The following is a 54284-nucleotide window of genomic DNA, read 5'->3' as shown; positions in this document are numbered from 1 at the left end:
CGACCTACAGTCCGAACCACTACCGGCGCGACGGTGACGCTCACGATCGAGCTAACCAACCTGGGCAGCTGGGGACCAGAATGCCAGATCGATCAGGTTTATCGGCAAGCCCGTGAGGCGGCAGTCGGTCGCATCAACCGAGCATTTAAGGAAGACCAGCGAGGCGTTCGAATCCTTGGGCCGGTGGTCGTGAAGGCGATAACAACGGATGTCGAGCTGCGCGGGTAAGCCCGCCGCAATAGGAGTACATCTGTACTCCAACCCTCTGTAACTCCCTCCCCCCTTCAAAGTCAGCCGCTATAGCGGCAAAGGAACAGTCATGCCTGAAGAAAAGTTGATTGGCTCAGTCGAAGTCGTGCGTGACGAGAACGGGTACTGGTATCACCCAGACATTCCGGAATTCGATGAAGACGCCGAAGCGTGGAAAGCGTGGCTCGAAGCCCAGGGTCTGAAGGTGATCGGCTGGCACATGGAATCCGATTTGGAAGCCCACCCCTACTGGGATGATGAGGCCTGCCACTGCCTTGGCTGGGAGCCTGAGGCGCCGCCCGAAGAAGGCTGGTTCCTGCTTGGAATTTTCGACACGGATAACGGCCCATACGTGCAGTGGGCACGGCGCGATGTGGCGCCATGAAGGCCTACCCACTCGATATCGAATCAGTTGGCGAGGACACTTACATCGTCATGAGTCGCGGCCATCACGAACTGGAACGGTTCATGGTTGAGGCGGTTAAGGAAAGGCCCCGCTGGAAACTCGGCGGTCCGATCCACCTCTGGTGCAAGACCACGCCCGGCCATGGCACCTATGACAGCCTGTTTCACTTCGTCCCGGAAGGGACTCGCGGGAGCTGGCCGGCGACGTACTGCTTCGAATATGGCGAAGGCTGGGAGCGCTTCAACGGGGTGACCCAATGATCGCCCTCGCCTGGTTCGCCTACGTGTACTGCTACAAGGGGCCGCGGTGATGACCGAACAAAAAACCAAAGAATTTTACTCTGCCGAGCAAGCTTCTCAGCATGCCGTCGACTGGTGCAAGCGCCATCCCGCATGGCGCCGGATCTGTGATATCCCGGATCTCTCCGTGTTCGAAAAAACCTACGATGAGATTCCAAAGCGCGAGCGCGCGTACTGGGACAAGAACGGCGGCGAAGAATGCTGGCGAGAATTCGGCACCGGAGGAACCAAGGTGCCTACTGGGTTCATATCTGGAAAGGGCGAGTTTTTCGATAGCGTCCTCAAAGTGCCACTCCATCACAACTTGATGATGGTGTTCCGCGTGGGCAAGAGTTGGAAGCCATGAGCTCGCCCCCGCTGATCAGCAGCCAGCGATATCTGAACCGCGATGTCATCGCCAGAAAGGCTGCAACGTTCAAGGTCTTCGTGGTGAGGACCGTGACCATGGACATTCGCGGCAAGCAGTACCGCGTCCTACTTGATGGTCACCATAACCTGGCAGCCGCCCGCCTCGTCGGCGCAGAGCCAACCTGGAAAGGACCGCCACCAAAGTTTGAACGGATCATGAGACGCATGTCGGCTGACAGTTTTGCCGCCTTCATGATCAACAACCTGACCGACAGCGACTGGTACTTCCACGATACCGGCGAAGTGGTTGCTGACCTGCTCGCACCACAACTCTAACCCCTACCCCACACAAGAGCCTGCCGGTGTACGGCGGGCAAGGAATTCGCATGTCTGAGAAAACTGTTAAAGCCATCATGGATCAAGCCCAGGTATTCGCCAGCAGTTGGTCAATGGTTGGCGGGCCGTTCGCCGCCGACGACCAGCTCGACCGCGCAGAAGAAGAAAAGGAGGAACTCAAGAAGCTGGTCACGGGCGCGCTGGAGGGGGCGGTCAGCGCCCCCCAAGACGTCGGCGAAATGATCGAGTCGTTACTGGCATGGCACAAGCGACAGGCCGACCAGCTGGAGATGATCAGCGAAAACTCAAAGGAAGGCGTGACCCTTCAGCTCGGCGTCGATAACCCTGTCGAAATTGTTCTCACGAAAGACCTGGCGAAGGGGTTACGCATTGGCCTCGTACTTGCCCTCAAACGCCTGGGCAAACTCCCGATCAGCGTCAGCCATGACGGCGATGACGACCTTGATCCGGATGACGAAGAATAAATCCCATCACCACCTTCTGCCGCCACGCGCGGCATGGAGCATCACATGACCATCACGAAGATCATCAAGGGCCCGCACCGCTTCGGCGGCTTCTGGTGGGTCATCGCCGACTGCGGCGGAAAGATCCAACACATCTGCCGACGTACCGAACAACAGGCTCGCGCGATCGCCCCAGGGCAGGACAGCGTGACCATTCACTGAACACTCTGCCGCCGCCGGCGGCATGGAGACAGCTATGTCCAATCGAAGCGCGGCCCAGGCTGCGCCCATCCTCCCGCGCTTTATCCGCGCCGGCGAGGCCTACGGATACCTCGGCATGTGCCGGGATGAATTCAACAAAACTGTCAGGCCGAACGTGCGTGAATTCCCGATCGGGAAACAGGGCATCGGCTTCGACAGGCTCGAGCTCGACCAGTGGGCAGACGCTTACGTCGAGTCCATGGCAATTGAAAAAGCGGCCAATCAGGACAACAATCAGCCCCGCAGTGGGCGCCAAGGAGTCAATAAATGGCGCGAAAAACGATCTCCGGTCTCTACGAGAGAAACGGAATCTGGCACATCGACAAGGTCGTCAGAGGTCAGCGACTTCAGGAAAGCACTGGAGCAAGCGAAAGGCAGGAAGCTGAGCAGTACCTGATTCACCGGCTGGAAAAGCTCAGACAGGAAAAGGTCTACGGTGTGCGCCAGGTGCGAACCTGGCGTGAGGCAGCCACCAGGTTTCTGGTGGAGTTCAAAGACCAAGCCTCAATTGGTCTTTCTGCCTCGCATATCGAGCAGTTGGACCCGTACATCGGGGATCTGCCGATCACCCATATAGATGACGGAACGCTGGCCACGTTTAAGCGGGATCGACAGAAGCCGACCAAAACCGAAAAAGGAAAGGTGAAGCCAGGCGTCTCGAACCGGACGGTGAACATCGCGTTGCAGCGAATCGTTCGGATCTTGAACCTGTGCCACAGGAAGTGGCGAGACGCAGAGAAACGGCCGTGGCTGGATAGCGTGCCGATGATCTCGATGCTGGAGGAAAGGAAGTCGAGCAGGAAGCCCTACCCGATGTCTTGGGCAGAGCAGTCGATGCTGTTCGCCGAGATTCCGGATCACCTACTGAGGATGGCGCTCTACAAGGTGAACACCGGTTGCCGAGAGCAGGAAGTCTGCAAGCTTCAGTGGGATTGGGAAATTCGAGTACCGGAGCTCGGAACAAGCGTGTTCCTGATTCCTGCTGACTTTGGTGGGAGACATGAAAAGTCTGGTGTGAAGAACGGCGACGAGAGGCTGGTGGTGCTGAACAAGGTGGCGATGTCAGTCATCGACGGCCAGCGCGGCCTGCATTCGAAGTATGTCTTCCCGTATGGGCAACCGGACGAAAAAGGTCCGACCCCGATGCACCGGATGAATGACACAGCGTGGAAGAAGGCCAGGGTGAGAGCGGCGGCGAAGTGGGAAATGGAACACAAGTCACCGGCACACCCTGGGTTCAGATCGATCAGGATTCACGACCTCAAGCACACCTTTGGCAGAAGGCTACGTGCAGCGGGCGTGACACTGGAAGATCGAAAAGCGCTCTTGGGGCACAAGAATGGCAGCGTTACGAGCCACTATTCTACCGCAGAGCTTGAGCAGTTGATCGTGGAGGCAAACAAAGTGTCAGCGACGGATTCGCGCGGGCCGGCTCTGACCATCCTGAGGAGGAAAACAGGATGAACCCCCGCAAAAGTCCCTGCGCATGAAAAAGCCCAACCTGTGAAGATTGGGCTAAGTCATTGAATAATATGGTCGGGACGGAGTGATTCGAACACTCGACCCCTAGCACCCCATGCTAGTGCGCTACCGGACTGCGCTACGCCCCGACTAGGCGTGAATCTTGTTCCTCTTCTCGAGGAACGCTCAAGAATATATCGCAAGCTTTTGAAAACTGGAAGTATTTAAAAGCAGGAATTTATTTCTTGAGGACCACCAGTACATCTTCGAGCTCGGCGATCATCTGGCGAATCATTTGTTTGTATTGCGTGGTGTCGTCTTTGGCTTCGTCACCGGACAAGCGCAAACGCGCGCCGCCGATGGTGAACCCTTGATCGTAAAGTAGCGCGCGGATCTGCCGGATCATCAGCACGTCCTGGCGCTGATAATACCGGCGGTTTCCGCGGCGTTTGACGGGGTTGAGTTGAGGAAACTCCTGCTCCCAATAGCGCAGCACGTGCGGTTTTACCGCACACAGCTCGCTGACTTCACCAATGGTGAAGTAGCGTTTGCCTGGGATGACGGGTAGCTCGTCGTTATGACTTGGTTCCAGCATAAGCCTCAACTCGGGCCTTCAACTTCTGCCCTGGACGAAAGGTGACCACACGGCGAGCCGTGATCGGGATTTCTTCTCCCGTTTTCGGATTGCGGCCAGGCCGCTGGCGTTTGTCCCGCAGGTCAAAATTGCCGAAACCGGACAATTTGACCTGCTCGTTGTCTTCAAGAGCGTGCCTGATTTCCTCGAAAAACAGTTCGACCAATTCCTTGGCTTCCCGCTTGTTCAGGCCCAGCTCTTCATACAGACGTTCCGCCATCTCAGCTTTCGTCAAAGCCCCCATACGTCACTTCCTTAACGTGGCGTTCAACCTTTGTTCGAGCGAGGTGAGGATGTTTTGCGTCGTGGAATTCACCTCATCGTCATTAAGAGTGCGCGATGGATGCTGCCAGGTCAAGCCGACTGCGAGGCTTTTTCTATCAGGATCAATGCCTTTACCCTGATACACGTCAAATAGCCTGAGGTCTGTCAGCCATTCGCCTGCATTTTCACGGATTACGTCCAGTACCGCCGCGGCTGCGACGTCTTTGTGCGCAATCAGTGCCAGGTCACGACGCACTTCAGGAAAGCGCGACAACTCGTGGAATTTCGGCATTTTTCCGCTAGCCACTTCCGCCAGAACCAGCTCGAAAACAAACACCGGACGATCCAGACCCAGGGTTTTCGACAATTCAGGGTGGATGGCACCGACGAAACCGACCAGACGGCCTTCGCGTTCGATGCGCGCGGTTTGACCCGGGTGCAACGCAGGGTGCTTGCCTGGCACGAACGTGAAGGCATCCAGTGCACCGGCGAAGCCCAACACCGCTTCCACATCAGCCTTGACGTCGAAGAAGTCGACGACATCGCGACCTTGCGCCCAGCCTTCCGGCAGACGGCTACCGCAAACCACGCCCGCCAGCATCGGCTCTTGCTTCAAGCCTTCGAGCTGACCGACGAAACGCAAACCGCTCTCGAACAAACGAACGCGATCCTGCTGACGGTTCAGGTTGTGCTGAAGCGCCTTGACCAGGCCTGGCCAAAGCGACGAACGCATGGCAGCCATGTCGTTGGAAATCGGGTTGGCCAACAGCAGCGGCTCGACACCCGGATTGAACAGTTCGAACTGTTTCGGATCGATGAAGCTGTAGGTGATCGCTTCCTGATAACCACGGGCAACCAGCAGGCGGCGCAGCTCTGGCAGATCGCTGCGGGCTTCGGCCTTGGCTTGCGGCGCCAGACGCGCTTGCGGGTAACGAACCGGCAGGCGGTTGTAACCGTACAGGCGGGCCAGTTCTTCGATCAGGTCGACTTCCAGGCTGATGTCGAAGCGATGGCTTGGCACTTCAACGCGCCACTGCCCTGCTCCCTCGACAGAAATCTTCAGACCCAAAGCACTGAGCAGACGCTCGACTTCGGCCGAATCCATTTCCATGCCCAGCATCTGGGTGATGCGCTGGGCACGCAGGGTTACCGGCGCGATCGACGGCAGATGCTGCTCGCTGACGGTTTCGATGATCGGGCCGGCTTCACCACCGGTGATCTCCAGCAGCAGGCCTGTGGCGCGCTCCATGGCTTCGCGGGCCAGTTGCCAGTCCACACCACGCTCGTAGCGGTGCGAAGCGTCGGTGTGCAGGCCATAGGAGCGGGCCTTGCCAGCGACGGCGATCTGATCGAAAAACGCGCTTTCCAGGAAGATGTCACGCGTGGTCGCGGTGTTGACGCCGCTGTGCTCGCCACCCATGACGCCGGCAATGGCCAGGGCGCGAGTGTGGTCGGCAATCACCAGCGTATCGCTACGCAGGCTGACTTCCTGACCGTCGAGCAGTACCAGCTTCTCGCCTTCTTCGGCCATGCGCACACGGATGCCGCCATTGATTTCGGCGAGATCGAAAGCGTGCAGCGGTTGACCCAGTTCCAGCATCACATAGTTGGTGATGTCGACGGCAGCATCGATGCTGCGTACATCGGCACGACGCAGACGCTCGACCATCCACAGCGGTGTAGGCCTGGACAGGTCGACGTTACGGATCACACGCCCCAGGTAACGCGGGCAAGCGGCAGGCGCCAGCACTTCAACCGGACGCACTTCATCGTGCACGGCTGGAACGGCAGAAACCACTGGACGAGTGACCGGGGTGGCGTACAGTGCGCCGACTTCACGGGCCAGGCCCGCCAGGGACAGGCAGTCGCCGCGGTTCGGGGTCAGGTCGACCTCGATGCTGGCATCATCAAGGTCCAGGTATTCACGAATGTCCTGACCCACCGGCGCATCGGCCGGCAACTCCATCAGGCCGTCGTTACCTTCACCGACCTGCAGCTCGGCTTGCGAGCACAGCATGCCGTTGGACTCGACGCCACGCAGCTTGGCTTTCTTGATCTTGAAGTCGCCCGGTAGCTCGGCACCGATGGTGGCGAACGGGATCTTCAGGCCCGGGCGCACGTTTGGCGCACCGCAAACGACCTGGAAGGTTTCCGAGCCATTGCTGACCTGGCAAACACGCAGCTTGTCGGCGTCAGGGTGCTGTTCGGTGCTCAGCACCTCGCCCACGATCACGCCACTGAATACACCGGCGGCCGGCGTAACGCTATCGACCTCAAGACCGGCCATCGACAGACGAGCAACCAGCTCGTCGCGACTTACCTGCGGGCTGACCCAACCACGCAGCCATTGTTCACTGAATTTCATCCTGCTCTCCTAAGAATTCGTTACGACTAGCGAAATTGCGCGAGGAACCGCAAGTCGTTGTCGAAGAACAGACGCAAGTCGTTCACGCCGTAACGCAGCATGGCCAGACGCTCAACGCCCATGCCGAAGGCAAAGCCCGAAAATTCTTCCGGGTCGATCCCGGACATGCGCAGCACGTTCGGGTGAACCATGCCGCAGCCCATGACTTCCAGCCAGCCAGTCTGTTTGCAGACACGGCAACCTTTACCGCTGCACATCACGCATTCCATGTCGACTTCAGCGGATGGCTCGGTGAACGGGAAGTACGAAGGACGGAAGCGTACTGCCAGTTCTTTTTCGAAGAACACGCGCAAGAACTCTTCGATGGTCCCTTTCAGGTCGGCGAAGTTGATATCGCGATCGACCAGCAGGCCTTCGACCTGGTGGAACATCGGCGAGTGGGTGATATCGGAGTCGCTGCGATACACACGGCCTGGGCAGACAATGCGGATCGGCGGCTGTTTCGATTCCATGGTGCGGACCTGTACCGGCGAGGTATGGGTGCGCAGCAACATGTTGGCATTGAAATAGAAGGTGTCATGCATCGAACGGGCCGGGTGATGGCCTGGGATGTTGAGCGCCTCGAAGTTGTGGTAGTCGTCTTCGACCTCAGGGCCTTCGGCAATGCCGTAGCCAATGTGGGTGAAGAACTGCTCGATACGTTCCAGAGTCCGGGTAACCGGATGCAGACCGCCTGAGGTCTGGCCGCGGCCAGGCAGGGTCACGTCAATGGATTCGGCGGCGAGCTTGGCCGCAAGATCGGCCTCCTCGAACAACGCCTTGCGCGCATTGAGAACCTCTGTGACACGCTCCTTGGCAACGTTGATCAGCGCGCCGACTTGCGGACGCTCTTCTGCCGGCAAATTCCCCAGGGTCTTCATCACCTGAGTCAATTCGCCCTTTTTGCCAAGGTAGTGAACCCGGATTTGCTCCAGGGCATTGATATCTTCAGCGCTTTGCACAGCCTCTAGTGCTTGCGAGACGAGCGCGTCCAGGTTTTCCATGTACAGACTCCAGATACAAAATAGGGGAAGAGCTTGAAGGCTCTTCCCCTATTTATGACGTTTAACACCTGACCCCACAGAGGTGAGGCCGGGTGACTGTCGGGGGTACTTAAGCCAAGGTGGCTTTAGCTTTCTCGACAATCGCAGCAAACGCCGCTTTTTCGTTCACTGCCAGATCAGCCAGAACCTTACGGTCGATCTCGATGGACGCTTTTTTCAGGCCGGCGATGAAACGGCTGTAAGACAGACCGTTGATACGAGCACCAGCGTTGATACGAGCGATCCACAGAGCGCGGAACTGACGTTTTTTCTGACGACGGTCACGGTAGGCGTATTGGCCTGCCTTGATTACCGCTTGCTTGGCAACACGGAATACGCGCGAGCGAGCGCCGTAGTAGCCTTTAGCAAGTTTCAGAATTTTTTTGTGACGTTTACGGGCAATGACGCCACGCTTTACACGAGCCATGAGTTACTTCCTCTATTCTTGACTAAAATTAACGAAGGCGCAGCATGCGCTCGACTTTTGCCACGTCAGACGGATGCAGCAAGCTGCTACCGCGCAGTTGACGCTTACGCTTGGTCGACATTTTGGTCAGGATGTGGCTCTTGAAAGCGTGCTTGTGCTTGATACCGTTAGCAGTTTTCAGAAACCGCTTAGCAGCACCACTTTTGGTCTTCATTTTTGGCATGTTCGGATACTCCGCATTCAGTTGATAAACATAATCAGAAGGCCTGCCGTGCCCTGTTGATTACTTCTTCTTTTTCGGGGCGATGACCATGATCAGCTGGCGTCCTTCCATCTTAGGATGCTGTTCGACCGAACCGTACTCGAGCAAGTCACCTTCAACTCGCTTGAGGAGTTCCATCCCCAGCTCCTGGTGGGCCATCTCACGGCCGCGGAATCGCAAGGATACCTTGGCCCTGTCCCCGTCACTCAGGAAACGTACCAGGTTGCGCAGTTTTACCTGGTAATCCCCTTCCTCCGTCCCTGGACGAAACTTGATTTCTTTTACCTGAATCTGCTTCTGGTTCTTCTTCGCCGCAGCAATCTGCTTCTTCTTTTCGAAGATCGATTTGCCGTAGTCCATCACCCGGCAAACAGGCGGGACGGCGTCGGCGGAGATTTCTACCAGATCAAGCTTGGCTTCTTCAGCAATACGAAGCGCTTCATCAATCGAGACGATGCCAATCTGCTCGCCGTCAGCGCCAATTAACCGAACCTCGCGTGCCGAGATATTCTCGTTGATCGGGGCTTTCGGTGCAGCTCGTTTATCTTGTCTCATTTCACGCTTAATAATAATTACTCCGAATCTTGGCGACCACGCCGGGAAACCGCTTGCGCGAGGAACTCGGCGAACTGGGCGACGGGCATCGAGCCCAGGTCAGCACCTTCACGAGTACGCACAGCGACAGTCTGCATCTCGACTTCCTTATCTCCAATAACCAAGAGATAGGGAACCTTGAGCAAGGTATGCTCGCGGATTTTAAAGCCGATCTTTTCATTTCTCAAGTCAGACTTGGCACGAAACCCGCTTTCGTTGAGAGTTTTTTCTACTTCGGCAACAAAATCTGCCTGTTTATCAGTGATATTCATGATCACTGCCTGGGTCGGCGCCAGCCACGCAGGGAATGCACCCTCGTAGTGCTCGATCAGAATTCCGACGAAACGCTCGAAGGAACCCAGGATCGCCCGGTGCAACATCACCGGATGCTTGCGGCTGTTGTCTTCGGAGACGAATTCGGCGCCCAGACGGACAGGCAGGTTAAAATCGAGCTGCAAGGTACCACATTGCCAGACGCGGCCGAGGCAATCTTTCAGCGAGAATTCGATTTTCGGACCATAGAACGCACCCTCGCCCGGCTGCAGATCGTACGGCAGGCCCGCACTATCAAGGGCTGCGGCCAATGCTGCTTCGGCGCGGTCCCACAACTCATCGGAACCGACGCGCTTTTCCGGACGAGTGGACAGCTTCATTTCGATGTCTTTGAAGCCGAAGTCGGCGTAGACATCCATGGTCAGCTTGATGAACGCAGCGGACTCGGCCTGCATCTGCTCTTCGGTGCAGAAGATGTGGGCGTCGTCCTGGGTGAACGCACGCACGCGCATGATGCCGTGCAGCGCACCCGATGGCTCGTTACGGTGGCAGGCACCGAATTCGGCCAGGCGCATCGGCAACTCGCGGTAGCTCTTCAGACCCTGATTGAACACCTGGACGTGGCAAGGGCAGTTCATCGGCTTGATGGCGTAGTCGCGGTTTTCCGACTGAGTGGTGAACATGTTGTCGGCGTAGTTGGCCCAGTGCCCGGACTTCTCCCACAGGCTGCGGTCAACAACTTGAGGTGTCTTGATCTCCAGGTAGCCGTTGTCGCGCTGCACCTTGCGCATGTACTGCTCGAGCACCTGGTACAGGGTCCAGCCGTTCGGGTGCCAGAACACCATGCCCGGCGACTCTTCCTGGGTGTGGAACAGGCCCAGGCGCTTGCCGATCTTGCGGTGATCGCGCTTCTCGGCTTCTTCAATGCGCTGGATATAGGCAGCCAGCTGCTTCTTGTCAGCCCACGCGGTGCCGTAGACGCGCTGCAATTGCTCGTTCTTGGCATCACCGCGCCAGTAGGCGCCGGACAGCTTGGTCAGCTTGAAGGATTTCAGGAAGCGGGTGTTCGGCACGTGCGGACCGCGGCACATGTCGACGTATTCTTCGTGATAGTACAGACCCATGGCCTGTTCGTTCGGCATGTCCTCGACCAGGCGCAATTTGTAGTCTTCGCCGCGGGACTGGAACACTTCGATCACTTCGGCGCGCGGAGTGACTTTCTTGATGACGTCGTAATCTTTCTCGATCAGCTGCTGCATGCGCTGTTCGATGGCCGCCAGGTCGTCCGGGGTGAAAGGACGCTCGTAGGCGATGTCGTAATAGAAGCCGTCGTCGATGACCGGACCGATGACCATTCTGGCGGTCGGGTACAACTGCTTGACCGCGTGGCCAACCAGGTGGGCGCAAGAGTGGCGAATGATCTCCAGCCCCTCTTCATCCTTTGGCGTGATGATTTGCAGCGTAGCGTCGCTGTCGATGATGTCGCTGGCGTCGGCCAGCTTGCCATTGACCTTGCCGGCTACAGTAGCCTTGGCCAGACCGGCACCAATGGATGCGGCGACTTCGGCGATGGAAACCGGGTGATCGAATGAACGTTGACTGCCGTCGGGAAGAGTAATAGTTGGCATGGCGCCTCCTCTCCTAGTGGTGACCCCTACCAAAGGTCACGTGGGTTGGGATGAGCCAGTACAAGATCCGATCCAGGCCATTCAATGACGAACGCCTGCCTTACAGCGGCAGGAGCCTTGCGGCCAACCGGAAAACCGAACCAGAGTGACTGGGATTCAAATCAGGATTATTCGGGCATCTGCCGCGGCCGGGACTGAAGGTCGACCGGAGCCTGCAAGCGCCCGAGCCCGGCATGCTAGCACAGATGAACGGTCAGGGCGGCGTAGAGGTTTCCCGCCAGGGTAAATCCGCTGTTTTTATGCCAGAGTGCTGAACTTGATCGCCGTTTTCCCCCTCAGATAACAAGACATTGACCCACAAGGAGCATCCCGGCATGCGTCTGAATCATTTGTTCGCTGTAGTCGCCCCCATCGTCCTGCTGCTGCCGCTGGCCGCCCACGCCGATTGGCCGAAGGGTGAGCGCGAGAAGTACATGGCGCAGTGCACCCAGGCTGCCACGCCTCAGATCGGCGCCGCGGCTGCAAAAGCTCACTGCGCCTGCGGCGCCGATGCCATCAAATCGTACCCCGCCAAGGACCTTCAGTCCCTGATGGATAACCAGGCCAGTGACGCCTTGAAACAACAGGCCCTGACCCAGATTTCCAAATGCAAGGCCACTAACCCGGCGAAAAAATAAGCCTCTCAAGACGCTGAAAAAGTGACTTGAGCCGATGAACGGCCTCTGAAAAGCGCTTTTTCCTACGATTTATGCAGGTTTTACAGGTTTTTTTATCGTCTTTACTTTCGGCTGAAAGCCTTTTAAAACGGGGCTTCCAGCCGTATCGGGCAACAAAGAATGTGCGACTGTAGGGCAAACGGCACCCGCGGGGGGCTCCCAAAGCGAACATTTCGACTATGATACCCCGGTGTGCCCAGTTGGCCTGAGCAGCACAGTACTACTGAAAATATATGTTTCTTGGAGATACACCATGTCTAATCGCCAAACCGGCACCGTTAAATGGTTCAACGATGAAAAAGGCTTCGGCTTCATCACTCCTCAAGGTGGCGGTGACGACCTGTTCGTACACTTCAAAGCTATCGAAAGCGACGGTTTCAAAAGCCTGAAAGAAGGCCAAACCGTTTCCTTCGTGGCTGAGAAAGGCCAAAAGGGTATGCAAGCTGCTCAAGTTCGCCCAGAGTAATTTCCAGGCGCGCTAAAAAAACCCCGTCCATGTGACGGGGTTTTTTGTGGGCAACGCAAAAGCCTGGGTGATCAGCCGCAGTTGACGCGGATGACGACCCGATTGGCATCGGTGTTGAGGTTCAGACGGTCGGAGCGATACTCCAGCGTCACCATGTCGGTAGGCAGGAGGAACCGTGCATTCTGTGCACCTGCACGGGTACGCGCTTGTTCCAGCAGTTGTGGCGAAGCCTGTTTTCCAATGGCGAATTCGGCCGCTTTGGCCTCGCAACGGCTGTGACCTGTGTCAGTCGTCGTTACAGGGTCTGTTGCCGACTCGGTGCTGGCAGTGCTGCAACCGGCCAGCATGGCAACGGCCAACAAGGTACCCAATGACGCGAGCTTCCAAGGCATGAAGCCTCCTTTTTTCGAGAGTTAAGCTGAGATCGTGCGACCGCCAATCCGGCGTTTGGTTTCACAAGGAGAGCCAGCGACCTGTCCTTGCGCCGCAGACAAACGGCAAGTTTGCCTGAGCATCGCCCTGCCCTTCATCCTTCAATCGTGACTGAATATGAACGATGCTCAATAGACATCAATGTAGTCGAAGGCCGGCTTCGGCCAGTTCTGCTTCAGCGCATTGAAGATCTGCATGACCCAGACCTCGTCGCTGGCCGCGACGCGCCCGACATAACCAGAGCCCTTGGCCCAGGTTTCCAGACGGAACAGCAGCCCGTCGATATCGGTGCCGCCCACGACTCCCGATGAAATATAGGCGATGCCGCCCTTGGTCACACGCAATTGCGTGTGCTCATCGTCGCTGGCTGACGCCAACAACTGACGCACGGCCTCCAGGGTCAAGCCGTCTGGGGTGTTCAAATCAATCTGCACAACGCAGTCCTTGAAAAGTCATCAAAAACCAAGTGTCGCATAGCCTTCGAGTCATGCCTAAGTCGGAGTGCCAAACGCGCCGCAAAATGGTTAACTCGTCGTTCAGACTTTTCCGACCGCACGAGCGCCATCATGACCACCGTAAGCATCGACGCCAACATCACAGTCAAGTGGCCACAAGGCCACAGCTCCTATAGCCCGGGCAGTCCGGAAGAGCTGGCAATCATTGGTATCGATCTATTGGTCAAAGGATTGGGTACCGAAGCAGCCCGGCAATTTATCACGCAAGTATTCGAAAAGTACCCGACCGATCACGCGGGTGCAGCCCACACAGACAAAGAATAAAAACCCGCAGGCCGCTACCTGCGGGCATGAGGGCTACTTCAGGCGAGCCAGACGCTCAGTCAGCAGATCGAAGAAGCCCTGGGCATCGCCGCTTTCAACCCAGAAGGCATTCTTCGGCGCCTTGAGGCCGTCGTGCCAGTCGACGATGGTCTGGCCGAAAGACGGACCTTCATCACTGTCCACCACGACGTTCACTTCGCGACCGCTGAACAGCTGTGGCTTGAGCAGATAGGCGATCACCGTTGCGTCGTGCACCGGGCCGCCCGGGATGCCGTAGTGCTCCATATCGGCTTTGATGTATTCGTTCAGAATACTGACCACCAGCTTGCTGGCATTGTTATTCAATGCCGCGATCTGTTGCAGGCGCGCGTCACTGGTGAGGATCTTGTGGGTCAAGTCCAGCGGCAGGTAGGTCAGTTTCACCCCACTCTTGAGTACCACCTCGGCGGCTTGCGGATCGGCAAACAGGTTGAACTCTGCCACGGGCGTAATGTTGCCACCGTTGAAGTGCGCACCGCCCATGATCACCACTTCTTTGATGCCTCGGACGATTTCCGGCTCCTGGATCAGCGCCAGGGCCAGGTTGGTCTGTGGTCCCAACATGGCAAGGGTGATGCTGTGGGGCTCGGCCGCCATCAGGGTGTCGATCAGGTACTCGATCGCATTGCCCTCGGCGAGGCCTTTTTTAGGCTCATGGACAGTGATGCCTGACAGCCCTTCCTTGCCATGGATATTCTCGGCATAGATGGGTTTGCGCATCATCGGCTTCTTCGCTCCGGCGTAGACCGGCACCTCCTCGCGCCCTGCCCATTCGCGGGCCAGCCGCGCGTTACGCGACGTCTTGTCCAGGCGCACGTTGCCGGCGACGGTGGTCAATGCGCGGATGTTCAACTCCTGCGGCGATGCCAGCGCAAACAGCAAGGCAACCACATCGTCGGCACCAGGGTCGGTGTCGATGATCAGGTCGATCTTCTGCGCCGCGTGGGCCCCAGTGGCGGTCATCAAGGACAAAAGCAGCAGACTCCGAAGCAGATGAGGCAGTTTGCGGGCAAAACGGTACATGGCGCACTCCTTGTGCAGGGTAGAAAACAAAAACGAGTCAGAACGTCACTCCGGCGATCAGCACGATGTTGCAGTACGGCTGGCATTCGCCAGTGCGCACGATCGCCCGCGCCTGTCGACTGAGGACCTTGAACTGCTCATGACTGAGCAGTTCACGCGGCCCCAGGGCACCCTCGTCATTCAGCGCTTGCAGTGCTGCCAGTGCCGACGGCTTTTTCTCCAGGATTTCCCGGGCCAGCACATGGCTTTCAACCTGCATTTCGCTGAGCACGACCTTCAAGGTGCTGATGAAATCCGGAATGCCGTGGGTCAAGGCCAGGTCGATCAACTCAACACCGGGTGGCACCGGCAACCCGGCATCGCCAATCACCACGGTGTCGCCATGGCCCAGGGAAGCGATCAGCCGTGACAGGGCAACGTTGAGCAAAGGTGTCTTTTTCATGGAGTCTTGAATGCCTGCACTTCGAATAAGGAGGGGATCGAGGGTTGCGCGCCGGCACGGGTGACCGATAACGCCGCGGCGACCTGGCCGAAACGGATCGCTTCAGCTTCGTTTTTCCCGCCGGCCAGCGCAGCGGCAAAACCGCCGACAAATGTATCGCCCGCCGCCGTGGTGTCGACCGCCTTCACGGTCGGTGCAGGGAAATGCTCGAAGCGTTGGCCATCGGCAAACAGCGAACCCTGGGCACCCAGGGTGATGATCACTTTGCCGGCCCCCAGCTCGATCAGTCGGGTTGCAGCAGCTTGCGCAGACTGCCGAGAGTCCACCGGCAAGCCGCTCAGGGCCGATGCCTCGCTCTCGTTGGGAATCAGATAATCGATGTTCGCGTACCAGTGCGCCGGTAATGGACGGCTGGCAGGCGCCGGATTGAGGATCACGGTCTTGCCCAGTTCCCGACCGCGTTTGAGTGCGTGCCCCACCGTGGCATCCGGCACTTCCAGCTGACAAATGATCACATCGGCGGCCTGCAGAACCGAATCGAAACAGCCGACCACCGCCGGCGTCAGCGCGCCGTTGGCACCGGCAACGATGACGATCGCGTTCTGGCTGTTGTCGTCCACCACAATCAACGCCACGCCACTGGAACCGTCCACGGTGCTGACGGCCTGACAATCGATTTGTTCTGCCAACAGGGCGGTGCGCAGTTCTTCGCCATAGGCATCACTGCCCACGCAGCCGACCATCGACACCTGGGCCCCCAATCGCGCGGCGGCCACGGCCTGGTTCGCGCCCTTGCCCCCGGACACCGTGGCAAACGAATGACCGATCAACGTTTCACCACCCTGCGGCAGCCGCGGCGCCCGGGTCACCAGGTCCATGTTAAGGCTGCCAATCACCACTACTTTTGCTGGCATACATTGCTACTCATTCGTTCGGTTTCATCAGGTGCTTTATATTTATCGGAACTGGGCAAAAACACCGGCCAGAGGCGCTGTCGATTCCCGCATGACGATGCTTGGCATCACAATCCGTTGTTCGGTGACCAGATCCGGCTTGGCGATCCGGCGCAGCAGCACTTCGGCTGCCATCTCGCCAAGCTGCAGGATCGACTGCCCCACGGTGGTCAGCGCCGGGTAGACATATCGGCTCATCTGGATATCGTCGAATCCGATCACCGACAACTCCGTCGGTACACGCACATTGCGCTCGGCGGCGGCTCGCAGCACACCGATGCCGATCATGTCGTTGGCAGCGAAGATGGCGCTGGGCGGGTTGCGCTCCAGCAGGATCGCGGCGGCGTTGTAACCGCCGGTGCTGGTGAAGTCACTTTCAAGCATGCGCTCGGCAGGCACTTCGATGCCCGCGTCTTTCAAGGCCCGGCAGAAACCGGCCAGACGCATCTGCGCCACGCTGGTGGTCGCCGGACCGCTGATGGTGGCGATGTCCCGGTGCCCCAGCTCCAGCAAATGGCGGGTCGCCAGGTAGGCCCCGTATTCGTGATCGATGCGCACCAGGTCCGCATCGACACCTTCCAGCCCGCGGTCGACAATCACCATCGGCGTGCGCACACCCGACAAGCCCTGCGCCAACCCGCTGTCACCGCCCGCTGATGCGACGATCAGACCGTCGATGCGTTTTTCCAGCAACACGCGCAAGTAGCTGCGCTGCTTGTCCGGGTTGTCGTCGGAGTTGCAGAGGATCACGCAATAGCCGTTGCGCTCACAGTAATCCTCGATCCCCCGGGCCAGTTCGGCGAAGTACGGGTTGAGGCTGTTGGGCACCAGCAGCCCGATGGTGGCCGTGGTTTTGGCCTTGAGGGATCGAGCCACGGCGCTGGGAACGTAATCGAGGGTTTTGATTGCCGCCTCGACCTTGATCCTCACTTCTTCGCTGACCGGCCGGGTTTTGTTCACCACGTGGGAAACCGTGGTGTAGGAAATGCCCGCGAGTGCTGCCACATCTTTGATCGTTGCCATGACTCAGGTCCGCCGGCTTGCGCGTTGACTACGGTAAGTATCGAGTACCACCGCGACCACGATTACCGCGCCGGTGATGATGCGCTTGGTGGGTTCGGTGGCGCCGATCTGCGCCAGGCCGGCTGCCAATACGGAAATGATCAGTACGCCGAAGAACGTGCTGATGACCGAACCACGCCCGCCCATGAGGCTGGTGCCACCGATCACCACGGCGGCGATCACCTGCAGCTCCAAACCAGAGCCGGCGTTCGGGTCCGCCGCTTCCAGGCGCGAAATCTGAAACAACGCGGCGATCCCCGCCAGCAAGCCCATCAGGCTGAACACCATGATCTTGTAGGGCTTCGGATTGATCCCCGCCAACCGCACCGCCTCTTCGTTGGTGCCGATACCAATCAGGTAGCGACCGAATACGGTGCGGGTCAACACCGCCTGGGCGATAAAAATGATCAGCAAGGCAATGATAAACGACGGCGAAATGCCAAAGGCGATCGGGTTGGACAACCAGGCGAAGGCATCGCCGATGTACGCCGTGCGCGAGCCGGTCATCTGGTACGCCACGCCGCGGGCCATTTCCAGCACGCCGAGGGAGACGATGAACGATGGGATGCGCCAGGCCACGGTGATCGAACCGGTGATGGTCCCGGCCAGTGCAGCCGCCGCCATGCCGAGCAATGCCGCCGGCAGGACGCTCCAGCCCCAGCCGAGAATCGCCACACTGACGGTTGACGCAGCGAGCGCCAGCACCGAGCCCACCGACAGGTCGATGCCGCCGATGATCAACACGAACGTCATGCCGACCGCCAGGACCATCAGGTCCGGAATCTGGTTGGCCAAAGTACTGAAGGTGTCGTAAGACAGGAAATGACTGCTCAGGATCGAGAACAGTACAACCATCGCCAGCAAGGCACCGGCCAGGCCCAGGTAAGTGCCGAGGCCGTAAAAGTTGCCGCTGCGTTTGCCGGCTAAAGATGCGGTTTTCATGGAAGATCCCTAGGCGCTGCTTCGTTGAGCAGCGCATCACGTTTTTGGTAGCCGGCAAATGCGGCGGCAAGCAAATCATCCTGGGTCCAGCTGTCGCGCTCGAAGGTATCGATCAGGCGGCCCGCCGACAGCACGCCGATGCGATCGCAGATCAGCATCAATTCGCGCAGGTCGCTGGACACCACCACCAGCGCTTTGCCCTGGCGGGTCAACTCACCGAGCAGCGCATAAATGTCGAACTTGGCCCCGACGTCGATACCCCGGGTCGGCTCGTCGAACAGCAGCACCGAACAATCGCGCTCCAGCCAACGACCGATTACCACTTTCTGCTGATTACCGCCGGACAGTTCGGACACCAATTGTGTCGGGCCGGAACTGCGGATGCGCATGGCATCGATCTGACGCTGGGCCAGGGAGGTCTCGTCGCCGTTGTTGACGAAACCGCCACTGGAAATGCCGGGCATGTTGCCCAGCGCGATGTTGGCGCTGATCGATTGCGTCAACAGCAGGCCTTCACCCTTGCGGTCCTCGGTGATCAGGGCGATGCCGTGAGCGACCGCGTCCACCGGAGATCGAATGCTGACGAGCTGCGCGGGGGAGCCCAGCGCCACCGTGCCGCTGTCAGCGCTGTCGGCACCGAAGATCAGGCGCAGCAATTCGGTGCGCCCTGCCCCGATCAATCCTGAAATGCCGAAAATCTCGCCAGCGCGCACTTCAAAAGACACATCCAGTACCTTGTCGGCGCGGGTCAGGCCCTTGACCGTCAGCGCCGGTGCGCCGATGTTGCGCGGCCCCATGTCGATGTGTTCGCCCAGCTCCCGGCCGACCATCAAGGTCACCAGTTGCTCGCTGTTGTAGTTGGCCATCGGCTCGACGCACACCAGATTGCCGTCGCGCAGTACCGCAATTCGCTGGGCGACCCGGGCCAGTTCTTCGAGGCGATGGGAGATATAGATGATCGACACGCCGCGCGCCTGCAGACGGGTGATCTGCTCGAACAGCATTTCGACCTCACGGGCCGTGAGCATTGCAGTGGGTTCGTCGAGGATCAGCACGTGGCAATCGCCGATCAGGTTGCGGGCGATCTCGACCATTTGCTGGTGACCGATGCCGAGTTCGCCGACCAGGGTGTCCGGATCAATCGCATCGAGCCCGACCTGGGCCATGGCTTCGATCGCCGCCTTGCGCAGTTGCTTGCGACTGATCCAGCCGCCGTTGCTGGGCAAGTTATCGAGAAACAGGTTTTCCGCCACCGACAGCGTCGGCAGCAGATTGAGCTCCTGCATGACCATGCGGATGCCCAGGTCTTCAGCCTGGGTGCGGCTGCCAGGGCGATAATCCTGCCCCTGAAACTGCATCTGGCCAGTGGTCGGCGCGACCAGTCCGCCGATGATCTTCGACAGTGTGCTTTTGCCCGCGCCGTTCTCGCCGGTCAACGCCAGCACTTCACCGCGCATCAGCGTCAGGTCGATGCCGGTCAGGACCGGTTGGGCGTAGGTCTTGCCGATACCGCTGACCGACAGGACAGCGTTCGGGGCGTGAACGGACATAAAAACTCTCCATGCGCTCGCCCGGACGGGCGAGCACCGTTGTGTCGCCAGAGGACTACTTGGTAACCAGCTCTACCGGGGTCTCGATCACGCCGTTGGCGCTGTCGACTTTCTCGCCCTTGATGATCTTCAACGCAGTTTCGATGCCGAATACCGCTTGCTTGGCGGCAAACTGGTCGGCAGTGGCCAGCACGCGGCCGTCCTTGAGCATCGGTTTGATGGCGTTGATGTTGTCGTAGCCGACTACTTGCACCTTGCCGGCCTTGCCGGCGGCGCGCACGGCAGACACGACACCGACCGCCATGCTGTCGTTACCGGCTAGCAGGGCCTTGATTTGCGGGTATTCGCTGAGCATGGCGGAGGCAACCTGGTTGCCCTTGTTGATCTCCCAGTCACCGGACTGTACCGACACCACCTTGATCTGCGCGGCCTCCATCGCATCCTTGAAACCCGCGGTACGGGCCTGGGCGTTGGTGGTGGTGGACACACCTTCGATGATGCCGACTTCGTCACCGGCCTTGAGCTGCTTGGCCAGGTACTCGCCTACCAGGCGCGCGCCCTTGCGGTTATCGGGGCCTACGAAGGGAACGCTGATGTTTTTGCTCTTGACCACCGCCGGGTCAAGCTGATTGTCGATGTTGATCACAGTGATACCGGCATCGACCGCCTTCTTGATCACCGGCACCATGGCCTTGGAGTCGGCCGGTGCGATGACCAGCGCATCGACTTTGGACACGATCATCTGCTCGACGATGCGGATCTGGTTGGCTGTGTCCGTTTCGTCCTTGATGCCGTTGGAAATCAGCTCGAATTCGCCGGAGTGGTCTTTCTGGTAGGCCTTGGCGCCATCTTCCATGGTCAGGAAGAATTCGTTGGCCAGGGATTTCATGACCAGCGCGACTTTAGGTTTTTCCGGGGATTCGGCGAATGCCGAAGAGACAGGCAGCGCGGCGGATGCGGCAGCCAGCATAGCGACAGCAAGAAGGCGTCCGGCGAATGGCAGCTTCATGGGTTCACTCCGATCTTATGATTATTGTGAGCAACGCTTGCGCTGGTGTAAGCGCGTGACGCTCATCGATGGTTTTATCCACCGTTAGCGCCGCGCAAACGTTTGCGTAGATCGAACTATGCGAACCTTGTCAAAATTTGTCAACGACCGGTAGCGCCCTTTGCTGGGTCGCCCGACAGAAAAAACTGACTGTTTTTATCATGCCGTCGTACTGATCACGCTTCCCGTGCTGGCAGCCTTGGTCAACTCCTTCGCCAGGGCCGCGGCCACTTGCGACAGCGCCGCCGAGGTGTTAGCAATCTGGCTCTGGATCGCCATCACCGCTGTTGCCTTGGCTTCCGGCGTGGGGAATTCCGCGGCTTGCGTGGCCGCCAATTGCTGTTGCTGTTCGCGCAGTTGTTGTTGCAGTTCCTGCATGCGCTTGAGCAGCATCTTCACCGCGATGCTTTGGCTGCCACCGCTTTCGGTTTCGGAACCGCGAACGTCACCGAGGCTGACTGCTTTTTTCTCGCCCTCCTCCAGTCCCAGCCGCTGCTCGGTGGTTTCGGTCGCTGCGTCATTCAACGCCTCGACGGTTGCCGGCGACTTACCGCCGATGTTGATCACGGATGCACTTGGAAAACCGACAGTCAACGACATGTGAACTCCCTGAATAAAAGATTCCTCAGGAGGGAGATCGACCTGCGCACGGGTTTCTTTAGACCTGAATCAGGATCCGGCTTTCGGTGAGCCGAACGCAAAAGTGGCCGATAGTCGGTAACCCGGACACCTCAAAGCCAGGCCACAGCGCGCAACTTGTTTAAATATCCAAACAAATCATCAAGTTAAACGTTTTTATCAACGCAAAACATGACTGGTACAGATCCTGCTCCTGTCCAGCACCCCAAGCGTTCAGATTCGCCTGGGGCGCATCTAGATGAACCTGCATCAGCACCGTCACTACTAGAGAGAAAAATAATGACATCTGCTTTGAAAACTTTTGTGCCGGGCGCCTTGGCCCTCCTGCTGCTCCTGCCCACCGCCCTTCAGGCAAAAGAAGTCGAAACCCAACAGAAACTGGCGAACGTGGTGATTCTGGCCACCGGCGGCACCATCGCCGGCGCCGGTGCCAGCGCGGCCAACAGTGCCACCTACCAGGCAGCGAAAGTCGGCGTCGACAAGTTGATCGCCGGCGTTCCCGAACTGAGCCAACTGGCCAACGTTCGCGGCGAACAGGTCATGCAGATCGCGTCCGAGAGCATCACCAACGACAACCTGCTGCAACTGGGTCGCCGCGTGGCCGAACTGGCCGATAGCGAAGACGTCGACGGCATCGTGATTACCCACGGCACCGACACCCTGGAAGAAACCGCCTACTTCTTGAACCTGGTGGAAAAAACCGACAAGCCGATCATCGTCGTCGGCTCCATGCGTCCGGGCACCGCGATGTCGGCCGATGGCATGCTGAACCTGTATAACGCCGTGGCCGTGGCCAGCAGCAAAGAGGCGCGAGGCAAAGGCGTACTGGTGACCATGAACGATGAAATCCAGTCGGGTCGCGATGTCAGCAAAATGATCAACATCAAGACCGAGGCGTTTAAAAGTGCCTGGGGCCCGCTCGGGATGGTGGTTGAAGGCAAGTCTTACTGGTTCCGCCTGCCGGCCAAGCGCCACACCATGGATTCTGAATTCGACATCAAGACCATCAAGAGCCTGCCGGACGTAGAAATCGCCTACTCCTACGGCAACGTCAGCGACACCGCCTACAAGGCGCTGGCTCAGTCGGGTGCCAAAGCCATCATCCACGCCGGCACCGGTAATGGCTCGGTGTCTTCGCGGGTCGTTCCAAGCCTGCAAGCCCTGCGCAAGGACGGCGTGCAGATCATTCGCTCTTCCCACGTCAACGCCGGTGGCTTCGTACTGCGCAACGCCGAACAGCCTGACGACAAATACGACTGGGTCGTGGCGCACGACCTGAATCCGCAAAAAGCACGCATCCTGGCCATGGTCGCCCTGACCAAGACCAACGACAGCAAAGAACTGCAACGGATGTTCTGGGAATACTGATTCACCTTCGCCCGAGCGATTCCGGTCGGGCACTGTTTTCACCACTCGCCAGCCTTGGCGAGTGGCTCCCAACCCCCGCCTGACAAAAATACTCCTTTCGTCCTACACCAAATTGAAAAAGCCGCTGTCAGAGGATTCTCTTGATTTTTAAGCAGTTGCGAAATTGCCTACAGTTAAATACTGTATGCACGTACAGCCTAATAAGGATAATCCCGTGGACACCACCTCCGCCTCACCTGACGCCTATGTCCGCATGGGCCTGCGCGTTCAGAAAATCATCAACTCCCCCACCGCTCAAAAAGCCAAGGCAGCCCTGATTTTTCGTCTTCCGGACGAGCCCGTGGATGAGTGGGAGCGCCTGCTGGAAGAGATCGACGAGAACGACAACGTCACCCTCGCCTATCGCGACGATGGTGGTGTGCAGATTTTCTGGGTTGTGCCGAAGGAAGACTGAGTTAATGAGTGTCCGTTGTTTTGCTTTGCTGTTTCTGTTGTTCGCCACGGGTGCCCAGGCCGACGCGCCACGCACCTTCAACGAAGCCAAGAAAGTGGCCTGGAAGCTGTACGCACCACAATCCACCGAGTTTTATTGCGGCTGCAAATACACCGGCAACCGGGTGAACCTCGCGGCTTGCGGCTATGTGCCGCGCAAGAATGCCAAGCGCGCGGCCCGCATCGAATGGGAGCACATTGTTCCGGCCTGGCAGATTGGCCATCAGCGCCAGTGTTGGCAGGAAGGCGGACGCAAGAACTGCACGCGCTACGATCCCGCCTACCAGAAAGCCGAGGCCGACCTGCATAACCTTGTACCCAGCATCGGTGAGGTGAATGGGGATCGCAGCAATTTCAGTTTTGGCTGGCTGCCGGAGCAATCGGGTCAATACGGTTCGTGCCTGACACAGGTCGACTTCAAGGCGAAGAAAGTCATGCCGCGCCCGTCCATTCGCGGCATGATCGCCAGGACTTACTTCTACATGAGCAAGCAGTACGGTTTGCGCCTGTCGAAACAGGATCGGCAACTGTATGAAGCCTGGGACAAAACCTATCCGGTCCAGGCCTGGGAGCGTCAACGCAACCAGAGCGTGGCTTGCGTCATGGGACGCGGCAACGAATTTGTCGGTCCGGTCGACATGAAAACCTGCGGTTGAATGCACGCTGAAAACACAAAGGCCTCGGATTCATTCCCCCGAGGCCTTTGTGTTTTCAGCCGCCGACCTTGTTGTAATGCCGGCCGGGCATGTCGCAGTGCCTGATCCGATATTGGCCTGGACTCACTGAGCGACTGGACGCTCCAGCACCAGCACCTCGATGTTCTGCTTCTTCGCCTTGGTGATGGCGGCACTCACCTGGGCCTGTTTGGCCTCGGCTTCGGCCTTCGAATTAAACGGCCCCATCAACACTCGCACCTTGCCGTTTTCCCGGACGACATTGGACATGAAATTGTGCTCGATCAACCAGCCGCTGAGGTCACTGACGGCCTGGGGTGTTGCACCCCGCACTTCCAGATCCCATTGCGGCACCGATGCCTGCGCCGGCGCGACGGCCGTTGCCGGGGCAGGCTTGGGCGTATCAACACGTTTGCCTTCACCGCATCCCGCCAGCGCCAGTACCGCCATTACCAAGACCATTTTGCGCACAGCGTTTCCCTCTGAAGGCTTAAAGCGAGGATTTTAACACTCATGAATACTTCTCGAGTGCCGCAAAATGGGCACAAAACAACGAGAATGATGGTTGCGGCCTCTGTATAGTTACGCCTTGGGAATTAATGCTGTATCTGCGCGTCAGAAAGAGGCACCCAAACCGTGAGACTTCGCACTAATCTATACATACCACCGACCTCTGCACTGTCCGAATCAGGTGCCCCATAAAGCAATCAAGGAGAAGACCATGCTGATACTCACCCGCAAAGTCGGTGAAAGCATAAACATTGGTGATGACATTACGATCACCATCCTGGGCGTAAGCGGCCAGCAAGTCAGAATCGGCATCAATGCCCCGAAAGATGTTGCGGTGCATCGCGAAGAGATTTATCAGCGCATTCAGGCCGGCCTGACCGCCCCGGACAAGCCACAGACCCCCTGAATCCTGATGCAGTCAGTAGCCAGCCCGTTCGCCCCGGAACGACGGCTGGCTAAAGATTCAAGTGCCGCCCCGCCGCCCCCTGCTCTCAACCAAACGTCACGCCGCGCGTCATGCCAGTGGCCGCTATCACCATCAGCAGCACCAGCAACGCCTCAACATGACTGATCCGCGCAAACAGTGTCGCGCGCCCGGTATCGATTGCCGCGCCACGCGCCAGCGCCACCCGCCATTTGATCAACGTCACCATCGGCGCCACTTCCAGCAGCAGGATAAGCACGAACAGTGTCATCTTGAGGTGGAATAACGGTTGGTGCAGGTAGTAATCCGTGCCCTTTTCGTACCCACCGAAGGCTCGCATCCCACCGGTAATCAACAGAATGAGCGCAGAAAACCCCCAAAGGTTGTCCGCGATCAACACACTGCGAGCCTCCCCCGCGCCGATTGCCAAACGCCGAAAATTCGTACCGCGCACCAGTACCGCCCAAAACCCCAGCGCAAGCGCCAAAAGATGTGCCGCCGCCAGAAACCAGTGAATCAGCATCGAGGAACTCCTGTCAGAACGAAGTTGAATCAACCTGTCAGTAGTAGTCCATGGATCGACGGCTTGCACTCGTACTACTCGCTAAAAACATAGCGTTACAGCGGGCGACTAGACTCCAACTCTCCAGTGCCACATGTTCGTGCAAGCACTGCAGCACAGTATCTATTCCCAACGAATCGACCTGAGTACACAACATCATGTGTGAATCATGTGATACAAAATCCGCCTCAACAATCAATGAACGTCGTCGCTTTCTGCGGCTGGTGGGGCTAGGAACGGGCGCCTTGCTACTCGCCGGTGCACTGCCCGGCAGAATCATTCAAGCAGCCGAAAAAACCGCCGCACCGCCCAAACCAAAAAACGTGATCAATCCGGATGAGGCCCTGGAAAGGCTGATGAAGGGAAATGAACGGTATGTCAGCGGTAACTCAGAGACGCACGATTTCAAGGACGAACGCGAAGCCCTGGTCTCCGGCCAAAACCCGTTCGTGGCCGTACTGAGTTGCTCCGACTCGCGCATCGCACCCGAATACGCGTTCGATACCGCACGGGGCGATCTATTCGCCATCCGCGTGGCGGGCAACTTCGTCACGGATGAAGGCCTGGCAAGTCTTGAATATGGTGTTGCCGTGCTGGGCGCGCCATTGATTCTGGTCTTGGGGCATGAAAGCTGTGGCGCCATCGAGGCGGGCATAAAGGCCGTCAAGGATCACACGGTGTTCCCCGGGCAGATCCCGAAACTGACGGACGCACTCAAACCGTCCATCGAAACCGTGATCAACCAGCCCGGGGACCTGGTGGAAAACGCGACCGTGCAAAATGTCAAAAACTCGGTCGAGCGCCTCAAGAAAGCCACACCTCTACTGACCGACGCGCTCGGCAAGGGCACGTTGAAAATAGTCGGGGGCATTTATCGCCTGGCAACCGGAAAAGTCGAGCTGATTGCCTGATTCATCAAGACGCGGCGAGAAGTGGCAGATGCGAAGAGCCCAGCGCGATGGCTGGGCTCTGGTTATTTTCGGTTTTCCATCATCTTGTCGGCGAGGGTTTTGGCCCTCTCGATCAACAGATTCTGCCTGTCTTCATGAGTAGCGCCGCCTACAACGGGTGCCGTCAGATTGCTTTCGGCAATCAACGCAGCGCAGAAGTATTGATCCCAGACTGCCTTACTGTCGGATGCCTGTTTGTTCATTTGGTCGGAGATCATGTGCGACTCCTTTTGATAAGGTGGCATTGCCCATTCTACGCCTGAAAAGCCGCAAGACAGGGCTACGTCAGAGCATCCATCGTAGAAGCACATGAGATGCGATCCACGAAGATGCCTTGACTACCGTCCACTGAAGCAGGAGGCAAATGGACAGGTAAGCCGCAAAGAACTTGATCATCGTTCGCGTCCCCATCAATCGCTCTCCCACTCTAAAAACGACGAAACACTTGGTCACGTGTTCAGGTTGGATGCAATTCACTGCTGACAGTTCAATATCAAATCGAACTGGTTTTCATTTGAGCCAAGTTGTTATCCAGGCACGCCTGGGATTTGCCGAAGTTTTGCAAATCGCAGACAACAAAAAAGGGCCCACCTTTCGGTGAGCCCTTCTAGACCGCCCAGCAGAGCGGATTTTGTTTGGTAGGCGCGATTGGACTCGAACCAACGACCCCCACCATGTCAAGGTGGTGCTCTAACCAACTGAGCTACGTGCCTGCTGTGAGGCGGCATTCTACGGAATTCCGGAGGGGTGTCAACACCTTTTTTCGAGCTAACCCTATGAATATGCAAAATATTTAATTTTACGGCTGCGAAGAAGATTTTCCGGTGGCTGGCGGTGGTTTTTTAACTCGGGTAGGATCGACGCACTCGTAAAATATATTAAACAGAGGCAGCAGGATGGCGAACACCCCCTACCCAGAGTCCTACTACGCCGCATCGGCCAATGCGGTTCCGCCGCGCCCGGCTTTGCAGGATGACATTGAGACTGATGTCTGTGTGATCGGCGCCGGTTACACCGGCCTGTCTTCGGCGCTGTTCCTGCTGGAGAACGGTTTTCGGGTGACGGTGCTGGAAGCGGCCAAGGTGGGTTTCGGTGCGTCGGGGCGTAACGGTGGCCAGATCGTCAACAGTTACAGCCGCGATATCGATGTGATCGAACGCAGTGTCGGTCCCAAGCAGGCTCAGTTGCTGGGGCAGATGGCGTTCGAGGGTGGGCGGATCATTCGTGAGCGGGTCGCCAAATACAACATTCAGTGCGACTTGAAGGACGGTGGCGTGTTTGCCGCCATCACGGCCAAGCAGATGGGCCATCTGGAATCGCAGAAGCGTTTGTGGGAGCGCTTCGGCCACACGCAGCTTGAGCTGATGGATCAACGACGCATCCGCGATGTGGTGGCCTGCGATCAATACGTCGGCGGCATGCTGGACATGAGCGGCGGGCATATTCACCCGCTCAACCTGGCGCTGGGCGAAGCGGCGGCTGTGGAGTCGCTGGGCGGTACCATTTATGAGCAATCGCCGGCAGTGCGCATCGAGCGCGGCGCGAATCCGGTGGTGCACACGCCACAGGGCAAGGTCCGGGCTAAATTCATCATCGTGGCGGGCAATGCATACCTGGGTAACCTGGTGCCGGAACTGGCCGCCAAGTCGATGCCCTGCGGCACTCAGGTCATCACCACGGAACCCTTGGGCGATGCGTTGGCAAAAAGCCTGTTGCCTCAGGATTATTGCGTCGAGGACTGCAACTACCTGCTCGACTATTACCGCCTGAGCGGCGACAAGCGTCTGATTTTCGGCGGCGGCGTGGTGTATGGCGCGCGGGACCCGGCAAACATCGAGGCGATCATCCGGCCAAAAATGCTCAAGGCCTTCCCGCAGCTCAAGGACGTGAAAATCGACTACGCCTGGACCGGCAACTTCCTGCTGACTCTGTCGCGCCTACCGCAAGTCGGCCGTCTGGGCGACAACATCTACTATTCCCAGGGTTGCAGTGGCCACGGCGTGACCTACACGCACCTGGCGGGCAAGGTCCTGGCTGAAGCGTTGCGTGGCCAGGCCGAGCGTTTCGACGCGTTTGCCGAACTGCCGCACTACCCCTTCCCCGGCGGCCAATTGTTGCGCACTCCGTTCGCGGCATTGGGTGCCTGGTATTACGGACTGCGGGACAAGTTCGGGTATTAAGCAACACCGAAATACTTTGTGGGAGCGAGCCTGCTCGCGAAGGCGATTGATCATCCAACATTATTGTCGACTGATCCGACGCATTCGCGAGCAGGCTCGCTCCCACAAGGGAAACGCTGTTAGAGCCGCTCTCGCGGGATACCGCTGCGAATCCGCAGGATATCGGCGAGCACGGCCAGGGCAATTTCCGCCGGTGTCTTGCTGCCCAGGTTCAAACCGATCGGCGCATGAATCCGCGCCAGCTCCGCATCCCCCAAGCCCCCGATGCGACGCAGTCGCTCAAAACGCTTTTGCGAAGTCTGCAGGGAGCCCATCACGCCGATGTAGAACGCTTCGGTGCGCACCGCCTCCATCATCGCCAAATCGTCAATGCGCGGATCGTGGGTCAAGGCCACCACGGCGGTATCGCTGTGGCAACCGCCGTCGGCGATAAACACCGACGGCAGCTGACGACGAATCTCCACGTTGTCCAGCATCACGCCTTGCAGCACGTCATCACGCGGATCACACAGAATCACCTCGAATCCCAGGCCCACGGCAAATTCCGCACAGGCCTGCGCCACGCTGGAATATCCAGCGAGCAACAAGCGCTGCGCCGCGCCGATGCGCAAGCGAACCCGGTCAATTTCGCGCTCGACACGCACACCCTGTTCGCGATCATCGAACAGACTGCGCGCGCCGCTGGACAGGTCAACTTCACGAATCAACCGGCGTCGCCCCAACAACGCCGACTCCAGCTCGCGCAAATGCGCCTGCACCTCGCAATTCGATTCAAGGTTTTCCACCAACACATCGAGCACGCCGCCACAGGGCAGGCTGACCCGCGAGCGCGGGTCATCGCCTTCACCGTAGCGCACAACACTGACAGCTTGTTCAAAGGCACCTTCGGCAACACGTTCGAGGAAGTCTTCCTCGACGCAGCCGCCGGACAGCGAACCGATCCACTGTCCTGCGGCGTTCACCGCCAGCAACGAGCCCGGTGCGCGCGGTGCCGAGCCGTAAGTGGCCAGCACGGTGCACAGCCAGACACGCTGTCCGGCCGTCAACCACTCCAGTGCCCGGCGCACCACTTGCAGATCCAGATGTTGCATATCAGTGGGCCTTGTGCTCGAGCGGCGGTGCATCCGCGCGCAACGTCTGCACCTCGTTCACCGCCAGATCACCCGCTTGACCGCCCCACCCCTGACGCAGGTAATTGAGCAGATCCGTCAATTGCTCATGACTGAGCTTTTCGGCGAAACCCGGCATCGGTTGCATGTGTTCAAAACCGGCAAACTTCTGCTCGCCGATGCCATCGTCGATCACCCGCACCAGGTTGCGCGGATCTTCCAGGCGCAGCGTAGTGTTGCCACGCATGGCCACGGCGATGTGCGGCTTGCCTTCGCCACCGACAGCATGGCAACCGGCGCAGACGTTCAAATATTCCTGACGGCCGCGCTGGGCGCTCGCGCTGAGCGCATCAAACGGCACATCCGTCAGCACTTTCGCCGCCGGTGGTTGATCGCCGAGCAAGAAGGTCGCCATGGCTGCCAGGTCCGGGTCGCTCAGGCCCTGGGTGCTGTTGTGGAACACCGGGAACATCTCGTTGAACATCGTGCCCTGGACGCTCATGCCGTGCTTGAGGAAGGTGCTCAGGTCCTGATGATTCCAGCCGCGAGCGGCCAGGTCAGTGGCCAGCAAGCTCGGCGCCAGATAGCCGTTGAGCAGGCCGCCAGTCATGCGCTTGTCCTGCTGCATCGCGCCCGGCAAGCCACGCGGGGTATGGCATTCACCGCAATGACCGAGAACATCGACCATGTACTGGCCGCGCTTCCAGGCTTCGCTTTTGCCTTCGGTCGGCGCCAGCTTCACATCTTTGCCATAAAGCATGTTCCAGCCCATCAGGCCCAGGCGCACGTTGAACGGGAAGCTCAGGCGGGTGACCGGTGCGGCACGTTCGATCGGTTCGACGGTTTTCAGGTAGGCATGAATCGCGTCGGAGTCTTCCCGAGGCATCAGGTGATACGAGGTGTACGGCATCGCCGGATACAGGTTGGCACCGTCGCGACGCTTGCCTTCGGTCAACGCGGCGAAAAACTCCTCATCGTTGTACAGGCCGATACCATGCGCTTTGCTCGGGGTGATGTTGGTGCCGTAGATCGTACCGAACGGCGAAACGATCGGCAGACCGCCCGCGTACGGCGCGCCGCCCGGCGCGGTATGGCACGCCATGCAGTCAGCGGCGCGAGCCAGATAAGCCCCGCGAACCACCTGATCATCCGCCTGCGCCAGCAACACAGGCGCAGCCAGACCGACCGCCAATGCCAGGCGGGTCAATAGATGCTTCATGCTTAACCCTCCTTGACCAGGCCGAGATCGCTCAGCACGTTGCGCGTCGCGTTGTAATAACGCACGTAGCCAGTGCAGCGGCAAATGTGGTGACCGAGGCTGTCCTCGATGACTTTCTCCAGCTGGCTTTTGACGATCGGCTGACGCTGCAGCTTTTCCACCAGCACCGTCGCGGCGTTGACGAAACCCGGCGCGCAGTAGCTGCACTGGAAGGCGAACTCGTCGACGAAGCGCTGCTGGATCGGATTCAGCTCGGTGACCTTGCCTTGCTCGTCGCGGGTCGCGTGGCCTTCAATGGTGCGTACTTTCTTGCCTTCGAAGTAGTGCGCGCCGGTGATGCAGGTGCGCACTTCTTCGCTGGTGCCGTCGGGGTTGTCGACGATCACCACGCAGGCGTGGCAGATGCCCTGGCCGCAGCCCAGGCGCGAGCCGGTGAGGTTTTTGTATTCGTGCAGGTAATCGATCATCGGCAGGTCATCAGGGATGTCCACCGGGCCGACGGTTTGACCGTTAAGGGTCAGTTGAAGCGGACGGTTAGCCATTGAGGGCCTCCTTGATGCGAGCAGAAGTGATAGGCAGGTCGCGGACACGTTTGCCGATAGCGTGGGCCACGGCGTTGCCGATGGCACCGACCACCGGGATCATCACCACTTCGGCGATGCCCTTGGATGGATCGCTCGGCGACAAGGGCGGCAGGATTTCCGCCGTCTGTTTCCACACCGCGACATGCCGCGCCATCGGCAGGCGGTAACGGTTGAAGTTCCAGTCACCCTCCCCCGGCCCGCCTTCGTACAGTGGCATTTCTTCCATCAACGCATGGCCGATGCCCATGGCCGTGCCGCCTTCGATCTGGCCCTTGACCAGCTCCGGCACCAGCACCCGCCCGCACTCGACCCACGAGTGATGGTTGAGCACCTGCACCTCGGCCGAGCCCTTGTTGACTTTCAATTCCACGAGGGTTGCCACAGGGCTGTAGTAGGTCACCGCCGCGTTGTTCAACTGAGTCGCCGGGTACGCGATGTTCTGCCTATCCAGCAGATGGAAACCGGCGCTGTTCATTTGCGCCTGCTTGGCCTTCGGCGCACCTTCGCCGTACTTCACCGCCAGGCCATCGAGCGGCAAACGCTCACGCACGCCGTCGATGCTGAACTCGGCCTCGGCCCAGCTCCAGCGGTTGAAACCGTGCACAGTCGCGCCGGTGACCAGACCGCGCTCGTGGGCACGCTTGGCCAGCATCGCGAAGGGCAATGGCTCCATGCCGTTGGCGGTGAGCTTGCCGTCGACCCAATGGGCGTCTTCACGGCGTACCACGTAAGGGTTGGCCTGGCCGCCGTAGGGGCCTTGTCGCCAGATTTCCAGCGCCGCCGGCCACAGGCCGTGGTTGAACAACACGCGCGCCGCTTCACGGGTGGCGTGGCTGAAGTAGTAGGCGGAGTTGGTCGCCGACGAGGCCGACGCGATCTTGCCAACCCAACGCGGATTGCGCAGGAAGCTGTCCTGCTCGGCCTGGCTCATGATGTAAGGGTTGCCGCCGCTGATCAGCTGCAACTCTTTCCATTCGGTTTCGCCGGTCTTCACTTCATGCGCTGGCAGACCGAGGAAATCGGCCACGACCATGGCTTGCGACGTGGACATGCCGGTGCCGATCTCGATGCCGATATGACGCAGGCTGATCCGGCCGTCGGCGGTGAATTCGACGCTGGCCATCGGCGCTTCGGAACCGGTGCCGAAGTCTTTCTGGCAGATGGCGAAACCGACGCCGTACCAGTGATCAGGATCCGCCGCTTCGCGCTGTTTCTTGATCGCATCGCGGTTTTTCCAGACCTCGTTAACGGCGGCCTTGTCGAGAATTTCATGCAAGCGCAACGCGCCCGCCGGCACTGCGCCCTGGGTGTTCTTCATGCCCGAACGCAGGGCGTTTTTCTTGCGCAGGTCGATGGCATCGATACCGAGGCGATCGGCGATTTCGTCGACCATCATCTCGGTGGACGCCATGCTCTGCAGGGTTCCATAACCACGCATCGACCCGGCTTCGACGGCGCGGGAATGATAGGCGGTGACCTGCAGATCGTTCTGCGGCATGTAATAGATCGACTGCGCCGCCGTGGCGCCAACCGCCGCCACCGACGGGCTGTAGTTGATCCGTCCGCCGCCGTCGACGCTCATCTCGGCGCGGAAGATCTTGAAGCTGTGATCGGTCTTGTCCACCGCCAGCTGATAGCGGATATCGAACGGGTGGCGCTTGATGCCGCTCTGGAACTGCTCGTAGCGGTCGTTGGCCAGGCGCACCGGCACACCGGCGCCATACAACGCCGCCAGCGCCGCGTAGTACACAAAAATGTTGTGGTCCTTGGAGCCGTAGCCGACGGTGTAACCCGGGTGCATATTCAGGTTCGCCAGGCCGAAACGCGACGGCGCGATCATCTTCGCGGTCTCGGTCGCGGTTTCCAGCGGGCATTGAGTGGCAACGACAAAATGCAGGGTCTTGGTCGCCGGGTCGTACCAGCCGTTGCCGTTGTCCGGTTCCATGGCGGCCGGTTCGATCGACGGCGTCTTGTAGCGCTCGTCGAACACCAGCCAGTTGTCCGGTGGCGTGTCGATCTGCTGCTTCATGCGCTCGGCGTAGAACAGCCCGCGCTCGGTCAGGTTGCCGTGCAGGTTCGGCTGGGAATCCCACACCGGACGGCGGTTGCGCAGCATCGGGAACAGGATCGAATCCTTGAGGCTGGCGAATTCGTCCTCGTCCGCCGACGTCGCGCCGCCCACCCGCACATAGCGGAAGCTGCCGTAGGGATCACGTTCATAGAACGGCACCTGGGCACCGTAACGAATCGCTTTGTCATTGAACTTGAGTTGCGCCTTGGCCTGACGGAAGCGCTCGAAATCGTTCCAGATCAGGATCGCCACCGGGTGGCCGATGAACATCGGCACCTTGCCGGCCGGCAACAGCGGATCGGGGGCGTGCTCTTCCGGAAAGACGATGCCGTCCTTGACCAGATCTTCGGCGGTGACGATTCGGTCAGGCTGCAATTCGGCACCGAGCCACGACAGGTCATAACCGTCATAGATGCGATCGGCCTTGATGGTTTTCAGCAACATCGCATGGCCCTGTTGCTGCGGCCAGCCCGGCATGTCCTTGGCGCGGATGTCACGGGCAAAGACCTTGCTGCCGCAGACCTTGGACAAGGCATCGTTACGGGCGCGCGCCTTGCCGTTGTTGCCGAGCCATTGCTCGGACGGCACGGTCACACTGTTTTCCATCAAGGCCGCCAGCGCCTGACTGCTCAGCGGTGTAAGCGTCACGCTCACACCCGCCACCAGCCCGCCCTGAAGGAACGAGCGCCGGGATATATCACGGTTGGACATGGATCATCCTCTGGGCGGTTATGGGGCCGCCCTTCTGGTTATGTACGGGGAATCTCGAGTCTTGCAGAAGCCCTTTCTGACGTTGCAAAGGGCTGTGATGACAGTGCAAAGCTGACCGAAAGGTTAACTTTATAGAGTTATGCGTCGTTAGAAAACAACCGGTTACAAAAAACTGACCAAAGAATCAAAAAACTGCCGCTTTGCGACGCAGCAGATCGATGAACAACCCCAGTTCCCGGCTGATGTGTTCGCCCTTGCGCAACAACAGCCCGAACGGCGCCAGTTGCACGTCGAGTTCCACCGGCAACGCCACCACCAGGCCCATTTTCAGGTAGTCGCGCAAAGCGGTTTCCGACAGCACCATGATCGCGTCGGTCAGTTGAATCAGTTGCTGCATGGAGTACACCGAACTGCATTCGATGATGTCCGCCGGCAGCGGCAACGCCAGGCGCTGCAAAGCCTGATCCAGGCCAATGCGAGCCGGGCTGGTTTCCGGTTGCAGAATCCACGGCCAGGCGCTGACCAGCTCCGCCAGTTCCAGTTTCTTGCGTTTGGCCAGCGGGTGACCGGCGTGCACCACCACCAGCAATCGTTCGTTACCCAGTTGCTCGAATTCGTAATGCTCGCTGTCGGTGGCGGCATTGCGCCGGGCGATGGCGAGGTCGATGCGGCCCTGCTCCAGCAACTGAATCACCTGGTCGCTGGTGTCGCCCATGATGCGAATCCGCAGCTGCGGGTTGAGCGCCTTGATCTCGGCAATCGAATCCATGACCAGATCCGGCGCAGCGCCCATGATGGTACCGATGGAGAGATAACCGTAACCACCCTGTTGCCGCGCCATCAGGTCCTCGGCACAACGGTCGAGGCCGCTGAGGGCCGACTCGGCAAAACGGATCAGCTCCTGGCCCAGCGCCGTCGGTCGCATACCGCGAGGCAGCCGTTCGAACAGGTCGCAGCCAAACATGTCTTCAATTTCATGGAGCATGCGGGTGGCGGCCGGCTGCGACATGTTCAGGGTTTGCGAAGCGCGGTGCAGGTTCTGGCTGGTGCTGAGCGCCACCAGCATGTGCAAGTGCTTGTAGCGCAGGCGATTAAACAGGCTGCGGGAGAGGATCGGCGTGGTCATGGCGGGCCTTTTTATCGATACCCTGAAGGTATCAGTTGTTAGCTAGATTCGATTTGTAACGCATCGATCAGCCGCCGTACAGTCTTCCCCATAAGAACAAATGCCCTACCAAAGGAAAACTGCGATGAAGACTCTACCCGCGCCTCTGCTCGCCAAAATTTCCTGGCGGCTGCTCCCGTTTCTCCTGCTGATGTACATCATGGCCTTCCTCGATCGCGCCAACGTCGGGTTCGCCAAGCAAGCCTTTCAAGCCGATACCGGCATCAGTGACGCCGCCTTCGCCTTCGGCGCCGGGGTGTTTTTCGTCGGTTACGCACTGCTCGAAGTGCCCAGCAACCTGATCCTGCACCGCGTCGGCGCCCGTTTGTGGATGTGCCGGATCATGGTCACCTGGGGCCTGGTCTCCGCGGCCATGGTCTTTGCCCATAACGAAACCACGTTCTACGTCCTGCGCTTTCTGCTCGGCGTGGCAGAAGCCGGATTTTTCCCCGGGGTGATTCTTTACCTCACCTACTGGTTTCCCAACGCGGTACGCGGCAAAGCCATGGGCTTCTTCTATTTCGGTGCGCCACTGGCGTTCATCTTCGGCAGCCCGTTGTCCGGCCTGCTGCTGGAAATGGATGGGTTGGCCGGTTTTCACGGCTGGCAGTGGCTGTTCGCCGTGGAAGGCTTGATGGCCACCGCCGTGGGCATCTGGGCCTACTGGTACCTGGACAATCGCCCCGCCGATGCCAAGTGGCTGACCACCGAGGAACGTCAGCAAATCCAGAGCCTGCTCGATCAGGAAGACAGCCACAAACAGAATCACGGCCGCAGCCTGCTCAACGTGTTGTGCCAACCCTCGGTGCTGTACCTGTGCCTGATCTACCTGCTGATTCAGGCCAGTGTCTACGGCGTGGTGTTCTACCTGCCGACTCAGGTCGGTGGACTGTTGGGCACCAAGGTCGGGCTGATGGTCGGGCTGGTCACCGCGATCCCGTGGATCTGCGCCATCGTCGCTGCGTACCTGATCCCCGGCTACAGCGACCGCACCGGCGAACGTCGGCGCACAGCCTGCCTGACGTTGCTGATGTCCGCGGCCGGGATCGCCTGCTCGGTCACCTTCAGCAGCCCGATCCTGGGCATCGTCGCCCTGTGCTTTGCCGCTTCCGGCTTCATCGCCGTGCAACCGGTGTTCTGGACCTTCCCGTCCAGTTACCTGGCCGGCAGCGCGGCGGCGGCCGGCATCGCCCTGATCAACTCCTTCGGTGCCCTCGGCGGCTTCATCGCCCCGGTACTGAAGAACTGGGCCGAAGGCGCCTTCCATTCACCGGCCGCCGGTCTGTACCTGCTGGCCTCTACCACTGTCATTGCCGCGTTGCTGGTGCTGGGCGTGCGTTCGCCCGGCCATAAAGCCTCGAACAAACCGGCCACCGTTTAAACCTGAGGAGTCACACCATGGGCATTCCAACCATCAAACACGTCCGTGCTTTCACCCTGCGTGGCGGCGGCGCGGATTATCACGATCAAGCGGACGGCCACTGGATCGACGATCACATCGCCACGCCGATGAGCAAATACCCGGAGTACCGCCAGAGCCGCCGCACCTTCGGCATCAACGTGCTCGGCACCCTGGTGGTGGAGATCGAAGCCAGCGATGGCACCGTCGGCTTTGCCGTGACCACCGGCGGCGAACCTGCTGCGTACATCGTCGAGAAACATCTGGCGCGCTTCCTCGAAGGCGCACGGGTGACCGACATCGAAAAAATCTGGGATCAGATGTACCAGTCGACCTTGTATTACGGGCGCAAAGGCATCGTGATCAACACGATCTCCGGAGTCGACCTGGCGCTGTGGGACTTGCTCGGCAAGATCCGCCAGGAGCCGGTGCACCAGTTGCTGGGCGGCGCGGTGCGCGATGAATTGCAGTTCTACGCCACCGGTGCCCGCCCGGACCTGGCGCAGAAAATGGGTTTCATCGGCGGCAAGATGCCGTTGCACCACGGCCCCGCCGAAGGCGAGGAAGGCTTGCGCAAGAACCTCGAAGAACTGGCCACCATGCGTGAACGGGTCGGCCCGGACTTCTGGTTGATGCTCGACTGCTGGATGAGCCTGGACCTCAACTACGCCACCAAACTGGCGGTCGGCGCCCACGAATACGGCTTGAAGTGGATCGAAGAAGCCCTGCCACCGGACGATTACTGGGGCTACGCAGCACTGCGCAACAACGTGCCCAAAGGCATGCTGGTGACCACCGGCGAGCACGAAGCCACCCGCTGGGGCTTCCGCATGCTGTTGGAGATGGGCTGCTGCGACATCATTCAGCCGGATGTCGGCTGGTGCGGCGGCCTCACCGAACTGGTGAAAATCTCGGCCCTGGCCGACGCGCACAACGCACTGGTCATTCCCCACGGTTCGTCGGTGTACAGCTATCACTTCGTCGCCACCCGGCATAACAGCCCGTTCGCCGAGTTCCTGATGATGGCGCCGAAGGCTGACGAAGTGGTGCCGATGTTCCATCCGCAACTGCTCGGCGAACCAGTGCCCGTGAACGGACGCATGCGCTTGTCGGAACTGGATCAACCTGGTTTCGGCGTGACGCTCAACCCCGAATGCCAACTGCATCGGCCCTACAGCCGCTGAGAAAGGAGCCCTTGATGAACATGCCGCACAACGCCTTCAAGACCGCGCTGAAACACTCGACGACCCAATATGGCATCTGGGCCGGGTTTGCCACCGGCTACGCCGCCGAGATCGTCGCCACCACCGGTTACGACTGGATGCTGATCGACGGCGAACACGCGCCGAACACCGTGCCCGGCGTACTCGCCCAGTTGCAGGCCGTCGCGCCCTATTCCACGTCGCCGGTGGTTCGCGCGGTCAATGGCGACGCCAATCTGATCAAGCAACTGCTGGACATCGGTGCACAGACGCTGATGATCCCGATGGTCGAAACCGCCGAACAGGCGAAGGCCCTGGTGCGCGCCATGCGCTATCCGCCCCACGGCATTCGTGGCGTCGGCGGCGGCCTGACCCGCGCCACGCGTTGGGACGGTGTGCCGGATTACCTGAACACCGCCCATGAACAGCTGTGCCTGATCGTGCAGGTCGAATCGCGGCTGGGCGTGGATAACGTAGAAGCGATTGCTGCCGTCGAAGGCGTCGATGCGGTGTTCATCGGCCCGGCGGATTTGTCCATCGGCCTGGGCCATGCCGGCAACCCAGGTCACCCGCAAGTCCAGGAACGCATTCAACACGCAGTCAACGCCACGCTCGCAGCCGGCAAGGCCTGCGGCATTCTCGCGCCCAATGAAGAAGATGCGCGCCGTTACCAGAGCTGGGGCTGCCAGTTCATCGCGGTGGCCATCGACATCAGCCTGCTGCGCCAGAGCGCCATGGCCACCCTCGCCCGCTACCGCACACCGGCCACCGAACAAGCGCCGTCGCGTACCTACTGATCAGCCAAGGAGTCGTCCCATGTCGTCCGTGCCTGTCTATGAAAATTTCATCAATGGCCAGTTCGTGGCCAGCGCTGCCCATCTGGATGTGATCAATCCGGCCACCGGCGCGGTGTTGTCGAAAGTCCCGGCCTCGACGGCCGAAGACGTCGACCGCGCCCTCGCCGCCGCCCGCGCCGCGCAAAAGGACTGGTCGCGCAAACCGGCGAATGACCGCGCCGGCTACTTGCGCAGGATTGCCACCAAGCTGCGGGAAAACGTTGCGCACCTGGCGCGTACCATCACCCTGGAACAAGGCAAGATCAGCGGCCTGGCGGAAGTCGAAGTGAATTTCACCGCTGACTACCTCGACTACATGGCCGAGTGGGCGCGGCGCATCGAAGGCGAAATCATCACCAGCGACCGCCAGAACGAAAACATCTTCCTGTTCCGTAAACCGCTGGGCGTGGTGGCCGGGATCCTGCCGTGGAACTTCCCGTTCTTCCTGATCGCCCGCAAGATGGCCCCGGCCTTGCTGACCGGCAACACCATCATTATCAAGCCCAGCGAAGAAACCCCGAACAACTGCTTTGAGTTCGCCCGACTGGTCGCCGAAACCGATCTACCACCCGGCGTGTTCAACGTGGTGTGCGGTGACGGCCAGGTCGGTGCGGCACTCAGTGCGCACAAGGGCGTGGACATGATCAGCTTCACCGGCAGCGTCGACACCGGCTCGCGGATCATGGCCGCCGCCGCGCCGAACATCACCAAGCTCAACCTGGAACTGGGCGGCAAGGCACCGGCGATTGTGCTGGCGGATGCCGACCTGGACCTGGCGGTGAAGGCCATCCGTGATTCGCGCATCATCAATAGCGGACAGGTGTGCAACTGTGCCGAGCGAGTGTATGTCGAGCGCAAGGTGGCGGATCAGTTCATCGAGCGCATCGCGGCGGCGATGAGCGCCACACGCTACGGCGACCCGATTGCCCAACCCGATGTGGAAATGGGTCCCCTGATCAACCGTCAGGGCCTGGACAGCGTCAACCGCAAAGTCCGCACGGCATTGAGCCAGGGCGCGAGCCTGATCAGTGGCGGGCAGATTGCCGATCTGCCGAATGGCTTTCACTTCCAGCCCACGGTATTGGCCGGTTGCCGTGCCGACATGGACATCATGCGCCAGGAGATTTTCGGCCCGGTGCTGCCGATCCAGATCATCGATGACCTCGACGAAGCCATCACCCTGGCCAACGACTGCGAATACGGCCTGACCTCATCGATCTACACCCGCGACCTGAGTAAAACCCTGCACGCCATGCGCGAACTGGATTTTGGTGAAACCTACGTCAACCGCGAAAACTTCGAGGCCATGCAAGGCTTTCATGCCGGGGTGCGCAAATCCGGAATCGGTGGCGCGGATGGCAAGCATGGGTTGTATGAGTACACCCATACCCATGCGGTGTATCTGCAAGGCTGAACCTGTAGCGCAAACCCCTGTGGGAGCGAGCCTGCTCGCGAAAGCTGAGTGTCAGACGATACAAATGGCGACTGACACACCCTCTTCGCGAGCAGGCTCGCTCCCACAGAATTGATTCAGAAATCGACTGTCGCGGACAGCAGGTAGGTTCGCGGCGTCGCCAGCGTCAACCCTGGCTCGCTGTCATCCGACGCGCCGGCCGAACTCCAGTAGCGCTTGTCCGCCACGTTCTCGACATTGGCACGCACGGTAACGTTCGTTTCATCGACCTTGAACGCATAGCGTGCACCCACGTCAAACCGCTCCCACGCATCGATTTCCTTGTTGTTGGACTGGTCCAGATACTGCGAGCTGGAGTAGATACCGCGACTGGTCAGGGTCAGCCCCTGTACGTTCGGCACGTCCCACTCGGCGCCCAGGTTGACGTTGTATTTCGGCGTGGCAGGCGCCCGGTTGCCGTCGAAGGTGCCATTGGTGGTGTCGTTCAACTCACTGTCGATGTACATGACACCGCCGAGCAGACGGAAACCCTTGAGCGGTTCACCGAACACGCTCAGTTCCACACCATCGTTCTGCCGTTTACCGTTCGGGCCGAACACCCGGGTGGTGGCGTTGGTTTCATAGGCCGGCTGCTTGATCCGGAATACCGCGGCGGTGACGGCGAACGCACCGGCGTCATACTTGGCACCGACCTCGACCTAGCGACTGATGAACGGCGGGAAGATCTCGTCCTCGTTCACCGAGGTCGACGGCGCGATCTTGCCCTGGCTCAGGCCTTCCAGGTAGTTGGCATACAGCGATAATTTGTCCGTAGCCTTGAACAGGATGCCGCCCGATGGTGAAACCTTTTCCTCGTCGTAGGCCGTGTCGCCTTTGACGTTATCGGTCCAGTCGTCGACCTTCACCCGCTGCCAGCGGGCGCCGAGGGTCAGCAGCAGCCGGTCATCGAAGAAACCCAGGGTGTCGGACAACGCCACACTGCTGAAGCGGTTCTCGGTGTAGACCTCCGCGTCCTGGCGCGTAGGCCTGACAGGCGTTGGTGTTTCCACAGGGTGATAGAGGTTGCTGGGCGCAGCGGCGTATCGGGCGCCGCCGTTTTCGAAGTCCATGTAAAAGTAGCTGCCAGCCAGGTTCACTTCATGGCTCACCGGGCCTGTATGGAACCAGTTGCGCACGCCCGCCGTGGCCGTACGGACATTTTCGTCACGGGTGAAGTCACGGGGCATGACGCTGAAATCGCCGGCATCGTTGGTGACCGCCACGGCATGCCGGAGAAAATCATGGTTGCTTTTGCGCGCGCCCACACCGCCGTAGAGCATGACCGAATCGTTGACATCGAATTCGCCGTTCACCGTGCCGAAGGTGTCCGTGGTACGTGCCTGACTCCAGGGTTGCGCATAGTTGTGGCGGACATCGCTGGCATGCGGCACCTGTGCGTTGGCGCCGACCTGGACGCGCTCCTGCGGCGCGTCGGTGTCACGTTCGGTGTGCCCGATGTCCGTCGAGAGCCGCAGCCGCTCGCCGCGGAAATCCAGACCCAGCACCGCCATCTCGCGATCGACACTCTGATGATCCCAGTCCGTGTCGCCGGACTGCTTCACGCCGTTGAAACGAAGACCGAACTGGTTGTCTTCACCAAAGCGCCGGCCGACATCCACGGCGCCGCCGACCTGGTTATCGGACGCGTAGTCAGCGGTGAACGACGTGATGGGCTGGTCGGTCGCGCGCTTGGGCACCACGTTGATCCCGCCCCCCACACTGCCACGCGGCGAAATGCCGTTGATGAGCTGGCTCGGGCCTTTGAGGATGTCGACGCGGTCGGCCATCGCCATGTCGATCGTGTAGGTCGGCAGGACGCCGTAAAGACCGTTATAGGAAACATCACTGTTGAACAGGCTGAGCCCGCGAATGGTGAACTGTTCATAACGCCCGCCGGCCGGGTTGGTCGCTCGAACCGAGGGATCGCTGGCGATCAGGTCGCCCAGGGTGCGCGCCTGCTGGTTCTCGATCACCTCGCTGGTGTAGGTGGTCATGCTGAACGGCGTTTCCATGAAGTCTTTCGAGCCGAGCAAGCCTTGCGAACCGCGGCGCGCGACCTGGCCGCCGGCATACGGATCGCCGTCCACCGGGTCGATGGCACCAAGAATCGAGGTGGCGCCCAGTTGCAGGCTGCTGCCTGATGGCGCCGGCATCAGGATGTACGCCTGCTCGCCCACCGGCTGCAGTTGCAGGCCGGAGTTTTGCAGCAACCGGGCAAACCCCTCTTCCACGCCATACTCACCCGACAGGCCTGCACTGCTGCGACCGCTGACCAGCGCCGGATCGACCGACAAGTTGACCCCGGCCAGACCGGCGAACCGCGTCAGCGCATCGCTCAGGCTGCCGGCGGGCACCTGATAACTGCGGCGGTCGGCGTCTTCAGCCCAGCTGGGGGTGATGAAAAAGGGGCTGGCGCTCAGGCTCAACATCAGGCTCAGGCGCAACAGAGGGCGCAGACCGGACGACGCCGGACGCGGACAGCAGGGCTTTACTGCGGGCATTGAAGAAGCTCTCTTGTTCGTTCAGTTGCCTTGAATGACAAGCGAGTCGAAAAAAGGGGACAGGCTTCAGACAATTTTTTTACGCGCCACCAACGTCACCCAGTAACGGGTACGCGTTTGCACCTCCAGCGGCAGGCTGGCCGCGAGCAGCGCGAGGATGCGATCAGTGTCGTCCAGGCGAAAACTGCCGGTGATCCGCAGTGCTTCAAGCTCCTGCTCCCAACGCAACACACCTGGCCGATAAGTGTCGAGTTCACGCAGGAAATCCCCCAGCGCCTGGTTCTTCGCCATCAACACGCCTTCGCGCCAACCGGGTTGCAGCACATCGAACGGCTCGACCGTTGAGGCGCCAGTTGCTTGCAGGTTGATCTGCTGTCCCGCTCGCAATGTCAGCGAGGTGCCCTGCAACGGCTGCAACTGCACGACCCCGTTGAACACCGACACCCGGCAACTGCTCGCGTTCTGGCGGACGCAGACTTCACTTTGACTGACGATCACTTGTCCGAACCGGGTCTGAATCGTCAGCGGCAAGGTGCCCGACACCTTCAGCGACATCTCACCCTTCACCAACTTCACCCGACGGCTCGGCAAATCCACATCGACGGCGCTGGCGGTATTGAGTTGAAGGGAACTGCCATCGGCCAGTTGCACCTGTTTGCGTTCACCCGTGGCGGTGTGCAGGTCGGCACGCCAGACCTCCAGCGGCAATTGCCGACTGATCAGCCAGGCCGTCGGCACCAGCGCCACCGCGCCCAATGCGCGCTTGAGCACCACGCGTCGCGCTGGATCGGGACGATCGAGACTGCTCAGGGCCAAGGCTGAAGGCAGGTCGGCAAAGCGTTGGCGCAAGGCTTGCGCCTTCTGCCAGGCCAGCTCATGGCTGCGGCAGCTGTCGCGCCATCGCTGCAGGTTCGCCCGGTCCTGTTCGGTAGCACCACCGGACTCCAGCAGCGCCAGCCACTGCGCGGCGGCACGCACAGCCTGACGGACATCGGGCGCCGGGCTACTCACAGCTCCACCAACAGGCAATGCTCGTAGGCTTGCGCCATATAACGTTTGATCGTGCGCTCCGAAACTTTCAAGCGCTCAGCGATTTGCTGGTAGTTCAAGCCTTCGAGCTGGCTCCAGAGGAACGCCCGTCTAACCGCTCTCGGTAATCCGTCGAGCAGTTCATCCAGGGCTTGCAGGGTTTCCAGCAGCAACCAGCGCTGCTCGGGGGACGGCACACAATCCTCGGGCAGCGATGCCAGGGCACTCAGGTAGGCCTGCTCCAGACTGCGGCGTTTGTAAAAGTTGCTCAGCAAGCGTTTGCCCACTGTCAGCAGATAGGCACGGGGCTCATGCAGATCCGCGATCCGCTGGGAGCTGGCGAGCAAACGCAGGAACGTATCCTGGCTGAGATCCGCTGCATCGCACGCGTTGCCCATGCGACGTCTCAACCAGCTTTCAAGCCAGCCACGGTGATCGCGGTACAGATCGTGGAGGGTTTGCTCCTTCGGCATCGCCACATCACTCATCTCAAGAAGCCCTGTGCCAGGAGTTATCGTAAATGAGAGTGATTCTAATTAATATCGCAGCGACGAACCAAGTGCTTTATGCAGCGAACGCGCAGAAAGATCAGGCGGTAAGAGCGAAAGGAGAGAAATACCGAATTTCAAACACAAAAAACCCCGGTCTTTCGACCAGGGTCTTTGCTATCGACTCGAAGTAGCCAATCTCGGCTTTCTTCGTAGCATCAAGGCGTTCAGTGGGCCTTGAGGCAGATATGGCGCAGCGGACGGGACTCGAACCCGCGACCCCCGGCGTGACAGGCCGGTATTCTAACCGACTGAACTACCGCTGCGTATCGCTGTGGACTTGCGTCCTTGTAACTCGTTTGGCTGAAAGCTTCGGTGCTTTTTAGCCACTAAATCAGTCAACCGCGAACCGAATGAATCCGATTCGTGAAATATGGCGCAGCGGACGGGACTCGAACCCGCGACCCCCGGCGTGACAGGCCGGTATTCTAACCGACTGAACTACCGCTGCGCGTCGGTGGAGGCTTTTCAGCTTCCATCTTGCTTTCGCAAGACTCTCGGGAGTGGTGGGTGATGACGGGATCGAACCGCCGACATTCTGCTTGTAAGGCAGACGCTCTCCCAGCTGAGCTAATCACCCGTTTGCATCTCCGAGGCCGCGAAATTTACGCAGGTAGCGAACCTAAGTCAATAGCAGGATTGAAGTTTTTCTGAAAAAGACAAAATTCTTTCAATCGGTACTGCGTCGACCGCTTTCGCGAGCAGGCTCGCTCCCACAATGGATCGCATTTCTAATGTGGGAGCGAGCCTGCTCGCGAAGACGGCGGCACATTCAACATCAATGCCTGAGTTACTCGCTGTAAATCATCTTCTTGGTCATGCCACCGTCCACCACGAACTCCTGCCCCGTGACGAAACCGGCGTTCTTCGACAGCAACCAGGCCACCATCGCCGCCACGTCCTCGACCGTCCCTACCCTGCCCGCCGGATGCTGGGCATGATCGGCATCGGTCAGCGGCTCGGCACGGCGCACCGAAGGGTCCCGCGCATCGATCCAGCCCGGGCTGACCGCATTGACGCGAATCTCCGGCCCCAGACTGATGGCCAACGCGTGAGTCAGGGCCAACAGGCCGCCCTTGCTCGCCGCATACGCCTCGGTATCGGGTTCCGACTGCCCGGCACGGGTCGAGGCCAGATTGACGATCGCCCCGCTATGGGCTCGCAGATACGGCGCACAATGTTTGGCCAACAACATCGGCCCACTGAGATTGACCGCCAATACCCGATTCCAGTAAGCCAGATCGAGACTTTCCAGGGTGATGTTGTGCGGGTCGGCAACAGCGGCGTTGCACACCAGCGCATCCAGACGCCCGAACTGCCCCAATACCTCGGCAACACCCAATGCAACCTGCGCCTCATTAGAGACGTCCATGGCGATGAACCAGGCGTTCTCACCTAGCACCTTCGCCACTTTCGATCCGCGCACCCGGTCCAGATCCGTCAGCACCACTTGCCAGCCTTCGCTGATCAACCAGGCAGCAATGCCCAGACCGATGCCCCGCGCAGCGCCGGTGACCAGCGCTACACGGCCATTGGAGCCCGTTGGCGTGGACAACTCGATCACAGGGCAGCCAAACCGCGCGCCAGGTCGGCTTGCAGGTCCGCCACGTCTTCCAGGCCGACCGCGATGCGGATCAGGCTGTCACGAATGCCTGCGGCTTCACGCTCTTGCGGCGCGAGACGACCGTGGGAGGTGGTGCTCGGGTGCGTGATGGTGGTTTTGCTATCACCCAGGTTGGCGGTGATCGAAATCAGTCGGGTTGCATCGATAAAGCGCCAGGCGCCCTCTTTGCCGCCCTTGACTTCGAAACTCACCACCGCGCCAAAACCTTTTTGCTGACGCTGAGCCAATTCGTGCTGCGGATGGCTCTTGAGGCCGGCGTAATGGACTTTCTCGATACCGTCCTGCTGCTCCAGCCACTCGGCCAACTCCTGGGCGTTGGCGCAATGCGCCTTCATCCGCAGATTCAGGGTTTCCAGGCCCTTGAGGAAGATCCAGGCGTTGAACGGGCTCAGGGTCGGCCCGGCGGTACGCAGGAAACCCACCACTTCTTTCATTTGCTCGCTGCGACCGGCCACGACACCGCCCATGCAACGGCCCTGGCCGTCGATGAACTTGGTCGCCGAGTGCACAACGATGTCTGCGCCCAGTTTCAGCGGCTGCTGCAAGGCCGGGGTGCAGAAGCAGTTATCGACTACCAGCATCGCGCCCTTGGCGTGAGCGATTTTCGCCAGCTCGGCGATGTCCACCAGCTCGGCCAGCGGATTGGACGGCGATTCGACGAACAGCAATTTGGTGTTGGACTTGATCGCCGCGTCCCAGCCGGATAAATCCGCCAACGGAACGTAATCGACTTCGACGCCGAAACGCTTGAAGTATTTCTCGAACAGGCTGATGGTCGAGCCGAACACGCTGCGCGATACCAGGACGTGGTCGCCGGCGCTGCACAGGCTCATCACCACCGCCATGATCGCGGCCATGCCAGTGGCAGTGGCAACGGCTTGCTCGGCGCTTTCCAGGGCGGCAATGCGCTCTTCGAAGGCGCGCACGGTCGGGTTGGTATAGCGCGAGTAGACGTTGCCCGGCACTTCCCCGGCAAAGCGTGCGGCCGCGTCGGCGGCGGTGCGGAACACATAGCTGGAAGTGAAGAACATCGGATCACCGTGCTCGCCTTCCGGCGTACGGTGCTGACCGGCACGTACGGCCAGGGTATCGAACGCTACGCCTTCGAGGTCGCTGTCCAACCGACCGGCATCCCAATCCTGACTCATGCTGTCACTCCTTTCCCTATTCTCGAAAATTAAAAGCCAGATACAAAACCGGCCCCTCAGGGCCGGTAGTTACTCAGTTGTTGTACAGATCGATGATCGCGCTGACTGCCTGCGTCTTGACCTTGGAGGCATCGTTACGTGCCTGCTCGATCTTGTTCAGGTAAGCCTCGTCGACGTCGCCGGTCACGTACTGGCCGTCGAACACCGCACAATCGAACTTCTCGATCTTGATCTTGCCGCCACCGACCGCTTCGATCAAGTCAGGCAGGTCCTGATAGATCAGCCAGTCGGCACCGATCAGGTCCGCCACATCCTGGGTCGAACGGTTGTGGGCGATCAGTTCGTGGGCGCTCGGCATGTCGATACCGTAGACGTTCGGGAAGCGCACGGCCGGTGCGGCAGAGCAGAAGTAAACGTTCTTGGCGCCCGCCTCGCGTGCCATCTGGATGATCTGCTTGCAGGTGGTGCCGCGCACGATGGAATCGTCCACCAACATTACGTTCTTGCCGCGGAATTCCAGCTCGATCGCGTTGAGCTTCTGGCGTACGGATTTTTTCCGTGCCGCCTGGCCCGGCATGATGAAGGTCCGGCCGATGTAGCGGTTCTTCACGAAGCCTTCGCGGAATTTCACGCCCAGGTGGTTCGCCAGCTCCAGGGCCGCGGTGCGGCTGGTGTCCGGGATCGGGATGACCACGTCGATATCGTGATCAGGACGCTCGCGCAGGATCTTCTCGGCGAGTTTCTCACCCATGCGCAGACGGGCCTTGTACACCGACACGCCGTCGATGATCGAATCCGGACGCGCCAGGTAGACGTGTTCGAAGATGCACGGGGTCAGGGACGGGTTGGTTGCGCACTGACGGGTGTGCAGCTTGCCGTCTTCAGTGATGTAGACCGCTTCGCCCGGTGCCAGGTCGCGAATCAGGGTGAATCCGAGCACGTCCAGGGACACGCTTTCGGAGGCGATCATGTATTCGACGCCTTCGTCGGTGTGACGCTGGCCGAACACGATCGGACGGATGCCGTGCGGATCGCGGAAACCGACGATGCCGTAGCCGGTCACCATCGCCACGACCGCATAACCGCCCACGCAACGGTTGTGCACGTCGGTGACGGCAGCGAAGACGTCCTCTTCGGTCGGCTGCAACTTGCCGCGCTGGGCCAGTTCGTGTGCGAACACGTTAAGCAGCACTTCCGAATCGGAGCTGGTGTTGACATGGCGCAGGTCGGATTCGTAAATCTCCTTGGCCAGTTGTTCAACGTTGGTCAGGTTGCCGTTGTGCGCCAGGGTGATGCCGTAAGGCGAGTTGACGTAAAACGGCTGAGCTTCGGCCGACGTCGAGCTGCCCGCAGTCGGGTAGCGCACATGGCCGATGCCCATATGGCCGACCAGGCGCTGCATGTGACGCTGCTGGAACACGTCACGCACCAGGCCATTGTCCTTGCGCAGGAATAACCGGCCATCATGGCTGGTCACGATACCGGCAGCGTCCTGGCCGCGGTGCTGGAGGACGGTTAGCGCGTCATACAGCGCCTGATTGACGTTCGACTTACCGACGATACCGACGATGCCACACATGCGACGCAACCCCTACTTAATGGATCTGAACTGAACACAACTCACTGAGGCGTTTTGGCCGTCGGCAAGAGGTGCTCCTTGAACGGTATATCAGCGGGTACGCTGATTCCGCTGGCAAGCCACTGACTGCTCCACCCGAGAATCAGGTTTTTGGACCAGTCTGCGACCAATAGAAATTTTGGCACGAGCTGCGACTGTTGCCACCACTCGTCCTGCTGTACCGGCCCCAGGCTCAACAGCCCGACCGCCACGACCACCAGCAGCCCGCCACGCGCGGCGCCGAAGGCCATGCCGAGGAATCGATCGGTCCCGGACAGCCCGGTGACGCGTACCAATTCGCCGATAAGATAATTGATCATTGCGCCTACGATTAACGTGGCGACAAACATTATTGCGCAACCCGTGATCACACGGGCTGATGGCGTTTGGATGTATCCGGCGAGGTACTCGGACAATGAGCCACCAAACATCCAGGCAACGACTCCTGCGATGATCCAGGTCACCAGCGACAGTGCTTCTTTGACGAAGCCGCGGCTCAGACTGATCAATGCGGAGATGGCGACGATTGCAACGATCGCCCAGTCAACCCAGGTAAATGGCACAGTGCAGCCTACAGACGGATAAGGCGGCGCATTTTAGCAGAGCCCATGCTTATCGGTAAGCTGCGATTGTCAGTGCATTTCAAATCGGGTCGATAGATTTAGCCGCGCTCTGGTTGAAAGCGCACCACAAATCCCTTGAGGTTCTGCTGGCGGTTCAACAAGTCACGCAGACGATCGGCCTCGGCGCGCTCGATCAGCGGCCCGACAAACACCCGGTTCTTGCCGTCGGCAGAACGGATATAAGCGTTGTAACCCTGGCTGCGCAGGGTTTTCTGCAGTTTTTCCGCACTTTCACGGTTGGACAGGCTGGCCAGTTGCACCGACCAGCTGACCGACAACCCATTGGCATCGACGCGACTCTGCGTGGTGTCCGGCTTGCCCGGAGCCGCCGTAATGGGTTGGGCAGGAGCCGTCGCGGGCTTGGCAGCCAGCGCCGGGATCGGTGCCGGAGCAGGCGGTGTGACCGGCTTGGCAGCTGGCGCCGGAGCCGGTGCCGGTACAGCGGACACAGCGGACACAGCCGGTGCGACCGGTGCAGCCGGCGCTGCAGGCACGTCCTGAGCGATATCGTCGTCGCTCGGCACCGGTTCCTGTGGCAAGGCTTGGGGTTCTGGCACCACTACCGGTTCAACCTGCACTTGCGGCATCGCTGGCGCTTGCGGAGCAGCCGGGGCCTCGACCGTTACCTGGCGCTGCTCATCCTGACGGGAGAACAGCATCGGCAGGAAAATCACGGCCAATGCCACCAGGACCAGGGCGCCAACCATGCGCTGTTTGTAGGCTTTATCCAGCAATGCCATTTGCCGCTTCCTCCGTGGAGCGCCGGGCCAGCCAATCCAGGGCCTCGGCGACACAATAAAATGATCCGAACAACAGAATTTCGTCGTCGCTCGTCGCCAGCGCACACTGCCCTTCCAGGGCGGCGGCCACGCTGCCATATGACGTTACCGAAGCACCGCGCTTGTGCAGCGCCCCGTGCAACTCGACTACCGGCCGTGCCCGCGGCGAATCCAGCGGTGCGACGGCCCAGTGCTCGACACTAGCACTCAACTCGTCAATTACACCATCCAGATCCTTGTCCGCCAGCAAACCGAACACCGCCAGGCGCTTGCCGACAGGTGGACGACTGGCCAGACGCCGGGCCAGATATTCAGCCGCATGTGGGTTATGCCCCACATCCAGCAGCAGATTCAGACGCTCGCCCTGCCAGTTGAACTGCCGGCGATCGAGACGACCGACCACGCGAGTGGCTTGCAGCGCGTCGATGATTTGCGCATCCAACCAAGGCAATCCGAGCAGCAGATAGGCCTGCAACGCCAGCGCGGCGTTTTCCATCGGCAGATCAAGCAAGGGCAAATCGTGTAACTCGACCACACGGCCCTGAGCGTCGAGGCCGCGCCATTGCCAGTTATGGTCGGTGATCCCGAGATCGAAATCGCGCCCACGCAGGAAAAACGGGCAGTTGAGCTCGCGCGCTTTATCCAGCAGGGGTTGTGGAGGATTCAGGTCGCCACAGAGCGCAGGCGCGCCCTGACGGAAGATGCCGGCCTTTTCGAAGGCCACGGACTCACGGGTATCACCCAAATAATCCGCATGGTCGACGCCAATGCTGGTGACCAGCGCCATATCGGCGTCTACCACGTTGACCGTGTCCAGACGACCGCCCAGACCGACTTCCAGCACCACGGCATCGAGCCCGGACTGTTGAAACAGCCAGAACGCCGCCAGGGTGCCCATTTCGAAATAAGTCAGGGAAGTATCGCCGCGCCCCGCCTCCACCGCAGCGAAGGCCTGGCACAGCTCGGCGTCAGTAGCCTCGACGCCGTTGACCTGCACCCGCTCGTTGTAACGCAGCAGGTGCGGCGAATTGTAGACACCGACGTTCAGGCCCTGGGCTCGCAGCAAAGACGCTACGAAGGCACAGGTCGAACCCTTGCCGTTGGTGCCGGTGACCGTAATCACCCGAGGCGCCGGCTTGCCCAGTCCCATGCGGGACGCTACCTGTTGCGAGCGCTCAAGGCCCATGTCGATGGCCGAAGGGTGCAACTGCTCAAGGTAGGCGAGCCACTCGCCAAGGGTACGTTCGGTCATATGTTGGCAGGCACCGGTGGAACGACGATCGGTTCAATTGGCGCGGCGACGAACTTCGGCGTCGGCAGGCCCATCATTTGCGCCAGCAGGTTACCCAGGCGCGGACGCAGTTCCTGACGGTGAATGATCATGTCGATCGCACCGTGCTCCAGCAGGAATTCACTGCGCTGGAAGCCTTCCGGCAGTTTTTCGCGCACGGTCTGCTCGATGACGCGCGGACCGGCAAAGCCGATCAGGGCTTTCGGCTCGCCGACGATCACGTCGCCCAGCATCGCCAGACTGGCGGAAACACCGCCGTAGACCGGATCGGTCAGCACGGAGATGAACGGAATGCCTTCTTCACGCAGACGCGCCAGTACCGCGGAGGTCTTGGCCATTTGCATCAGGGAGATCAGCGCTTCCTGCATCCGCGCACCGCCGGAGGCGGAGAAGCAGATCATTGGGCAGCGTTTTTCCAAGGCGTAGTTGGCGGCGCGCACGAAGCGCTCGCCGACGATGGCGCCCATCGAACCGCCCATGAAGTTGAATTCGAACGCCGAAACCACTACCGGCATGCCCAACAGCGTGCCGCTCATGGAAATCAGGGCGTCTTTTTCGCCGGTCTGCTTTTGCGCTGCGGTCAGGCGATCCTTGTACTTCTTGCCGTCACGGAACTTCAGACGGTCGACCGGCTCCAGGTCCGCACCCAGCTCGGCACGACCTTCGGCGTCGAGGAAAATGTCGATACGGGCGCGCGCGCCGATACGCATGTGGTGATTGCACTTGGGGCAAACGTCCAGGGTCTTTTCCAGCTCCGGACGATACAACACAGCCTCGCAAGACGGGCATTTGTGCCAAAGACCTTCAGGCACCGAGCTCTTCTTGACCTCGGAACGCATGATCGAAGGGATCAGTTTGTCTACCAACCAGTTGCTCATGCTTTCTTTCTCCAGTACCGGCGGCCCGAACGCTCTAGTTCGCAGCCCCGCGTATGCCCTTGAGCTAAATTCATGTGTGCGGCGATGTTTGATGGATGGCCGGGTCAGTGAAGCGTGACCTGCGTACGACCCATCAATCCTCAGCCGTTTTTGTACAGTGCAGTGGACGGCGGCAGTGTGCCAGCCGTCACATCATCCGCGTACCGCTTTGATGAACGCCTTGATCTTTGCGTGATCCTTGATGCCCTTGCTCGCCTCTACCCCGCCACTGACATCCACGGCATAAGGCCGAACCCGCGCCACCGCTTCGGCGACGTTATCAGGGGTCAGGCCGCCCGCCAGGATGATCGGCTTGCTCAAGCCCTGCGGTATCAGTGACCAGTCGAACGCTTCGCCGGTTCCACCGGGAATGCCTTCTACATAAGCATCGAGCAGAATGCCGCTGGCGCCTGGATATGCAGCACAGGCTGCCGCGATGTCGTCACCGGCCTTGACCCGCAATGCCTTGATGTACGGACGATGCCAGCCTTCGCAGTCTTCAGCGCTTTCATCACCATGGAACTGCAAAAGGTCCAGCGGCACGGCGTCGAGAATTTCCCCCAACTCGCAACGGCTGGCATTGACGAACAAACCCACGGTGGTGACGAACGGTGGCAACGCCTTGATGATCGCGCGCGCCTGCTGGAACGTCACCGCCCGCGGGCTCTTGGCATAAAACACGAATCCGATGGCATCGGCTCCGGCTTCGACCGCTGCCAACGCATCTTCTATGCGGGTAATCCCGCAAATCTTGCTGCGAACGGCTGACATGTCGAGAAAACCCCACGGCAAATCCGAGAAAGTCCCGGATGGTAACAAAAGCGTTCGAGGGCGTCAGCCGTCAAGTTCGGAGAAACCGGTCAGGAAGTGCGGCCCGATGTATCGCTCGGGCAATTCGAACTCGTCACGGTACTCGACCTGCACCAGATACAACCCGAACGGATGCGCCGTCACCCCACCGGTACGGCGGATCCGGCTCTCCAGCACTTCCTTCATCCATTCCACCGGACGCTCGCCAGCGCCGATGGTCATCAGTACACCGGCAATGTTGCGCACCATGTGGTGCAGGAAGGCATTGGCGCGGATATCCAGCACGATCATCTTGCCGTGGCGCGTGACGCGCAGGTGATGCAATTGCTTGATCGGCGACTTGGCCTGGCACTGACCGGCGCGAAAAGCGCTGAAGTCATGGGTTCCCACCAGGTATTGAGCCGCCTCGGCCATACGCTCGACGTCCAGCGGACGGTGGTTCCAGGTGATTTCTTCATTGAGGTGCGCCGGGCGGATCTGATCGTTGTAGATCACATAGCGGTAGCGCCGGGCGATGGCCTTGAACCGTGCATGAAAATGCGCCGGCATGACCTTGGCCCAACTGACACTGACGTCGTGCGGCAAGTTGATGTTGGCGCCCATGACCCAGGCTTTCATCGACCGTTCGACCTGGGTATCGAAATGAACCACCTGACCACAGGCATGCACGCCGGCATCCGTACGCCCGGCGCAGAGCAGCGACACGGGAGAGTCGGCGACTTTGGACAGGGCGTTTTCGAGGGTTTCCTGCACAGTGAGCACACCGGAGGCCTGGCGCTGCCAGCCGCGATAACGCGAGCCCTTGTATTCAACGCCCAACGCGATCCGGAAAAAGCCGTCGGCCGCCATTTCGGCGGCCGGGTTATCTATGTTTGCCAAGGGGAACAGCCTGCTGATGTACGCAATGGCGGGCATTATAAGGCTGTGGGACGGGGATGCCAGTACAACAGTCGGTGCAGTGTTGAATGTGACGCCCTCTTCGCGAGCAGGCTCGCTCCCACAGTGGATCGGGGGTGCCCATCATTTGTGTCTCACGCCAACCC

The 54284-nt window shown here is 59.8% G+C and carries 59 protein-coding genes, 5 tRNA genes and 1 pseudogene (1 of these 65 running past the window's edge); 22 read left to right on the top strand and 43 right to left on the bottom strand.

Features of this window, described 5'->3' with window-relative positions:
• From ACW9HW_RS01545 to ACW9HW_RS01505, 9 genes are all read left to right on the top strand, one after another.
• Nucleotides 1–228 carry the 3' portion of a hypothetical protein gene (locus ACW9HW_RS01545; RefSeq protein WP_457397710.1) on the top strand. The gene continues 9 nt to the left of window position 1, outside the view, so the window shows 228 of its 237 coding nt (coding positions 10–237); its start codon lies off the left edge, out of view; its stop codon occupies nt 226–228.
• A gap of 91 nt (nt 229–319) precedes the next feature.
• Complete coding sequence (locus ACW9HW_RS01540) at nt 320–634, top strand: hypothetical protein (protein ID WP_457397707.1); 315 nt, start codon at nt 320–322, stop codon at nt 632–634.
• Nucleotides 631–915 (top strand): hypothetical protein, encoded by a 285-nt coding sequence (locus ACW9HW_RS01535; protein WP_457397704.1) that lies wholly within the window; start codon nt 631–633, stop codon nt 913–915. Before ACW9HW_RS01540 ends, ACW9HW_RS01535 begins: the two co-directional genes overlap by 4 nt.
• Before the next feature lie 49 nt (nt 916–964).
• Nucleotides 965–1300 carry a hypothetical protein gene (locus ACW9HW_RS01530; RefSeq protein WP_457397701.1) on the top strand — a complete coding sequence of 112 codons (336 nt, stop codon included), beginning with the start codon at nt 965–967 and terminating at the stop codon, nt 1298–1300.
• Nucleotides 1297–1638 carry a hypothetical protein gene (locus ACW9HW_RS01525; RefSeq protein ID WP_457397698.1) on the top strand — a complete coding sequence of 114 codons (342 nt, stop codon included), beginning with the start codon at nt 1297–1299 and terminating at the stop codon, nt 1636–1638. Before ACW9HW_RS01530 ends, ACW9HW_RS01525 begins: the two co-directional genes overlap by 4 nt.
• Nucleotides 1639–1688: 50 nt before the next feature.
• The gene (locus tag ACW9HW_RS01520; protein ID WP_457397696.1) at nt 1689–2123 is read left to right on the top strand and encodes a hypothetical protein; all 435 of its coding nucleotides are present in this window, start codon (nt 1689–1691) and stop codon (nt 2121–2123) included.
• A 45-nt stretch (nt 2124–2168) separates the two neighbouring features.
• Complete coding sequence (locus ACW9HW_RS01515) at nt 2169–2324, top strand: hypothetical protein (RefSeq protein WP_162634935.1); 156 nt, start codon at nt 2169–2171, stop codon at nt 2322–2324.
• A gap of 34 nt (nt 2325–2358) precedes the next feature.
• Entirely contained in the window at nt 2359–2760 is a 402-nt protein-coding gene (locus tag ACW9HW_RS01510; protein ID WP_457397694.1) for a hypothetical protein, read from the top strand.
• Nucleotides 2646–3827 carry a tyrosine-type recombinase/integrase gene (locus ACW9HW_RS01505; protein ID WP_457397991.1) on the top strand — a complete coding sequence of 394 codons (1182 nt, stop codon included), beginning with the start codon at nt 2646–2648 and terminating at the stop codon, nt 3825–3827. The genes ACW9HW_RS01510 and ACW9HW_RS01505 overlap by 115 nt, the downstream gene beginning before the upstream one ends.
• Before the next feature lie 69 nt (nt 3828–3896).
• Here the strand turns inward: ACW9HW_RS01505 and ACW9HW_RS01500 are convergent.
• From ACW9HW_RS01500 to thrS, 9 genes are all read right to left on the bottom strand, one after another.
• Nucleotides 3897–3973: transfer RNA gene (locus ACW9HW_RS01500), tRNA-Pro, on the bottom strand.
• An 89-nt stretch (nt 3974–4062) separates the two neighbouring features.
• Complete coding sequence (locus ACW9HW_RS01495) at nt 4063–4419, bottom strand: MerR family transcriptional regulator (protein WP_003179985.1); 357 nt, start codon at nt 4417–4419, stop codon at nt 4063–4065.
• On the bottom strand, nt 4400–4702 hold the full coding sequence (ihfA, locus tag ACW9HW_RS01490; protein WP_002553164.1) for an integration host factor subunit alpha: 303 nt from the start codon (nt 4700–4702) through the stop codon (nt 4400–4402). Before ihfA ends, ACW9HW_RS01495 begins: the two co-directional genes overlap by 20 nt.
• A gap of 3 nt (nt 4703–4705) precedes the next feature.
• Nucleotides 4706–7087, bottom strand: coding sequence for a phenylalanine--tRNA ligase subunit beta (gene pheT / locus ACW9HW_RS01485; RefSeq protein WP_457397691.1), 2382 nt, complete (start codon nt 7085–7087; stop codon nt 4706–4708).
• Nucleotides 7088–7113: 26 nt separating this feature from the next.
• A complete protein-coding gene (gene pheS / locus ACW9HW_RS01480; protein WP_007940232.1) occupies nt 7114–8130 on the bottom strand; it encodes a phenylalanine--tRNA ligase subunit alpha in 1017 nt (338 codons plus the stop codon).
• 109 nt (nt 8131–8239) lie between these two features.
• Nucleotides 8240–8596 (bottom strand): 50S ribosomal protein L20, encoded by a 357-nt coding sequence (gene rplT, locus ACW9HW_RS01475; RefSeq protein ID WP_007905879.1) that lies wholly within the window; start codon nt 8594–8596, stop codon nt 8240–8242.
• 28 nt (nt 8597–8624) lie between these two features.
• A complete protein-coding gene (gene rpmI / locus ACW9HW_RS01470; protein WP_002553160.1) occupies nt 8625–8819 on the bottom strand; it encodes a 50S ribosomal protein L35 in 195 nt (64 codons plus the stop codon).
• A 60-nt stretch (nt 8820–8879) separates the two neighbouring features.
• Nucleotides 8880–9431, bottom strand: a complete 552-nt coding sequence (gene infC / locus ACW9HW_RS01465; RefSeq protein WP_169843736.1) for a translation initiation factor IF-3 — start codon at nt 9429–9431, stop codon at nt 8880–8882.
• The gene (thrS, locus tag ACW9HW_RS01460; RefSeq protein ID WP_095193359.1) at nt 9431–11353 is read right to left on the bottom strand and encodes a threonine--tRNA ligase; all 1923 of its coding nucleotides are present in this window, start codon (nt 11351–11353) and stop codon (nt 9431–9433) included. Before thrS ends, infC begins: the two co-directional genes overlap by 1 nt.
• Nucleotides 11354–11727: 374 nt before the next feature.
• On the opposite strand from thrS, the gene ACW9HW_RS01455 reads away from it, so the two are divergent.
• Together ACW9HW_RS01455 and ACW9HW_RS01450 are read left to right on the top strand one after the other, a co-directional pair.
• Nucleotides 11728–12030 (top strand): hypothetical protein, encoded by a 303-nt coding sequence (locus ACW9HW_RS01455; protein WP_095193358.1) that lies wholly within the window; start codon nt 11728–11730, stop codon nt 12028–12030.
• 292 nt (nt 12031–12322) lie between these two features.
• Entirely contained in the window at nt 12323–12535 is a 213-nt protein-coding gene (locus ACW9HW_RS01450; RefSeq protein ID WP_003179963.1) for a cold-shock protein, read from the top strand.
• Nucleotides 12536–12606: 71 nt separating this feature from the next.
• Here the strand turns inward: ACW9HW_RS01450 and ACW9HW_RS01445 are convergent, their stop codons facing one another.
• Entirely contained in the window at nt 12607–12927 is a 321-nt protein-coding gene (locus ACW9HW_RS01445; RefSeq protein ID WP_095193357.1) for an I78 family peptidase inhibitor, read from the bottom strand.
• 168 nt (nt 12928–13095) lie between these two features.
• Nucleotides 13096–13401 (bottom strand): hypothetical protein, encoded by a 306-nt coding sequence (locus ACW9HW_RS01440; protein ID WP_095193356.1) that lies wholly within the window; start codon nt 13399–13401, stop codon nt 13096–13098.
• Nucleotides 13402–13533: 132 nt separating this feature from the next.
• Between ACW9HW_RS01440 and ACW9HW_RS01435 the strand changes: the two genes are divergently transcribed.
• Nucleotides 13534–13746 (top strand): hypothetical protein, encoded by a 213-nt coding sequence (locus ACW9HW_RS01435; RefSeq protein WP_095193355.1) that lies wholly within the window; start codon nt 13534–13536, stop codon nt 13744–13746.
• Between the two features lie 33 nt (nt 13747–13779).
• Here the strand turns inward: ACW9HW_RS01435 and ACW9HW_RS01430 are convergent, their stop codons facing one another.
• The 8 genes from ACW9HW_RS01430 to ACW9HW_RS01395 all read right to left on the bottom strand — a co-directional run bounded on the left by ACW9HW_RS01430 (nt 13780) and on the right by ACW9HW_RS01395 (nt 21405).
• Complete coding sequence (locus ACW9HW_RS01430; RefSeq protein WP_095193354.1) at nt 13780–14808, bottom strand: nucleoside hydrolase; 1029 nt, start codon at nt 14806–14808, stop codon at nt 13780–13782.
• A 37-nt stretch (nt 14809–14845) separates the two neighbouring features.
• Nucleotides 14846–15250 carry a D-ribose pyranase gene (gene rbsD, locus ACW9HW_RS01425; RefSeq protein WP_095193353.1) on the bottom strand — a complete coding sequence of 135 codons (405 nt, stop codon included), beginning with the start codon at nt 15248–15250 and terminating at the stop codon, nt 14846–14848.
• Entirely contained in the window at nt 15247–16164 is a 918-nt protein-coding gene (gene rbsK / locus ACW9HW_RS01420) for a ribokinase (RefSeq protein WP_095193352.1), read from the bottom strand. The genes rbsD and rbsK overlap by 4 nt, the downstream gene beginning before the upstream one ends.
• Before the next feature lie 42 nt (nt 16165–16206).
• Complete coding sequence (locus ACW9HW_RS01415; RefSeq protein ID WP_095193351.1) at nt 16207–17226, bottom strand: LacI family DNA-binding transcriptional regulator; 1020 nt, start codon at nt 17224–17226, stop codon at nt 16207–16209.
• Between the two features lie 3 nt (nt 17227–17229).
• Complete coding sequence (locus ACW9HW_RS01410) at nt 17230–18207, bottom strand: ABC transporter permease (RefSeq protein WP_095193350.1); 978 nt, start codon at nt 18205–18207, stop codon at nt 17230–17232.
• Nucleotides 18204–19757 (bottom strand): sugar ABC transporter ATP-binding protein, encoded by a 1554-nt coding sequence (locus ACW9HW_RS01405; protein ID WP_457397685.1) that lies wholly within the window; start codon nt 19755–19757, stop codon nt 18204–18206. The genes ACW9HW_RS01410 and ACW9HW_RS01405 overlap by 4 nt, the downstream gene beginning before the upstream one ends.
• Nucleotides 19758–19812: 55 nt before the next feature.
• Complete coding sequence (locus tag ACW9HW_RS01400) at nt 19813–20766, bottom strand: sugar ABC transporter substrate-binding protein (protein ID WP_095193348.1); 954 nt, start codon at nt 20764–20766, stop codon at nt 19813–19815.
• 198 nt (nt 20767–20964) lie between these two features.
• Complete coding sequence (locus ACW9HW_RS01395; RefSeq protein ID WP_095193347.1) at nt 20965–21405, bottom strand: hypothetical protein; 441 nt, start codon at nt 21403–21405, stop codon at nt 20965–20967.
• A gap of 318 nt (nt 21406–21723) precedes the next feature.
• Here ACW9HW_RS01395 and ACW9HW_RS01390 point away from each other — a divergent pair, with 318 nt between their 5' ends.
• From ACW9HW_RS01390 to ACW9HW_RS01380, 3 genes are all read left to right on the top strand, one after another.
• Nucleotides 21724–22812: an asparaginase gene (locus tag ACW9HW_RS01390; RefSeq protein ID WP_207264105.1), complete on the top strand. Its 1089-nt coding sequence runs from the start codon at nt 21724–21726 to the stop codon at nt 22810–22812.
• Nucleotides 22813–22996: 184 nt separating this feature from the next.
• Nucleotides 22997–23266: a DUF1654 domain-containing protein gene (locus ACW9HW_RS01385; protein ID WP_457397681.1), complete on the top strand. Its 270-nt coding sequence runs from the start codon at nt 22997–22999 to the stop codon at nt 23264–23266.
• Between the two features lie 4 nt (nt 23267–23270).
• On the top strand, nt 23271–23960 hold the full coding sequence (locus ACW9HW_RS01380) for an endonuclease (RefSeq protein ID WP_095193344.1): 690 nt from the start codon (nt 23271–23273) through the stop codon (nt 23958–23960).
• Nucleotides 23961–24083: 123 nt separating this feature from the next.
• Here ACW9HW_RS01380 and ACW9HW_RS01375 read toward each other — a convergent pair whose 3' ends face one another.
• The gene (locus ACW9HW_RS01375; protein ID WP_457397678.1) at nt 24084–24449 is read right to left on the bottom strand and encodes an SPOR domain-containing protein; all 366 of its coding nucleotides are present in this window, start codon (nt 24447–24449) and stop codon (nt 24084–24086) included.
• A 250-nt stretch (nt 24450–24699) separates the two neighbouring features.
• Between ACW9HW_RS01375 and csrA the strand changes: the two genes are divergently transcribed.
• Complete coding sequence (gene csrA / locus ACW9HW_RS01370) at nt 24700–24894, top strand: carbon storage regulator CsrA (protein WP_007938114.1); 195 nt, start codon at nt 24700–24702, stop codon at nt 24892–24894.
• A gap of 85 nt (nt 24895–24979) precedes the next feature.
• Here the strand turns inward: csrA and ACW9HW_RS01365 are convergent, their stop codons facing one another.
• On the bottom strand, nt 24980–25435 hold the full coding sequence (locus ACW9HW_RS01365) for a DUF2214 family protein (protein ID WP_457397676.1): 456 nt from the start codon (nt 25433–25435) through the stop codon (nt 24980–24982).
• A gap of 197 nt (nt 25436–25632) precedes the next feature.
• Between ACW9HW_RS01365 and ACW9HW_RS01360 the strand changes: the two genes are divergently transcribed.
• Nucleotides 25633–26385 carry a carbonic anhydrase gene (locus ACW9HW_RS01360; RefSeq protein ID WP_457397673.1) on the top strand — a complete coding sequence of 251 codons (753 nt, stop codon included), beginning with the start codon at nt 25633–25635 and terminating at the stop codon, nt 26383–26385.
• A 62-nt stretch (nt 26386–26447) separates the two neighbouring features.
• Here ACW9HW_RS01360 and ACW9HW_RS01355 read toward each other — a convergent pair whose 3' ends face one another.
• On the bottom strand, nt 26448–26642 hold the full coding sequence (locus ACW9HW_RS01355; protein ID WP_095193340.1) for a hypothetical protein: 195 nt from the start codon (nt 26640–26642) through the stop codon (nt 26448–26450).
• Between the two features lie 418 nt (nt 26643–27060).
• Nucleotides 27061–27137, bottom strand: a tRNA-Val gene (locus tag ACW9HW_RS01350).
• Between the two features lie 183 nt (nt 27138–27320).
• On the opposite strand from ACW9HW_RS01350, the gene ACW9HW_RS01345 reads away from it, so the two are divergent.
• Nucleotides 27321–28604 (top strand): NAD(P)/FAD-dependent oxidoreductase, encoded by a 1284-nt coding sequence (locus ACW9HW_RS01345; RefSeq protein WP_457397670.1) that lies wholly within the window; start codon nt 27321–27323, stop codon nt 28602–28604.
• A 119-nt stretch (nt 28605–28723) separates the two neighbouring features.
• Here the strand turns inward: ACW9HW_RS01345 and ACW9HW_RS01340 are convergent, their stop codons facing one another.
• The 5 genes from ACW9HW_RS01340 to ACW9HW_RS01320 form a co-directional block, all read right to left on the bottom strand.
• A complete protein-coding gene (locus tag ACW9HW_RS01340; protein WP_457397667.1) occupies nt 28724–29695 on the bottom strand; it encodes an XdhC family protein in 972 nt (323 codons plus the stop codon).
• Between the two features lies 1 nt (nt 29696).
• Nucleotides 29697–30932, bottom strand: a complete 1236-nt coding sequence (locus tag ACW9HW_RS01335) for a c-type cytochrome (RefSeq protein WP_457397664.1) — start codon at nt 30930–30932, stop codon at nt 29697–29699.
• 2 nt (nt 30933–30934) lie between these two features.
• Nucleotides 30935–31474 (bottom strand): (2Fe-2S)-binding protein, encoded by a 540-nt coding sequence (locus ACW9HW_RS01330; protein WP_095193325.1) that lies wholly within the window; start codon nt 31472–31474, stop codon nt 30935–30937.
• Nucleotides 31467–34298, bottom strand: a complete 2832-nt coding sequence (locus tag ACW9HW_RS01325; RefSeq protein WP_457397662.1) for a xanthine dehydrogenase family protein molybdopterin-binding subunit — start codon at nt 34296–34298, stop codon at nt 31467–31469. Before ACW9HW_RS01325 ends, ACW9HW_RS01330 begins: the two co-directional genes overlap by 8 nt.
• A 184-nt stretch (nt 34299–34482) precedes the next feature.
• The gene (locus ACW9HW_RS01320) at nt 34483–35424 is read right to left on the bottom strand and encodes a LysR family transcriptional regulator (RefSeq protein ID WP_095193323.1); all 942 of its coding nucleotides are present in this window, start codon (nt 35422–35424) and stop codon (nt 34483–34485) included.
• A 124-nt stretch (nt 35425–35548) separates the two neighbouring features.
• On the opposite strand from ACW9HW_RS01320, the gene ACW9HW_RS01315 reads away from it, so the two are divergent.
• Genes ACW9HW_RS01315 through aldA form a run of 4 tightly spaced genes read left to right on the top strand, consistent with a single transcriptional unit; the run spans nt 35549 to nt 40314 of the window.
• Entirely contained in the window at nt 35549–36844 is a 1296-nt protein-coding gene (locus ACW9HW_RS01315) for an MFS transporter (protein WP_457397659.1), read from the top strand.
• 17 nt (nt 36845–36861) lie between these two features.
• Complete coding sequence (rhmD, locus tag ACW9HW_RS01310; protein WP_095193321.1) at nt 36862–38046, top strand: L-rhamnonate dehydratase; 1185 nt, start codon at nt 36862–36864, stop codon at nt 38044–38046.
• 14 nt (nt 38047–38060) lie between these two features.
• Entirely contained in the window at nt 38061–38861 is an 801-nt protein-coding gene (locus tag ACW9HW_RS01305) for an aldolase/citrate lyase family protein (protein ID WP_457397655.1), read from the top strand.
• Nucleotides 38862–38880: 19 nt separating this feature from the next.
• Nucleotides 38881–40314, top strand: coding sequence for an aldehyde dehydrogenase (aldA, locus tag ACW9HW_RS01300; RefSeq protein WP_457397652.1), 1434 nt, complete (start codon nt 38881–38883; stop codon nt 40312–40314).
• 116 nt (nt 40315–40430) lie between these two features.
• Here aldA and ACW9HW_RS01295 read toward each other — a convergent pair.
• The 15 genes and pseudogenes from ACW9HW_RS01295 to truA all read right to left on the bottom strand — a co-directional run bounded on the left by ACW9HW_RS01295 (nt 40431) and on the right by truA (nt 54090).
• Nucleotides 40431–42854, bottom strand: a pseudogene (locus ACW9HW_RS01295) (TonB-dependent siderophore receptor).
• A gap of 66 nt (nt 42855–42920) precedes the next feature.
• Nucleotides 42921–43865 (bottom strand): FecR domain-containing protein, encoded by a 945-nt coding sequence (locus ACW9HW_RS01290; protein WP_457397650.1) that lies wholly within the window; start codon nt 43863–43865, stop codon nt 42921–42923.
• On the bottom strand, nt 43862–44371 hold the full coding sequence (locus tag ACW9HW_RS01285) for a sigma-70 family RNA polymerase sigma factor (RefSeq protein WP_095193316.1): 510 nt from the start codon (nt 44369–44371) through the stop codon (nt 43862–43864). Before ACW9HW_RS01285 ends, ACW9HW_RS01290 begins: the two co-directional genes overlap by 4 nt.
• A gap of 249 nt (nt 44372–44620) precedes the next feature.
• Nucleotides 44621–44697 (bottom strand) — tRNA-Asp (locus ACW9HW_RS01280).
• Nucleotides 44698–44805: 108 nt separating this feature from the next.
• Nucleotides 44806–44882 (bottom strand) — tRNA-Asp (locus ACW9HW_RS01275).
• A gap of 53 nt (nt 44883–44935) precedes the next feature.
• Nucleotides 44936–45011, bottom strand: a tRNA-Val gene (locus ACW9HW_RS01270).
• Between the two features lie 210 nt (nt 45012–45221).
• A complete protein-coding gene (locus ACW9HW_RS01265; protein WP_095193315.1) occupies nt 45222–45995 on the bottom strand; it encodes an SDR family oxidoreductase in 774 nt (257 codons plus the stop codon).
• Nucleotides 45992–47203, bottom strand: coding sequence for an O-succinylhomoserine sulfhydrylase (locus ACW9HW_RS01260; RefSeq protein WP_457397647.1), 1212 nt, complete (start codon nt 47201–47203; stop codon nt 45992–45994). The genes ACW9HW_RS01265 and ACW9HW_RS01260 overlap by 4 nt, the downstream gene beginning before the upstream one ends.
• Nucleotides 47204–47276: 73 nt before the next feature.
• Complete coding sequence (gene purF / locus ACW9HW_RS01255; protein ID WP_095193313.1) at nt 47277–48782, bottom strand: amidophosphoribosyltransferase; 1506 nt, start codon at nt 48780–48782, stop codon at nt 47277–47279.
• A gap of 41 nt (nt 48783–48823) precedes the next feature.
• Nucleotides 48824–49384, bottom strand: a complete 561-nt coding sequence (locus ACW9HW_RS01250) for a CvpA family protein (protein ID WP_095193312.1) — start codon at nt 49382–49384, stop codon at nt 48824–48826.
• Nucleotides 49385–49482: 98 nt separating this feature from the next.
• Nucleotides 49483–50184 carry an SPOR domain-containing protein gene (locus ACW9HW_RS01245; RefSeq protein WP_457397644.1) on the bottom strand — a complete coding sequence of 234 codons (702 nt, stop codon included), beginning with the start codon at nt 50182–50184 and terminating at the stop codon, nt 49483–49485.
• A complete protein-coding gene (folC, locus tag ACW9HW_RS01240) occupies nt 50168–51475 on the bottom strand; it encodes a bifunctional tetrahydrofolate synthase/dihydrofolate synthase (protein WP_457397641.1) in 1308 nt (435 codons plus the stop codon). The genes ACW9HW_RS01245 and folC overlap by 17 nt, the downstream gene beginning before the upstream one ends.
• The gene (gene accD, locus ACW9HW_RS01235; RefSeq protein WP_137807446.1) at nt 51472–52392 is read right to left on the bottom strand and encodes an acetyl-CoA carboxylase, carboxyltransferase subunit beta; all 921 of its coding nucleotides are present in this window, start codon (nt 52390–52392) and stop codon (nt 51472–51474) included. The genes folC and accD overlap by 4 nt, the downstream gene beginning before the upstream one ends.
• Before the next feature lie 192 nt (nt 52393–52584).
• Nucleotides 52585–53202: a phosphoribosylanthranilate isomerase gene (locus tag ACW9HW_RS01230; RefSeq protein ID WP_095193308.1), complete on the bottom strand. Its 618-nt coding sequence runs from the start codon at nt 53200–53202 to the stop codon at nt 52585–52587.
• 63 nt (nt 53203–53265) lie between these two features.
• Complete coding sequence (gene truA / locus ACW9HW_RS01225) at nt 53266–54090, bottom strand: tRNA pseudouridine(38-40) synthase TruA (protein ID WP_095193691.1); 825 nt, start codon at nt 54088–54090, stop codon at nt 53266–53268.
• Nucleotides 54091–54284: the final 194 nt, after the last annotated feature.

Source organism: Pseudomonas sp. SDO5532_S415 (assembly GCF_054071155.1).
The sequence above is the reverse complement of the archived record's forward strand: the minus strand, read 5'-3'. Positions and strand labels throughout refer to the sequence as shown.

Excerpts from the sequence above, each read along its gene's own strand:
- ACW9HW_RS01230 (WP_095193308.1), bottom strand. The coding sequence starts at position 53,202 with ATGTCAGCCGTTCGCAGCAAGATTTGCGGGATTACCCGCATAGAAGAT.
- pheT (WP_457397691.1), bottom strand. The coding sequence starts at position 7,087 with ATGAAATTCAGTGAACAATGGCTGCGTGGTTGGGTCAGCCCGCAGGTA.
- ACW9HW_RS01455 (WP_095193358.1), top strand. The coding sequence starts at position 11,728 with ATGCGTCTGAATCATTTGTTCGCTGTAGTCGCCCCCATCGTCCTGCTG.
- purF (WP_095193313.1), bottom strand. The coding sequence starts at position 48,782 with ATGTGTGGCATCGTCGGTATCGTCGGTAAGTCGAACGTCAATCAGGCG.
- ACW9HW_RS01315 (WP_457397659.1), top strand. The coding sequence starts at position 35,549 with ATGAAGACTCTACCCGCGCCTCTGCTCGCCAAAATTTCCTGGCGGCTG.
- ACW9HW_RS01430 (WP_095193354.1), bottom strand. The coding sequence starts at position 14,808 with ATGTACCGTTTTGCCCGCAAACTGCCTCATCTGCTTCGGAGTCTGCTG.
- ACW9HW_RS01395 (WP_095193347.1), bottom strand. The coding sequence starts at position 21,405 with ATGTCGTTGACTGTCGGTTTTCCAAGTGCATCCGTGATCAACATCGGC.
- ACW9HW_RS01285 (WP_095193316.1), bottom strand. The coding sequence starts at position 44,371 with ATGAGTGATGTGGCGATGCCGAAGGAGCAAACCCTCCACGATCTGTAC.
- ACW9HW_RS01415 (WP_095193351.1), bottom strand. The coding sequence starts at position 17,226 with ATGGCAACGATCAAAGATGTGGCAGCACTCGCGGGCATTTCCTACACC.
- rpmI (WP_002553160.1), bottom strand. The coding sequence starts at position 8,819 with ATGCCAAAAATGAAGACCAAAAGTGGTGCTGCTAAGCGGTTTCTGAAA.
- ACW9HW_RS01435 (WP_095193355.1), top strand. The coding sequence starts at position 13,534 with ATGACCACCGTAAGCATCGACGCCAACATCACAGTCAAGTGGCCACAA.
- ACW9HW_RS01540 (WP_457397707.1), top strand. The coding sequence starts at position 320 with ATGCCTGAAGAAAAGTTGATTGGCTCAGTCGAAGTCGTGCGTGACGAG.
- ACW9HW_RS01345 (WP_457397670.1), top strand. The coding sequence starts at position 27,321 with ATGGCGAACACCCCCTACCCAGAGTCCTACTACGCCGCATCGGCCAAT.
- pheS (WP_007940232.1), bottom strand. The coding sequence starts at position 8,130 with ATGGAAAACCTGGACGCGCTCGTCTCGCAAGCACTAGAGGCTGTGCAA.
- ACW9HW_RS01335 (WP_457397664.1), bottom strand. The coding sequence starts at position 30,932 with ATGAAGCATCTATTGACCCGCCTGGCATTGGCGGTCGGTCTGGCTGCG.
- ACW9HW_RS01325 (WP_457397662.1), bottom strand. The coding sequence starts at position 34,298 with ATGTCCAACCGTGATATATCCCGGCGCTCGTTCCTTCAGGGCGGGCTG.
- ACW9HW_RS01360 (WP_457397673.1), top strand. The coding sequence starts at position 25,633 with ATGTGTGAATCATGTGATACAAAATCCGCCTCAACAATCAATGAACGT.
- ACW9HW_RS01410 (WP_095193350.1), bottom strand. The coding sequence starts at position 18,207 with ATGAAAACCGCATCTTTAGCCGGCAAACGCAGCGGCAACTTTTACGGC.
- ACW9HW_RS01530 (WP_457397701.1), top strand. The coding sequence starts at position 965 with ATGACCGAACAAAAAACCAAAGAATTTTACTCTGCCGAGCAAGCTTCT.
- accD (WP_137807446.1), bottom strand. The coding sequence starts at position 52,392 with ATGAGCAACTGGTTGGTAGACAAACTGATCCCTTCGATCATGCGTTCC.
- ACW9HW_RS01450 (WP_003179963.1), top strand. The coding sequence starts at position 12,323 with ATGTCTAATCGCCAAACCGGCACCGTTAAATGGTTCAACGATGAAAAA.
- thrS (WP_095193359.1), bottom strand. The coding sequence starts at position 11,353 with ATGCCAACTATTACTCTTCCCGACGGCAGTCAACGTTCATTCGATCAC.
- rbsD (WP_095193353.1), bottom strand. The coding sequence starts at position 15,250 with ATGAAAAAGACACCTTTGCTCAACGTTGCCCTGTCACGGCTGATCGCT.
- truA (WP_095193691.1), bottom strand. The coding sequence starts at position 54,090 with ATGGCGGCCGACGGCTTTTTCCGGATCGCGTTGGGCGTTGAATACAAG.
- ACW9HW_RS01355 (WP_095193340.1), bottom strand. The coding sequence starts at position 26,642 with ATGATCTCCGACCAAATGAACAAACAGGCATCCGACAGTAAGGCAGTC.
- ACW9HW_RS01445 (WP_095193357.1), bottom strand. The coding sequence starts at position 12,927 with ATGCCTTGGAAGCTCGCGTCATTGGGTACCTTGTTGGCCGTTGCCATG.
- ACW9HW_RS01320 (WP_095193323.1), bottom strand. The coding sequence starts at position 35,424 with ATGACCACGCCGATCCTCTCCCGCAGCCTGTTTAATCGCCTGCGCTAC.
- ACW9HW_RS01340 (WP_457397667.1), bottom strand. The coding sequence starts at position 29,695 with ATGCAACATCTGGATCTGCAAGTGGTGCGCCGGGCACTGGAGTGGTTG.
- ACW9HW_RS01245 (WP_457397644.1), bottom strand. The coding sequence starts at position 50,184 with ATGGCATTGCTGGATAAAGCCTACAAACAGCGCATGGTTGGCGCCCTG.
- ihfA (WP_002553164.1), bottom strand. The coding sequence starts at position 4,702 with ATGGGGGCTTTGACGAAAGCTGAGATGGCGGAACGTCTGTATGAAGAG.
- ACW9HW_RS01520 (WP_457397696.1), top strand. The coding sequence starts at position 1,689 with ATGTCTGAGAAAACTGTTAAAGCCATCATGGATCAAGCCCAGGTATTC.
- rplT (WP_007905879.1), bottom strand. The coding sequence starts at position 8,596 with ATGGCTCGTGTAAAGCGTGGCGTCATTGCCCGTAAACGTCACAAAAAA.
- ACW9HW_RS01390 (WP_207264105.1), top strand. The coding sequence starts at position 21,724 with ATGACATCTGCTTTGAAAACTTTTGTGCCGGGCGCCTTGGCCCTCCTG.
- ACW9HW_RS01385 (WP_457397681.1), top strand. The coding sequence starts at position 22,997 with ATGCACGTACAGCCTAATAAGGATAATCCCGTGGACACCACCTCCGCC.
- ACW9HW_RS01535 (WP_457397704.1), top strand. The coding sequence starts at position 631 with ATGAAGGCCTACCCACTCGATATCGAATCAGTTGGCGAGGACACTTAC.
- rhmD (WP_095193321.1), top strand. The coding sequence starts at position 36,862 with ATGGGCATTCCAACCATCAAACACGTCCGTGCTTTCACCCTGCGTGGC.
- ACW9HW_RS01525 (WP_457397698.1), top strand. The coding sequence starts at position 1,297 with ATGAGCTCGCCCCCGCTGATCAGCAGCCAGCGATATCTGAACCGCGAT.
- ACW9HW_RS01260 (WP_457397647.1), bottom strand. The coding sequence starts at position 47,203 with ATGAGTCAGGATTGGGATGCCGGTCGGTTGGACAGCGACCTCGAAGGC.
- ACW9HW_RS01400 (WP_095193348.1), bottom strand. The coding sequence starts at position 20,766 with ATGAAGCTGCCATTCGCCGGACGCCTTCTTGCTGTCGCTATGCTGGCT.
- ACW9HW_RS01330 (WP_095193325.1), bottom strand. The coding sequence starts at position 31,474 with ATGGCTAACCGTCCGCTTCAACTGACCCTTAACGGTCAAACCGTCGGC.
- ACW9HW_RS01515 (WP_162634935.1), top strand. The coding sequence starts at position 2,169 with ATGACCATCACGAAGATCATCAAGGGCCCGCACCGCTTCGGCGGCTTC.
- aldA (WP_457397652.1), top strand. The coding sequence starts at position 38,881 with ATGTCGTCCGTGCCTGTCTATGAAAATTTCATCAATGGCCAGTTCGTG.
- folC (WP_457397641.1), bottom strand. The coding sequence starts at position 51,475 with ATGACCGAACGTACCCTTGGCGAGTGGCTCGCCTACCTTGAGCAGTTG.
- ACW9HW_RS01380 (WP_095193344.1), top strand. The coding sequence starts at position 23,271 with ATGAGTGTCCGTTGTTTTGCTTTGCTGTTTCTGTTGTTCGCCACGGGT.
- csrA (WP_007938114.1), top strand. The coding sequence starts at position 24,700 with ATGCTGATACTCACCCGCAAAGTCGGTGAAAGCATAAACATTGGTGAT.
- ACW9HW_RS01365 (WP_457397676.1), bottom strand. The coding sequence starts at position 25,435 with ATGCTGATTCACTGGTTTCTGGCGGCGGCACATCTTTTGGCGCTTGCG.
- ACW9HW_RS01305 (WP_457397655.1), top strand. The coding sequence starts at position 38,061 with ATGAACATGCCGCACAACGCCTTCAAGACCGCGCTGAAACACTCGACG.
- ACW9HW_RS01495 (WP_003179985.1), bottom strand. The coding sequence starts at position 4,419 with ATGCTGGAACCAAGTCATAACGACGAGCTACCCGTCATCCCAGGCAAA.
- rbsK (WP_095193352.1), bottom strand. The coding sequence starts at position 16,164 with ATGCCAGCAAAAGTAGTGGTGATTGGCAGCCTTAACATGGACCTGGTG.
- ACW9HW_RS01405 (WP_457397685.1), bottom strand. The coding sequence starts at position 19,757 with ATGTCCGTTCACGCCCCGAACGCTGTCCTGTCGGTCAGCGGTATCGGC.
- ACW9HW_RS01510 (WP_457397694.1), top strand. The coding sequence starts at position 2,359 with ATGTCCAATCGAAGCGCGGCCCAGGCTGCGCCCATCCTCCCGCGCTTT.